The 57671-nt window shown below is 39.4% G+C and carries 53 protein-coding genes, 3 tRNA genes and 1 pseudogene; 31 read left to right on the plus strand and 26 right to left on the minus strand.

Annotated elements, in window-relative coordinates; translation table 11 throughout:
- Positions 1-2: 2 nt before the first annotated feature.
- Positions 3-79, minus strand: a tRNA-Asn gene (locus L641_RS0103145).
- Between the two features lie 1038 nt (positions 80-1117).
- Between L641_RS0103145 and L641_RS0103150 the strand changes: the two genes are divergently transcribed.
- The 5 genes from L641_RS0103150 to L641_RS0103170 all read left to right on the plus strand — a co-directional run bounded on the left by L641_RS0103150 (position 1118) and on the right by L641_RS0103170 (position 7200).
- Positions 1118-2497 carry an MATE family efflux transporter gene (locus L641_RS0103150; protein ID WP_024601103.1) on the plus strand — a complete coding sequence of 460 codons (1380 nt, stop codon included), beginning with the start codon at positions 1118-1120 and terminating at the stop codon, positions 2495-2497.
- Entirely contained in the window at positions 2494-4488 is a 1995-nt protein-coding gene (gene uvrB, locus L641_RS0103155; RefSeq protein WP_013465278.1) for an excinuclease ABC subunit UvrB, read from the plus strand. Before L641_RS0103150 ends, uvrB begins: the two co-directional genes overlap by 4 nt.
- A complete protein-coding gene (locus L641_RS0103160) occupies positions 4489-5418 on the plus strand; it encodes a class I SAM-dependent methyltransferase (RefSeq protein ID WP_024601104.1) in 930 nt (309 codons plus the stop codon).
- 8 nt (positions 5419-5426) lie between these two features.
- Positions 5427-6092, plus strand: a complete 666-nt coding sequence (locus L641_RS0103165; protein WP_024601105.1) for a tRNA (adenine(22)-N(1))-methyltransferase TrmK — start codon at positions 5427-5429, stop codon at positions 6090-6092.
- Between the two features lie 94 nt (positions 6093-6186).
- Positions 6187-7200, plus strand: a complete 1014-nt coding sequence (locus L641_RS0103170) for a hypothetical protein (protein ID WP_024601106.1) — start codon at positions 6187-6189, stop codon at positions 7198-7200.
- An 11-nt stretch (positions 7201-7211) separates the two neighbouring features.
- Here the strand turns inward: L641_RS0103170 and L641_RS0103175 are convergent, their stop codons facing one another.
- Positions 7212-7454 (minus strand): hypothetical protein, encoded by a 243-nt coding sequence (locus L641_RS0103175; protein ID WP_013465274.1) that lies wholly within the window; start codon positions 7452-7454, stop codon positions 7212-7214.
- 166 nt (positions 7455-7620) lie between these two features.
- Between L641_RS0103175 and L641_RS0103180 the strand changes: the two genes are divergently transcribed.
- Complete coding sequence (locus tag L641_RS0103180; protein ID WP_024601107.1) at positions 7621-8070, plus strand: isoprenylcysteine carboxylmethyltransferase family protein; 450 nt, start codon at positions 7621-7623, stop codon at positions 8068-8070.
- Between the two features lie 60 nt (positions 8071-8130).
- Here L641_RS0103180 and queC read toward each other — a convergent pair whose 3' ends face one another.
- Positions 8131-8787 carry a 7-cyano-7-deazaguanine synthase QueC gene (gene queC, locus L641_RS0103185; RefSeq protein WP_013465272.1) on the minus strand — a complete coding sequence of 219 codons (657 nt, stop codon included), beginning with the start codon at positions 8785-8787 and terminating at the stop codon, positions 8131-8133.
- 145 nt (positions 8788-8932) lie between these two features.
- Between queC and queE the strand changes: the two genes are divergently transcribed.
- The gene (gene queE, locus L641_RS0103190; protein ID WP_024601108.1) at positions 8933-9598 is read left to right on the plus strand and encodes a 7-carboxy-7-deazaguanine synthase QueE; all 666 of its coding nucleotides are present in this window, start codon (positions 8933-8935) and stop codon (positions 9596-9598) included.
- Positions 9599-9705: 107 nt separating this feature from the next.
- Here queE and L641_RS0103195 read toward each other — a convergent pair whose 3' ends face one another.
- From L641_RS0103195 to L641_RS0103210, 4 genes are read right to left on the minus strand one after another with little or no spacing between them, the layout of a single operon-like run.
- Complete coding sequence (locus tag L641_RS0103195) at positions 9706-9978, minus strand: hypothetical protein (protein WP_024601109.1); 273 nt, start codon at positions 9976-9978, stop codon at positions 9706-9708.
- A 15-nt stretch (positions 9979-9993) separates the two neighbouring features.
- A complete protein-coding gene (locus tag L641_RS0103200) occupies positions 9994-10296 on the minus strand; it encodes a hypothetical protein (RefSeq protein WP_024601110.1) in 303 nt (100 codons plus the stop codon).
- A 21-nt stretch (positions 10297-10317) separates the two neighbouring features.
- Entirely contained in the window at positions 10318-10728 is a 411-nt protein-coding gene (locus L641_RS0103205; RefSeq protein ID WP_236613509.1) for a hypothetical protein, read from the minus strand.
- A gap of 36 nt (positions 10729-10764) precedes the next feature.
- On the minus strand, positions 10765-11445 hold the full coding sequence (locus L641_RS0103210; protein ID WP_024601111.1) for a hypothetical protein: 681 nt from the start codon (positions 11443-11445) through the stop codon (positions 10765-10767).
- A gap of 255 nt (positions 11446-11700) precedes the next feature.
- On the opposite strand from L641_RS0103210, the pseudogene L641_RS0103220 reads away from it, so the two are divergent.
- Positions 11701-12868 (plus strand): annotated as a pseudogene (locus L641_RS0103220) (IS3 family transposase).
- 178 nt (positions 12869-13046) lie between these two features.
- Entirely contained in the window at positions 13047-14525 is a 1479-nt protein-coding gene (locus tag L641_RS0103225; RefSeq protein ID WP_024601112.1) for a transporter substrate-binding domain-containing protein, read from the plus strand.
- A 133-nt stretch (positions 14526-14658) separates the two neighbouring features.
- On the opposite strand, the gene L641_RS0103230 is transcribed toward L641_RS0103225, so the two are convergent.
- The 3 genes from L641_RS0103230 to L641_RS0103240 all read right to left on the minus strand — a co-directional run bounded on the left by L641_RS0103230 (position 14659) and on the right by L641_RS0103240 (position 16331).
- Positions 14659-15105: a hypothetical protein gene (locus L641_RS0103230; RefSeq protein ID WP_024601113.1), complete on the minus strand. Its 447-nt coding sequence runs from the start codon at positions 15103-15105 to the stop codon at positions 14659-14661.
- Positions 15106-15307: 202 nt separating this feature from the next.
- Positions 15308-15787 carry a thioredoxin-dependent thiol peroxidase gene (gene bcp, locus L641_RS0103235; protein ID WP_024601114.1) on the minus strand — a complete coding sequence of 160 codons (480 nt, stop codon included), beginning with the start codon at positions 15785-15787 and terminating at the stop codon, positions 15308-15310.
- Between the two features lie 10 nt (positions 15788-15797).
- The gene (locus L641_RS0103240; RefSeq protein WP_013465263.1) at positions 15798-16331 is read right to left on the minus strand and encodes an ACT domain-containing protein; all 534 of its coding nucleotides are present in this window, start codon (positions 16329-16331) and stop codon (positions 15798-15800) included.
- A gap of 355 nt (positions 16332-16686) precedes the next feature.
- Here L641_RS0103240 and bamC point away from each other — a divergent pair, with 355 nt between their 5' ends.
- A complete protein-coding gene (gene bamC, locus L641_RS0103245; protein ID WP_024601115.1) occupies positions 16687-17745 on the plus strand; it encodes an outer membrane protein assembly factor BamC in 1059 nt (352 codons plus the stop codon).
- A gap of 65 nt (positions 17746-17810) precedes the next feature.
- Positions 17811-19199 (plus strand): YjiH family protein, encoded by a 1389-nt coding sequence (locus L641_RS0103250; RefSeq protein WP_024601116.1) that lies wholly within the window; start codon positions 17811-17813, stop codon positions 19197-19199.
- A 32-nt stretch (positions 19200-19231) separates the two neighbouring features.
- Here the strand turns inward: L641_RS0103250 and L641_RS22785 are convergent, their stop codons facing one another.
- The gene (locus L641_RS22785) at positions 19232-19381 is read right to left on the minus strand and encodes a DUF2897 family protein (protein WP_076916055.1); all 150 of its coding nucleotides are present in this window, start codon (positions 19379-19381) and stop codon (positions 19232-19234) included.
- A gap of 85 nt (positions 19382-19466) precedes the next feature.
- Complete coding sequence (locus L641_RS0103260) at positions 19467-20003, minus strand: acyloxyacyl hydrolase (RefSeq protein WP_024601117.1); 537 nt, start codon at positions 20001-20003, stop codon at positions 19467-19469.
- A gap of 246 nt (positions 20004-20249) precedes the next feature.
- Between L641_RS0103260 and L641_RS0103265 the strand changes: the two genes are divergently transcribed.
- Complete coding sequence (locus tag L641_RS0103265) at positions 20250-20843, plus strand: ABC transporter substrate-binding protein (protein ID WP_024601118.1); 594 nt, start codon at positions 20250-20252, stop codon at positions 20841-20843.
- Between the two features lie 209 nt (positions 20844-21052).
- Positions 21053-22390, plus strand: a complete 1338-nt coding sequence (locus L641_RS0103270; RefSeq protein ID WP_024601119.1) for an ankyrin repeat domain-containing protein — start codon at positions 21053-21055, stop codon at positions 22388-22390.
- A 60-nt stretch (positions 22391-22450) separates the two neighbouring features.
- Here the strand turns inward: L641_RS0103270 and L641_RS0103275 are convergent, their stop codons facing one another.
- The 5 genes from L641_RS0103275 to L641_RS0103295 form a co-directional block, all read right to left on the minus strand.
- Positions 22451-22906 (minus strand): DUF2069 domain-containing protein, encoded by a 456-nt coding sequence (locus tag L641_RS0103275; protein ID WP_024601120.1) that lies wholly within the window; start codon positions 22904-22906, stop codon positions 22451-22453.
- Complete coding sequence (wrbA, locus tag L641_RS0103280) at positions 22903-23457, minus strand: NAD(P)H:quinone oxidoreductase (RefSeq protein ID WP_024601121.1); 555 nt, start codon at positions 23455-23457, stop codon at positions 22903-22905. The genes L641_RS0103275 and wrbA overlap by 4 nt, the downstream gene beginning before the upstream one ends.
- Positions 23457-23804, minus strand: a complete 348-nt coding sequence (gene arsC, locus L641_RS0103285) for an arsenate reductase (glutaredoxin) (protein WP_024601122.1) — start codon at positions 23802-23804, stop codon at positions 23457-23459. Before arsC ends, wrbA begins: the two co-directional genes overlap by 1 nt.
- 54 nt (positions 23805-23858) lie before the next feature.
- Positions 23859-25316, minus strand: a complete 1458-nt coding sequence (locus L641_RS0103290) for a M48 family metalloprotease (RefSeq protein WP_024601123.1) — start codon at positions 25314-25316, stop codon at positions 23859-23861.
- 12 nt (positions 25317-25328) lie between these two features.
- Positions 25329-25979, minus strand: a complete 651-nt coding sequence (locus L641_RS0103295) for a hypothetical protein (RefSeq protein WP_024601124.1) — start codon at positions 25977-25979, stop codon at positions 25329-25331.
- Positions 25980-26122: 143 nt separating this feature from the next.
- Here L641_RS0103295 and L641_RS0103300 point away from each other — a divergent pair, with 143 nt between their 5' ends.
- From L641_RS0103300 to L641_RS0103335, 8 genes are all read left to right on the plus strand, one after another.
- Positions 26123-26341, plus strand: a complete 219-nt coding sequence (locus tag L641_RS0103300) for a hypothetical protein (RefSeq protein ID WP_013465251.1) — start codon at positions 26123-26125, stop codon at positions 26339-26341.
- A complete protein-coding gene (locus tag L641_RS0103305) occupies positions 26334-27410 on the plus strand; it encodes an AI-2E family transporter (RefSeq protein WP_016900418.1) in 1077 nt (358 codons plus the stop codon). Before L641_RS0103300 ends, L641_RS0103305 begins: the two co-directional genes overlap by 8 nt.
- A 107-nt stretch (positions 27411-27517) precedes the next feature.
- Positions 27518-29773, plus strand: coding sequence for an aminotransferase class V-fold PLP-dependent enzyme (locus L641_RS0103310; RefSeq protein ID WP_024601125.1), 2256 nt, complete (start codon positions 27518-27520; stop codon positions 29771-29773).
- Positions 29774-30092: 319 nt separating this feature from the next.
- Positions 30093-31739 (plus strand): glucose-6-phosphate isomerase, encoded by a 1647-nt coding sequence (pgi, locus tag L641_RS0103315; RefSeq protein ID WP_024601126.1) that lies wholly within the window; start codon positions 30093-30095, stop codon positions 31737-31739.
- Positions 31740-31973: 234 nt separating this feature from the next.
- Entirely contained in the window at positions 31974-33446 is a 1473-nt protein-coding gene (zwf, locus tag L641_RS0103320) for a glucose-6-phosphate dehydrogenase (RefSeq protein ID WP_013465247.1), read from the plus strand.
- 3 nt (positions 33447-33449) lie between these two features.
- Complete coding sequence (gene pgl, locus L641_RS0103325; RefSeq protein ID WP_013465246.1) at positions 33450-34160, plus strand: 6-phosphogluconolactonase; 711 nt, start codon at positions 33450-33452, stop codon at positions 34158-34160.
- A gap of 580 nt (positions 34161-34740) precedes the next feature.
- Entirely contained in the window at positions 34741-37359 is a 2619-nt protein-coding gene (locus tag L641_RS0103330; protein ID WP_024601127.1) for a TonB-dependent receptor, read from the plus strand.
- Between the two features lie 76 nt (positions 37360-37435).
- Entirely contained in the window at positions 37436-38971 is a 1536-nt protein-coding gene (locus L641_RS0103335; protein WP_024601128.1) for a tryptophan halogenase family protein, read from the plus strand.
- A gap of 3 nt (positions 38972-38974) precedes the next feature.
- Here the strand turns inward: L641_RS0103335 and L641_RS0103340 are convergent, their stop codons facing one another.
- Positions 38975-39685: a DUF6445 family protein gene (locus L641_RS0103340; protein ID WP_024601129.1), complete on the minus strand. Its 711-nt coding sequence runs from the start codon at positions 39683-39685 to the stop codon at positions 38975-38977.
- Positions 39686-39990: 305 nt separating this feature from the next.
- Between L641_RS0103340 and L641_RS0103345 the strand changes: the two genes are divergently transcribed.
- The 5 genes from L641_RS0103345 to L641_RS0103365 all read left to right on the plus strand — a co-directional run bounded on the left by L641_RS0103345 (position 39991) and on the right by L641_RS0103365 (position 46624).
- The gene (locus L641_RS0103345) at positions 39991-40695 is read left to right on the plus strand and encodes a SapC family protein (protein ID WP_013465241.1); all 705 of its coding nucleotides are present in this window, start codon (positions 39991-39993) and stop codon (positions 40693-40695) included.
- Positions 40696-40819: 124 nt separating this feature from the next.
- Positions 40820-41854: an isoaspartyl peptidase/L-asparaginase gene (locus L641_RS0103350; RefSeq protein ID WP_013465240.1), complete on the plus strand. Its 1035-nt coding sequence runs from the start codon at positions 40820-40822 to the stop codon at positions 41852-41854.
- 128 nt (positions 41855-41982) lie between these two features.
- On the plus strand, positions 41983-45870 hold the full coding sequence (gene hrpA, locus L641_RS0103355) for an ATP-dependent RNA helicase HrpA (RefSeq protein WP_024601130.1): 3888 nt from the start codon (positions 41983-41985) through the stop codon (positions 45868-45870).
- 68 nt (positions 45871-45938) lie between these two features.
- Positions 45939-46319 (plus strand): response regulator, encoded by a 381-nt coding sequence (locus L641_RS0103360; protein ID WP_010388500.1) that lies wholly within the window; start codon positions 45939-45941, stop codon positions 46317-46319.
- Positions 46320-46327: 8 nt separating this feature from the next.
- Positions 46328-46624: a PilZ domain-containing protein gene (locus L641_RS0103365; RefSeq protein ID WP_010388503.1), complete on the plus strand. Its 297-nt coding sequence runs from the start codon at positions 46328-46330 to the stop codon at positions 46622-46624.
- Positions 46625-46639: 15 nt separating this feature from the next.
- Here the strand turns inward: L641_RS0103365 and L641_RS0103370 are convergent, their stop codons facing one another.
- Positions 46640-47830 (minus strand): class I SAM-dependent methyltransferase, encoded by a 1191-nt coding sequence (locus L641_RS0103370; RefSeq protein ID WP_024601131.1) that lies wholly within the window; start codon positions 47828-47830, stop codon positions 46640-46642.
- A 139-nt stretch (positions 47831-47969) separates the two neighbouring features.
- On the opposite strand from L641_RS0103370, the gene L641_RS0103375 reads away from it, so the two are divergent.
- A complete protein-coding gene (locus L641_RS0103375; protein ID WP_024601132.1) occupies positions 47970-48626 on the plus strand; it encodes an HD domain-containing protein in 657 nt (218 codons plus the stop codon).
- Positions 48627-48630: 4 nt separating this feature from the next.
- Entirely contained in the window at positions 48631-49059 is a 429-nt protein-coding gene (locus L641_RS0103380) for a VOC family protein (RefSeq protein WP_029750301.1), read from the plus strand.
- Positions 49060-49106: 47 nt separating this feature from the next.
- On the opposite strand, the gene L641_RS0103385 is transcribed toward L641_RS0103380, so the two are convergent.
- Together L641_RS0103385 and L641_RS0103390 are read right to left on the minus strand one after the other, a co-directional pair.
- Entirely contained in the window at positions 49107-50102 is a 996-nt protein-coding gene (locus L641_RS0103385; protein ID WP_024601134.1) for a two-component system response regulator, read from the minus strand.
- Between the two features lie 17 nt (positions 50103-50119).
- The gene (locus L641_RS0103390) at positions 50120-53431 is read right to left on the minus strand and encodes a PAS domain S-box protein (protein ID WP_024601135.1); all 3312 of its coding nucleotides are present in this window, start codon (positions 53429-53431) and stop codon (positions 50120-50122) included.
- Positions 53432-53676: 245 nt separating this feature from the next.
- On the opposite strand from L641_RS0103390, the gene L641_RS0103395 reads away from it, so the two are divergent.
- Positions 53677-54369 carry a SprT family zinc-dependent metalloprotease gene (locus L641_RS0103395; RefSeq protein WP_024601136.1) on the plus strand — a complete coding sequence of 231 codons (693 nt, stop codon included), beginning with the start codon at positions 53677-53679 and terminating at the stop codon, positions 54367-54369.
- A gap of 25 nt (positions 54370-54394) precedes the next feature.
- Here L641_RS0103395 and L641_RS0103400 read toward each other — a convergent pair.
- Both L641_RS0103400 and L641_RS0103405 read right to left on the minus strand, forming a co-directional pair.
- Positions 54395-54479: transfer RNA gene (locus tag L641_RS0103400), tRNA-Tyr, on the minus strand.
- 49 nt (positions 54480-54528) lie between these two features.
- Positions 54529-54613 (minus strand) — tRNA-Tyr (locus tag L641_RS0103405).
- A gap of 112 nt (positions 54614-54725) precedes the next feature.
- On the opposite strand from L641_RS0103405, the gene L641_RS0103410 reads away from it, so the two are divergent.
- Positions 54726-55253, plus strand: coding sequence for a VC2046/SO_2500 family protein (locus tag L641_RS0103410; protein WP_024601137.1), 528 nt, complete (start codon positions 54726-54728; stop codon positions 55251-55253).
- A gap of 212 nt (positions 55254-55465) precedes the next feature.
- Positions 55466-55768: a DUF6172 family protein gene (locus L641_RS0103415; RefSeq protein WP_008113037.1), complete on the plus strand. Its 303-nt coding sequence runs from the start codon at positions 55466-55468 to the stop codon at positions 55766-55768.
- A gap of 67 nt (positions 55769-55835) precedes the next feature.
- Here the strand turns inward: L641_RS0103415 and L641_RS0103420 are convergent, their stop codons facing one another.
- The 3 genes from L641_RS0103420 to L641_RS0103430 form a co-directional block, all read right to left on the minus strand.
- Positions 55836-56312: a YchJ family protein gene (locus L641_RS0103420; protein ID WP_024601138.1), complete on the minus strand. Its 477-nt coding sequence runs from the start codon at positions 56310-56312 to the stop codon at positions 55836-55838.
- 39 nt (positions 56313-56351) lie between these two features.
- Positions 56352-56786 carry a SulA-like leucine-rich domain-containing protein gene (locus tag L641_RS0103425; protein WP_024601139.1) on the minus strand — a complete coding sequence of 145 codons (435 nt, stop codon included), beginning with the start codon at positions 56784-56786 and terminating at the stop codon, positions 56352-56354.
- Between the two features lie 323 nt (positions 56787-57109).
- On the minus strand, positions 57110-57571 hold the full coding sequence (locus L641_RS0103430; protein WP_013465227.1) for a sel1 repeat family protein: 462 nt from the start codon (positions 57569-57571) through the stop codon (positions 57110-57112).
- Between the last annotated feature and the right edge of the window lie 100 nt (positions 57572-57671).

Below are 57671 nucleotides of genomic sequence, written 5' to 3' on the forward strand. Positions count from 1 at the left end.
CTTGGCTCCCCCTCCCCGACTCGAACGGGGGACCTGCGGATTAACAGTCCGTCGCTCTAACCAACTGAGCTAAGGGGGAAGCGTCTTGCCTTTCAACGGGGCGAAATATTAATGACCGCATAGCAAAGTGTCAACATATAAAAGATCATAAATTCAAAAAAGAAGTCTATTCGTTGTTTTTATGTGCAATCTGCGCATTTTGTAACACTATTTAAGTAAAGCGCAGTGATATTGTTTTATAAAAACAGGGCAATATTTGCATGAAGTTTGTAATTTGAGGCAATAAAGTGATGAGTAAAATTTAAGAAAACGGCTTTTAATAGCAAAAACGCGTTCTATTTCCTGTATTTTTATAAAGCGATAATTAACTTATTTAAAATAAATGGCTCCTTTTTATTTTGGTACGTTAAAACGGTTGAACTAAATGCCTATTAGTTACGTAAACTAAAATTAGCGCTAAAACATAATATAAATTTTGACTGCAGCAGCAATGCTTTGTACAAAAATAAAACAATCAATGAGTTAGCTACCTGTTTGAGTGTGCTACTCACTGTTATTAGTCTAAGAAAAAATCACCTTCATACACATAACAGGGGCATACAATGCTGTTTGCATATTGGTAACGGAAAAAACCAAATGATCAGACAATTTAGCACTCGGTTGTAGCCCTTTATAAACGTGGGGTTGATTGAGTTATCCACGGTTTCTGTGGATAACTCTGTTTATGAAACTTTAAGAACATCAGCACCCCCAGCATTGTAGGGCGCTACAACGATTTCAAGTATTTAAAAGCTTTTTTTTTATACATTTAAAAACAATAGCTTACGATTCAGCTAAGTTACTCACTTAATCGATAAATAAAATTTTTCGTGACGATAAAACACAGTCTCTGACTGTGTGATAAATCAACAAAATCTAAAAAATAAATGTTGCAAAAGTTACATAAATGTATTTTATTTGGTTTTTAGTGTGTTAGCGCAAAATTTGTTTACAAAGGCATAAAAATAACAGTTTGTATATTAAACGTTTAATTAATTGTTTAGATTTAATAAAGCATGGCTTGAACAGCTCGGATGCTTTAAAATATGCCGTTCAGTAAAAGAGGCTTATTTATTTTATGCGCGCACATTCTCAATCACATACTCGCCCTGATTTACTCACCGCCCCAATCTTGCCTACATTAAAGAAAATGACCATTCCGATGATCTTTGGGATGATCACCCTAATGATGTTCAATATAGTTGATACTTTTTTCATTAGCTTATTGGGTACTGAGCCGCTTGCTGCAGTGAGCTTTACATTTCCCGTCACTTTTACCGTTATTAGTTTAGCGATTGGTTTAGGCATAGGTACCTCAGCGGTAATAGCAAAAGCATTAGGCAGTAACAAGATTGAAGAAGCGCGTTTTGATGCCAGTATATCGTTGTTGATTGCGGTGGTATTAGTGTTGGTTTTATCTACGTGTGGCTATTTATTAATTGATCCTATTTTTACTTTACTCGGAGCTGGGGAGCAAGTATTACCGCTCATTCATGAATATATCAGTATTTGGTTTTTAGGCAGTGTATTTTTAATTACCCCGATGATTGGTAATTCTGTACTGCGTGCCAGTGGCGATACTAAAACACCGAGTATTATTATGGGTGGAGCGGGGCTTATCAATGCGGTACTCGATCCTGTACTTATTTTTGGTTTTGGCCCCATTCCTGCGTTTGGCATTAAAGGAGCCGCCATCGCCAGTGTTATAGCATGGGCAGTTGCTGTGGCAATTATTTTATACTTATTAATTGCTAAAAAGCGCTTATTGAGTTTAAAAGCAGGGTCGCAAACGGTTATTGGGGCTATTCGTAAAATATTAAAAATAGGCTTACCCGCAGCAGGTGCTAACATGCTAACACCGGTTGCTATGGCAGTAATGACGGCATTGGTTGCACATCATGGTCCAGAGGCTGTGGCTGCTTTTGGAGTAGGGAGTCGAATAGAATCAATAGCGAGTTTGGTGGTATTAGCATTATCGATGACTTTGCCACCTTTTATTAGTCAAAACTTTGGAGCCAGTCATTTTTCTCGCGTAAAGGATGCCTACCTACGAACCTTAAAATTTGTGATGTTATGGCAGTTTGTTATTTATATTTTATTAATTATGTTCTCAGGCGTCATAAGTGAAATATTTGGTAAGGAGCAAGCCGTTGTTGATGTCATAAAAATGTTTATTTATACCATCCCATTAAGTTATGGCTTGCAAGGAGTGATCATTTTATCCAACTCCTCGTTTAACGCTTTACACAAACCCATGAACGCCTTAGTTTTGAGCGTCATTCGGTTATTTATTTTTTATGTTCCCTTTGCGTATATCGGGAATGAACTGGCAGGTTTAATCGGCTTGTTTATTGGCGCGGCCATTGGTAATTTATTCACAGCCCTTGTAGCCTATAAGTGGTTTATGAGAGAAATTGAAGCGTTAAGCAGTCAAGCATTACAGGAGTGTAGTCATTGAGCGATCATTTTCAGTTAGAATCAAAATTTAAACCCGCTGGGGATCAGCCTACCGCTATCGCTCAGTTGTGCGAAGGTTTAGAAGCAGGGCTTGCTCATCAAACCTTATTGGGCGCAACAGGGACGGGAAAAACCTTCACGATGGCTAACATCATTAGTGATTTAAATCGCCCCACTATTATTATGGCGCACAATAAAACCTTAGCGGCGCAATTATACGGCGAGATGAAAGAATTTTTCCCGCATAATGCGGTTGAGTACTTTGTATCTTACTACGATTACTACCAACCAGAAGCCTACGTGGTAGCCAGTGACACCTTTATTGAAAAAGATGCATCCATCAATGAACACATTGAGCAAATGCGGCTCAGCGCCACTAAAGCGCTATTAGAGCGTCGCGATACCATAATCGTTGCGTCGGTATCGGCGATTTATGGTCTGGGCGATCCTGATTCATACATGAAAATGATGCTGCTTTTAAAAGTGGGTGAAAAGGTTGATCAACGTGACATGTTGCGCCGCCTTGCAGAGCTGCAATACACCCGTAACGATATTGATTTTAGTCGAGGTACATATCGTGTTCGCGGCGAAGTGGTGGATATATTTCCAGCTGAATCAGATACCTATGCAGTACGTGTAGAAATGTTTGATGATGAAGTTGAACGCTTGAGTATTTTTGATCCCCTCACTGGTGCTGTTGAAAAACACATAGTGCGCGCTACTATTTACCCTAAAACTCACTATGTAACGCCACGAGAAAAAATACTCGAAGCCATCGAAAAAATAAAAGTTGAGCTTAAAGAGCGCAGGGCACAATTACTCAGCGCTAATAAATTAGTTGAAGAGCAACGTATTGCGCAGCGTACCCAATACGACATAGAAATGATGACCGAACTTGGTTATTGCTCAGGCATTGAAAACTACAGCCGTTACTTATCGGGGCGTACACCTGGCGATCCACCGCCGACATTACTTGATTATTTACCCGACGATGCATTAATGATTATTGATGAATCGCACGTAACTGTCTCGCAAATTGGCGCTATGTATAAAGGCGATAGAAGTCGTAAAGAAAACCTCGTTGAATACGGTTTTAGGATGCCCTCGGCCATGGATAACCGCCCACTGCGTTTTGAAGAATTTGAAGCCATTGCACCGCAAACTATTTATGTGTCGGCCACACCGGGTGATTTTGAATTAGAGCGCAGCAATGGCGAGGTTGCTGAACAAGTTATTCGTCCAACCGGCTTACTTGATCCATTAATAGAAGTGCGTCCGGTTGGCGATCAGGTTGATGACTTACTCTCAGAAATTTATAAAAGTGTTGAAAAAGGCGAGCGTGTATTAGTTACAACACTGACTAAACGCATGGCTGAGGATTTAACCGACTACCTGAGTGAGCACAATGTAAAAGTACGCTACTTGCACTCTGACATAGACACCGTAGAGCGGGTTGAAATTATTCGTGATTTACGTGCCGGTGTGTTTGATGTGTTAGTAGGCATTAACTTACTACGTGAAGGTTTAGATATGCCAGAAGTGGCATTAGTAGCTATTTTAGATGCCGATAAAGAAGGCTTTTTACGCTCAGCTCGCTCGCTTATTCAAACCATAGGCCGTGCTGCGCGCCACCTTGATGGTCGTGCTATTTTATACGGTGATAGAATCACTAAGTCGATGGCCAAAGCCATTGATGAAACCCAGCGACGCCGCGATATACAGCATGCTTATAATGTTAAGCACGGTATTGAGCCTAAAGCACTGATCAAAAAGATACTCGATGTAATGGATGTAGGTGAAGATGCTTCACCGCAAGATAACTTACAGCTTATTCGTAAAGAGTCTAAAAAAATTCTTAGTGCGAAAGAAATTGCCACGCAAATTAAGCAGCTTGAAACCAAAATGCATGCCTACGCCAGTGATTTAGAATTTGAAAAAGCCGCCTCTGTACGCGACGAAATACATGAACTACAACAACAGTTGATTAATTAAATGACAATCGATTTTACTCCTCTTATTAATGCATTAGCAGACACGCCTTTTGCAGATAACGAATTATGCCGCGTATTTCATGGTCGCGGCCACAGCGTAGAAGCGCTAAGCCATATTAACTTAGACTTTTATCCACCGAGTTTGTTTTTGGTGTCATACAGTGAAATTGATGAGGTAACACTCACTACGCTCACCGATATGTTATGGCAGTGGGCACAACAACATCATCCAGAGCTAATTACTGCATTGGTGTATCAGCAGCGAGCGGGGCTGCAAAGCCATAACACCCTTGTTCACGGGCAATTGCCCGCGCGCCATAGCGTAGCCGAAAATGGTGTGCGTTTTTTGGTTGATTTAATGAGTAAGCAAAACACCGGTATTTTTCCAGATATGCGAAAAGGCCGTGAGTTTGTCATGCAAAATAGTAAACATGCCAAAGTACTTAACCTGTTTTCTTATACTTGTGGTTTTTCGGTAGCGGCTATGCACGGCGGTGCCGATCATGTGATGAACATGGATATGAGCAAAGGCGTGTTAAAAGTCGGTAAGCAAAACCATCAATTAAACAATGTTGATAGGGGCGTCAGTTTTTTACCGCATGATATTTTAAAGTCGTTTGGTAAGCTAAAAAAAGCCGCACCGTTTGATTTAATTATTGTTGATCCACCCAGCTTTCAAAAAGGCAGTTTTATATTAACAAAAGACTACCAAAAAGTGCTGCGCAGACTTCCTGAGCTTTTAAACGATACTACACAGCTGTTGTTATGCGCTAATAGCCCAGAGCTTTCAGAAAACGACTTTAAAGCACTTATTCAAGAACATACTCAAGGTGCTATTGAGTTTGTTAAACGCCTAGAACCGACTGATCGCTTTATTGAAATTGATAGCGATAAAAGCTTAAAAGCATTGGTGTACAAAACAAAAACATAGTGAGTTAAATGAAACTGAGTAAACGTTTAAACGCCATCAATTCATTAATTACAGAGCCTTACGATATTGTTTGGGATTGTTGCTGCGATCATGGCTTTTTAGGGATGGCGTTACTTGAGCGCGATATAGCAAAACATATAAATTTTGTGGATATTATTCCAACGTTAATGGAAGCGCTCGAACAGTCGCTGCAACAATTTGAGCAAGGTAAATCTTTACCTTCATGGCAAGTGCGCTGCGAAGATGTTGCGCAAATTAAATTGCCAACAGCTGCAAAGCAAGTGGTGGTTATTGCTGGTGTGGGGGGCGATTTATGTTTAAAGCTTATTGAACAAATTATTGCCAACAACCCGCAAAGCTTGCACCAACTCAGTTTTATTATTTGCCCCATTCAGCATCTTTACAAAGTGCGCGAAGGTTTAAAAGCCTGTAATTTAAAGCTCGAAAACGAGCAAATTATTGTTGAAAACAAACGTTTTTACGAAGTATTACACGTTAGTGTAAATGCCAGCCAAACACTCACTCAAACCGGTGCTCAAATGTGGGATAAACACAATCCACAACATCATCAATATCAGCAGCAATTGCTTAACCATTATACTCGAATGCTCAATAAAGATAGACTTTACTATCAAAAAGTTATAACAGAGTATCAACGAGTATTTGAATGCTAAATACTCCTGTCAGTGTGATCGGTTTTTGTGATTAACTACGTAAAGTGCTTCATAGTTAATATCTTGCCACTAGGCGGATTTATTTGGTTTAAATATGTCAGATAAAAATATAAAAATTGAGCCATTATTAGGCGATGGGCAAAAGTGGCAACACAGTTACGAGCAACCGATTTCGTATGCGCCGTTAGTACAACTGGCCAATAATAATTGGATTGTTCCCCAGCATTTTTTACGTTACAAACATACGCTAGCCAGCGTTAATGAAGTGCTTAACGACATTAGTTTTTCTACTCACTTTAGTGTGTTAGCTGCAGAAAAAAACAGTGATATTTATCTGCAAGTGGCGGTACTTAGTCCAGATAATTACCGTGCTGAGAACAAAGCAAAAAAGTTACTGTTTGGTCGTCGCTGGCCAGTAGAGCAAAATTTGCCAACCTCAGAGCTTATTCAAACAGCATTTTTAGCATTGAAAGTGGCACGCGAGCATGAAGTAAGAGAGCTTTTTCAGCTGCAGCATCAAGGCGCAACCAGCACGCCGTTTAATAATCATCATGATTTACCTGTTATGGCGCAAAACCCTGAGCTTGTTAAAAGCACATCGTTTAAAAATATTCCATTGAACGACCTGATAGAGCGCCTGGTGTTTGCGGATAATAAAATTGCGCTAATTAACTGCCAAGCCATAATCACCGGCGAGCAGGTGTATACGGTTAAACTTCATTGCGATAGTTGTCAGCTAAGCGAATTTAATAATAAAACCTTGTCATTTTTAGCACCTGATGCAACAATCAACAGCTTTTTACATAGCTTTATTGCCGCACTGGTTGCTGTAAGTAACGAGTATGTGAGTGAGCATTTTAAATACCAAGGCTTTGCGCGCTTTAGTAAAGATGTACACGCAGAGCAGGTCGGGGAGCTAAGCATTGCCATGCGTTCACCAAGTTCAGTTAGTTTATGTTCTATGGGTAAGCAAGAGGCGAATCAGTTAAACTTTGAAATAGACAGCGGCAGGGCACCCCAAGGGTGTGGACAAGCCATTGGCGGGTTTTTAGCTGCCCATGGTATAGAGCAGCCAGAAAATGCACATTTATACCCTAATTATTTATAACTAAGGGACAGCTATAGTTTGTTTATTTCTTGTTTTACGCTATAGCTTGAGTCGGTAACAATGGCTTCAAGTGTTTGTACTCGCTGTTTGAGTTCAGTCACTTGCGCGGTTACTTCTGCTAGTTGCTTATGAGCATCTTGATTGTTGTCTTGAACTTTATGTTTAAACTCAAGGTGCTTTTTATACATATCGTAAATAACCCCCGAACCTACAGAAATAAGTACAATGAGAACTATCATTGTTGTGCCAGACATAATTACTTCCTTTAATTTTATTTTAAGTTTAAATTATAACCATAATTAAGCGCCGATAAAGCTAATTAATTGTAACTTTATTTGTATTTATAAAGTCATTGTTATTATTTGTGCCGCCACCATATAGTAACCATGCAGTTTTTTTTAATCGATACAAGGAATAGGTATGTTAAATAATAAAATTCCACCGGTTGTCGTTGTGGTATTTTTCGCTGCTGTTATGGCACTGATTGCGCATTACACAGTAATAGACTTTACCGCCTTCATAACTTACCTAGCATTAGGATTAGTCGCTATAGGTTGTTTCTTTTGTGTTGCTGGGGTCGTCAGTTTTCGTTTAGCCAAAACCACGGTACTACCAAATAAACCTGAGCAAGCAACAAGCTTAGTTACCTCAGGGGTATATAAACTCTCACGTAACCCTATGTATTTAGGCTTTGCTTTTATACTGGCGGGGTGGGGCGTGTGGCTAAGCTCTATTTGGGCTTTTTTAGGTATTGTGGGCTACGTTGGTTATTTAACGCTGTTTCAAATCATTCCCGAAGAGCGGGCGTTACATCAGTTATTTGGTGAGCAATTTGAGGATTACAAATCGCGGGTAAAACGCTGGCTTTAATGTTTTTTCATACTAAAAAAGGCTACCCTTGGTAGCCTTATAGTGTGCTTATTTTAAACTTTACTCGTATTCAAGCGGGTCGGTTACGTTGTTCAGCTCAAAGGCTTCTAAACGTTCTTGGCAAGCGCCACATTTGCCACAGGCCTTATCACGACCGTTATAACAGGTCCATGTTTGGCTGTAGTCTAATCCCATTTTAATACCATCGGTTAAAATATCGATTTTAGTATTATTTAAATACGGGCTAAAAATTTCTACCGCATCGTAATTAGCAATACGACACACATCATCCATCTTTTTAACAAACTCAGGGCGGCAATCTGGGTAAATAGCATGATCGCCCGAATGCGCACCGTAATATACTTTGCTTGCTTTAAGCGACACCGCATAACCTACCGCTAAAGAAAGTAAAATCATGTTGCGATTAGGCACAATGGTGCTTTTCATGCTTTCTTCTTCGTAATGGCCTTCTGGCACATCAATATCGTCCGTTAACGACGAACCACCAATAAGCTGATTAATTGCCGATATATCAACAATTTTGTGCGGTACATTTAGCTTTTCACATACGCTGGCGGCGACTTTAAGTTCTTTAACATGACGCTGACCATAATCAAACGAGAGGGCATAAACATCATGGCCTTGCTGCAGGGCTTTATTTAATACAGTAAATGAGTCCATACCGCCGGAATAAATAACAACTACTTTTTGCGTCATACGTGGTTTGCTCTTTAGTTTTGATAGAGGTTTATATCAGGGCGCGATATACTACACGGCCAAGGCATAAATGACAATTTTTGCACCGTGCTTTGTGATTTCTAATAGTAACAATTTTGCCGTCAGGTTGTAAGTGAGATTTCTTTTGTACAAAATTAATGAAGTGTTTGAAACCATTCAAGGTGAAGCGAGTTTTACTGGTACGCCGTCTATTTTTTTACGCCTGCAAGGTTGCCCTGTGGGATGTTCATGGTGCGACACAAAGCAAACTTGGGATGTTGATAACGTATATAAAGTATCACTTGATGACACGGTAGAAAAAAAAGCCGACTCAGATCATTGGGCCGAGGCCAGTGCAGCGCAGGTACTTGAGTTATTTAAATCCCGTGGCTATACCGCCAAGCATGTTGTTATAACCGGTGGCGAACCTTGCATGTATGATTTGAACCCAGTATGTAATTTACTGCATGATCATGGCTTTAGCACACAAATAGAAACCAGTGGCACCTTTGAAATTCTTGCCCCTGCCCAAACGTGGGTTACGGTATCGCCAAAAATTAATATGCGTGGTGGTTACAAAGTATTGAGCAGTGCTATGCAACGCGCCGATGAAATTAAACATCCGGTTGCTATGCAAAAGCACGTAGAAGAACTGGAAGAGTTATTTGTCGCCACGGGTGTTAACCCAAAACTGGTATATTTACAGCCAATCAGCCAAAAAACGTCGGCAACTAAATTAGCCATTGATACTTGTATCGCCAAAAACTGGCGCTTATCAATTCAAGTACATAAGTATTTGGGTATTAATTAAAGAGCAGCTGTAAGCTGCTCTGCGTTAAGTTATATAACGTAGATACAAGGTTGGGTTATAAACCCAACCTAATTAAACAACTTTCAACTCATAAAGTTAAGCTGGCTTTAAATATAATTTTCATCAATAAACTGACACCACAGCTGTGTATTTAATTCTGGTACATTTGGCTTATCTCTAATACCGAGTTTAAACATGATCACAGAGCGCCATTCTAAAGAGCCAATGTCTGGCCCATGTCCATAACCGTCACCGGTATTAATTTGCTGCTCAACATAGTTAAACCATGCCTCAGAGCACGGCGAATATTGTTCATCTTTTTGCGCAACACTACTGCATCCAGCAATAATGAGTAATAAAGGGGCCATTAATAGTTTCATATTTTACCTATGTGTTTATTTTGCTAATCGCTGCTGTGTTAAGTTTAAACGCTTATGTGAGCTGTATACTTGCAACCTTTCATCGTCCGTAATTAAAAATGCATCCATTTCTACAGATATTAAAGCTGATATGGGGAAAATCTCTAAAACACCAAGATCAGCAAGTTTAGCTGAAAGAAGTGCCGTTTTGCCGTTAGCAATAAAGGTAGAGTCTTGATCACGGTAATCGCCATCAACATATAGTTTTGCACCACCAAACCATGAGTTAACAATTTTAATTTTATGACCCTTAACTGTGAATTCGAACTCTTTTCTCATTTTCAAACTCCATTATGGTTGTTATGTTTTTTCTTTAAACTCAACAGGTACTTCAATTTCAATGCCGCAACCTTTTCCATAGCTAAAAATAAATGCATACTTTTCGCCATTAAGAGGTTTAGCAATAAACCAAGCTTTTGTCTTTCCTTCTTCTTTGACCACAGTTGTTGGTATGGCAAATAGTGGGTCATCTTGCTCACCTACTGCAACCCAAACAAAATTAAACATCTCTTCTTTAATTTTCTCTGGTAAATATACTGTAACGGAAAATGAACTATTATTTTGCTGTACACTTACATTAAATAAATGATTGTATTTTAAGTTCCATGCTGCAACTTGATCATCAGTTTGAATGCATGATGCAGCAGAAGAGCCAAATCTAAACAGATATAATAAAAATAAACATCGCATTATCGATTTACCTAAAACCAATAGTTATTTCTCCTGATTAGTTGCTTGTTAGGTGCATTATGATTCTATTTCAGCTTCTGACTTAATAAGCTCCGAGATCTTAGATAAATCGAATTCATCGTGAGGAATAATTTCAATTTTATCAGTAAACTTTGATGACATGGATTTAAGATTTTTGGCTAGGAAATGATCCCACTCATATAAGAGTTCGAGGATGTCTGCCTTTACAAAATGATCTTCACCATTTGTATTTGACGAATAGCCTTCAACAGAACCATTTAATAGTGCATGTCGGTCGAGAATATAAGAACGTCTATCAGAGCTATATCCTGTGTTTACGGTGTGTGAAGCGTAATACGTCCTAAATAGAAAGATTGGTAACTCGTCCGCCTCACTCTTTGAAAATGGTATTTTTAATTTAGAAGATAGTGCTATTAAAGCTTGTAGCTGAAGATAACAGGCATTGAATATTCCGTACATGCGTAAGTATGCTTCACCAAATTTTTCGTTTCTCGATTCATGTATATTGATTCCATGATTGTAGAAGTCATCCTTAGCTAGTTGAGTATCTTCGAGCAGATACAAAGAATCTATTACAAATCCATAGTCACGGATATTGTCTAATTCGAGTATTGAAATAATTTGAGAATTAAAATCATCAGAGATGTTTATTGAGCATAAGCTTAAAACTTCTAGCATTATTTTAATGCGTAAATCAATTAAATTAATATTGCTCATTCGCTTAATATTTACTCCTTGCACCTTACTATTTTCTAGTCCGCGCGTCGCGCAGGTTTCTACTATGTCACGCTCATTTATTTAATTTATATAGTTTTAACAAATTACCTAAGATATTACTATCACAAACTTTTCTATGACTTTTAAGCAAAGCTAATACTAAAAAACGTTGTTATTGAGCAGCGCTTTTGTTTTTATTTTGTTGAACCTGATACGACTCTATAAAAGTGGACACTTATTTAAGGAATAAGTGTTATGAAAATCAAAACTAGGCGTAGTCATTCAATTGAATTTAAAACAAAAGCAGTTGAACAATCGTTAGACTCTCCAGATACTGTTAATGTAATAGCTCATCGGCTGGACATTAACCCTGTCTTATTATCTAAATGGAGACGAAAAATGACGTCAAAAAGTACATCTAACCCAATTAAAAACCAAGGCCCTGATAAGTCATATAAAGATTTGGAGCGCCAAGTGCGTAAGCTTGAAAAGCAATTGGAAGATGCGCAGTTGGAGAACGATGTGTTAAAAAAGGCGAAGGCCTACTTGGACAGCCGAAAAGAATAAGATTTGAGTATATTCACCAAGCTGCGACAGCTAAGAAAACGATAAAAAATTATGCACATGGTTGTCAGTATCAAAAGCTGGATATTATAAATGGCTAAAGCAATCATTAAGTCAACGTGCGTCAGAAAACGACTCATTGCTTGAGTTTTTGAAAAAAGTAAGTAGTGATGAGCACTGTATTCCGGGCTACAGAAAGTTGTGGAAAGCCGCTATAGATAATGGGTATGAGTGTAGTAAAGGCCGTGTGCAGCGATTACTGCAGAGTATGGGTTACCGCTCAGCCGCGGGTAAACGCCGATATACCGGTAGCGGAAAAAAGCAGGGGCATATCACTGCAGAAAACTTATTGGGTCGTGAGTTTAGTGTTGATGAACCCAATACGGTATGGGTGTCAGACATAACGCAAGTTCGTTGCAGAGAGGGTTGGCAGTATTTATGTGTAATTTTAGATTTATACTCACGCAAAGTCGTTGGTTGGGCAACAAGTCGAGTTAACAGCGCAGACTTGGTGATTAGAGCGTTAAAAAAAACATGGGATGCACGTAAACCTGATGGAAGTCGCTTATTATTTCACTCAGACCAAGGCAGCCAGTATCGTGCAAAAGAAACAATATCGTGGTTGAACAACCGACAGGTAACAATTAGCATGTCGAGAAAAGGGAATTGCTGGGATAATGCCTGCTCAGAAAGCTTTTTTGCCCAGTATAAAAAAGAATGGATGAACAATTTAAATGAACTGAGTCGTAGTGAAATGACAGTACAAAGTCGCTTTTATATCGAAAACTACTACAACTCAGTAAGAATGCATGGCACGCTAGGAAATGTGAGTCCCATGCAATACGAGTTAATGAATTAAAAACCCGTGTCTACTTTATCGGGGTCGTATCAACCTTGAACCTTGAACCTTGAACCTTGAACCTTGAACCTTGAACCTTGAACCTTGAACCTTGAACCTTGAACCTTGAACCTTGAACTAAAACCCAAGTTTGCAAAGTACACTGGTGGTGCATATATTAAACTAAGTGATTGGGAGAATGCGCTTGGTTAAATACCTACTACTGTTGTTTGTTTTTTCTTATGTTTTTATAAACTCGGCTTTTGCTACTGTAAAAGTGGGCGTGACTCACTGGGTTGATTACACTAATCCGGATGAAACAGGCGTTTATATTGAATTATTAAAAGAAGTTTATGTGGATGAACAGCTCGAGTTTGATTTTAGTACTTACAAACGAATTACCAATTTATTTGAACAAAAACAATATGATATTGTTGTTGGTGTTGCTAAAGAGGATATTCCTTTAGCTTATTATCCCAATTGGTATTTAGACTACGATTACCCAATTAATGCGTATTTTGTAGATTCTGCTCATAAGTTTAATAAACTGTCTGATTTAAACAACAAAGTATTAAGCTGGCTTGATGGCTACAATTTCGATAAGTTTATTGAATACCCACACGATTATTACCCGGCTTCTACTATTGAAAACGCAGTGGCACTGCTACTCAATAAACGCATAGATGCTTTCGTTGATTTTGACTACAACATTCCCAAAGAGTACAAATCAAAGCTTAATTATGTAGAGGTTGTGCCAGCAAGGCCTATTTATTTAGCCTTTTCGAATAATGAAAAAGGGAAAGCCTTGGCGAGAAAATTTGACCAAACAATGCCAAAATTAAAATCATCGGGACGGTTGCAGGCATTATATAAATTAGATTATGAAAATACGCGTTTTGCAGAGTTTGACGCAAATAAAACAAAAATCGTATTAAGTAGTAACGATGAGTCTTTGCTACGACTGAACTCAGTTACCGAAGGAAAATCACTCGACGCGCAGCTTTATAAGTTAATTTTGGCTGAAATGCGAGATTACAGAATTGAGTTTGTAAAAGCGCCAGATACCAATGTTGAGGTGCAATTTGGCATTAGTCATTGTTTCGCCAATAAAATTAACACGCCAGAACGAGCAAGCCGCTATTTAATATCAAAGCCGTTTTCTTTGTATCTCGCACCGCGACTTTATTCTCCAAATAACTTGGCTCAATTTAAACATATAAAAAATTTAGACGAGTTGGTGTCACAAAGTGGATTAAGGTTGGGGTTATCAAAATTCAGAATATTCTCCGAAGACATTATGTCTCTACTTGAAGAGGTAGATAAAACTAAAATAAAACCAGCTCCCACTAATATATTCTCTAGATTACAACAATTAGCGAAGTTGCAAGAGTTTGATGCGTCTATTGAATACCCCAGTGATGTAGCCACGTATTGGCACGATATAACAGATGCTGATATTCACTCCTTTGATTTGAAATTAAAAACATCGTTTACTGTTGGGCATTTAATGTGTGAGCGCAGTGAAGAAAATATAAAATTTATGCAGAACTTTAATAATACACTTTCAAAATTAATTCAAAGCGATGAATATAAAGCGCTTATATACCACTTTACGGCTGACTTACCTGCTGAACAGTTTAATAAAATTTATCAGCAAGCACTGTTAGATGAAGAGTGAGAACGCAAGCACAACGTGGTTTTTTAACCGCTAGGGTAGGCATATTTATCATTGAAATAATAAGCCGATGATAAAAATAAAGCCGCCTTTGTAAGGTAGATTTGTATAACGCTGAATACTTGGCTCTGAAAATTCAAACAATGGCACTAACAAGTGCACCTGCGTCAGTAATACCGGCGTCTTTCATGGCTTGGCTAATCATTTGTACCAGCGCGACTACTTGAGATTGTGTTGATGAAACAATATTTGCCTGTGCTTCAATTTGTGCTTGTATGACCTCGTCTTCCGGATCGGATTGAGTTTTTAATTGAGAGAGTAGCTCTTTTTGTTGTTCAAGCTGCTGTTTAAGCTCTTTAAGTTGCTCTATCATTTTTGCGATATATTCAGGCATTTCTGAATTTGCTGTTTTTTCAGCGTTTTGCTCAGCCTCTTTTCCTGAGAGTTTATTGCGTTCTTTGTCTGATAATTGATAATCAGTGTTGTCCTGATTTTTTGTTGTGTCTTTTGTTTGTTGTGTAATATTTGTTTTTTCGGCTGTAATTTTAACGTCAAAGGCTGAGTGTTTATTTAGCTGTATCACGGTTTATTATCCATAATGTTATTTGTTACTAATTTAACTATCGGCAGGAATGCTAAAGTACTAAAGCGATAAATACAAAAAAGCGTTGCCCTTGAGCAACGCTTTTATTTTATCTTGTTTAGCCTTTAGCCTTTAGCCTTTAGCCTTTAGCCTTTAGCCTTTAGCCTTTAGCCTTTAGCCTTTAGCCTTTAGCCTTTAGCCTTTATTCAGCTGCTAAATAATCTAATACCACTTGGTGGTGATCTTTGGTTTTGAATTTATCAAACAAGTGTTTAATTTTACCGTCTTGGCCTACTAAGAAAGTGAGGCGGTGAATACCGTCATATTCTTTGCCCATAAACTTTTTATAGCCCCACACCCCAAATGCCTCAGCAATGGCATGATCTTCATCTGAGAGTAGGTCAAAGTTAAGCTCTTTTTTTGTTTCAAAGTTTTTAAGACGCTTAATCGGATCTGGGCTTATGCCAACAACATGGGTGTTAAATTTAGCAAGCTCGGCTTGTTGGTCACGCAGGTTTTCGGCTTGTACTGTACAGCCAGGCGTTGACGCCTTAGGATAAAAGTATACCAGTACTTGTTTTTCTTTTAATAACTCGCTGAGCACGACGGTTTCGTCATTTTGGTTTTGTAAGCTAAAAGCCGGTGCTGTGTCGCCACTTTGTAATGGGGTAATTTTGTTCATGCTAAACTCCTTAGCGAATACGTCGAAAGATGTAATCTACGTTTAAAACGTGCGAAAGGTTTTCAAAACTAATTTTAAATTGGTCAATATCAACGTCAACGGGAATATTAAATTCAAGTTCACAGCGCATTTTTAGCTCAGTTTCTTCTTCGTAGGTGTCTGACTTTAATGAGCAAATATTAATATTATTATCTGCAAAAAAACGCGTTACTTTACTTAATGTGCCAGGGGTGTCTATGCCGGTATATTCTAAGGTATAGCCTGCACAAAATTCGCTTTGATTATGGCTTGAAGTACGCTTCATCATAGTGAGCAGGCCAAGCTCCATACCTTTGGTCGGTAATGTATGCTCTATGCGGCTAATGGCTGACATATCACCGCTTAGTAGCATAATAAAGGTGAATTCGTTGCCTAAAATTGCAATACGGCTATCTATAATATTACAGTGGCAATCGCTTACGAGTTGCGTAAGTTCACTGACGATGCCCGATCTATCCTCGCCAATTGCGGTTAAAACAATTTGATGATTTGAAAATGCAGTCATGGGTTTTAAAGTACCTAAGTTACTTGGATGAAAACAACCGACTTGGCAACAAAAAAATAAACACGTAGCGTTGCACGGCGGCAAAGTTTAACACAAAACCCGCGTTAAACTATAGCGGCGGTTAATTTTAGGCGGTTAATAGTGCAGTGTTTCTTGTTTTTACAAGCTTGTGAAAGTACCATAGCAAAAATGTGTCTATTTGTAGCCTAGTCCGTTTGTTATCTCATAGGCTGAATGCAGTTAGGCAAGCAAATTATAAATGTAAAGTTAATATTGATTTTACACTGAACCAAATCGGTATTACCCACTCATATATTTGTTAAAACAATTAAGGGTATGCTAAGGAGAATTATCTGTGCAGTATTGGATCCCAAAAGCACTAGCAGTAAGTGTATTGGTAAGTTTGTCAGGGTGTAGTGTATTTACAAGTGATGCTCATAATGAGCGTAATTACCGCGCCCATGAGCCGGTTAAAGCGCCTGCATCGTTATCTCAACCCGCTCAAGATCCTGTTTATAAAATGGATGTTGGTCAATATGATAATAATCCGGAGGCAACAAACTATCGTCCGCCGGCGCAAGTTTTAACCATTGCTAAAGGCAGTTGGGTTGAGGAAGCAGATAAACAAGCGCGTATTTATTTTGATAAAAATGACGGCATTGAAGATTTAGATGTGTTCATTTGGGATTCGATTCAAGCCGTGCTTGCTGATAATAACATTAACGCAACACAGCAAGATAAAACGCAAGGAACACTCGTAACCGATTGGTACGCTATTGTAAAGCCTGAAGAAAGCTGGTTATGGGGCAATGATGAAAGCGTTGATTTAGAGCGTTTTAAATTTACCATTGAAGAAAAAGAACACCAACGCACAGCGTCTTTAACCGCTGAGCTTATTGATTTTAAAGGTGATAAGCCGCTAACTGATTTATTAAAACAACAGCTTGAAGTGCGTGCGCTTAACCAAGTAGTGAGCGAGTTTGATTATCGCTACCGTCAGCTTGAAGTTGATATGCGTAAGCGTCAAGGGATCATCTCGTTAGAACTCGGGTTTGATAACAAAGGCAATGCCGCACTTGTTACTGAGCAAACGTATGACACCGTATTCGATCGCTTTTCTGGATTTTTAGAGCGTTTGTCGTTCACAATTGTTGAAGTAAACCAAGAGACAGGTTTAATTACAGCAGATTATGCGAAAGTAGAAAGCAGTGTGTGGGATTCAATTTGGGGCGATGAACCAACAGAGCTTCCAATTGATGAAGGTCAATACCAAATTTTGGTTAGCAAAATCAAACAAGGTGGCACCAGTCTAACGTGGATGGATGACAAAGGCGAAACGCTTGAACCAGGTACAATGAATGGGTTACAACAAGCATTAGAAGCGGCGTTAATCAAGCGCGGTATTAAAATTTAATAAATATAAATACTTCCCACAAAAAGAGCACTTAGCTCTTTTTGTGGTTTTTACAGGTTGAAAATATGTCTCAGTTAGATTCATCACGCCCAGCACCGGTCCAAAAAAGTTATGATTTGAAAGTATGGTTGGTTTTTTTAATTCCTTCTTTAATCGGTGTTTTTTTGTTTATGACGCCAGTACCGTCTGGCGAAATAATGACGATTCCTATTGCGGTAATGGCAAAAGCAATTCAAGCTTTATTTAGTGAGATAGCGCTTGGGTTAATAGCGACAATTATTTGTATTACTGGCGTTATGTCGTTGATATTTAGTGTGTTTAAACCGAAAAGCTTAACCAAATTTCGCTTATTAAATCATTTGTTTAATGTGAGTTGGATTTGGTTAGTAACACGGTTATTTGGTATGGCGTTTGTGCTTTTAACTTATTTTCAAGTTGGGCCGCATGCTATTACCTCAGAAAATACCGGTTTATTAGTATTAAAAGATTTACTACCGGTGTTGTTTTCGGTGTTTATTTTAGCGGGCTTGTTACTGCCGTTATTACTTAATTTTGGTTTACTTGAGCTGGTGGGTACCTTACTTACTAAAGTAATGCGTCCATTGTTTGGCGTACCAGGGCGCAGTGCAGTTAACTGTGTTGCTTCGTGGTTAGGTGATGGCAGCGTCGGTATTTTAATGACTGCACGCCAGTATGAAGATAAATACTACACTCAACGTGAAGCTGCGATTATTGGTACCACTTTCTCTGCTGTATCAATTACCTTTTGTTTGGTTGTTATTGGCCAAGTAAAGCTTGAATATTTATTTGCACCTTTTTACCTAACCGTGTGTTTAGCGGGTGTAGTGGCTGCGATAATTGTTCCGCGTTTACCGCCACTGCGTTTTAAAAAGGACGTGCTTATTGACGGTGAAGAGCCCGATGGAAACGCTGAATTGGTTCCTGAAGGCAAAACATTATTTAAGCATTCACTTGATGTTGCATTAACTAAAGCAGAAAAAGCACCAGGCTTAAAAGGCACAATTGAAGAGGGCTTACACAACGCATTTGATATGGTGTTTGCAGTATTACCTGTGGTAATGGCTGTGGGTACATTTGCGTTAATTATTGCTGAGTACACGCCGATATTTCAATATTTAGGTATGCCGTTTATTCCATTTTTAGAATTACTACAAATACCTGAAGCTGAAATGGCGGCGCAAACGATTATGGTGGGATTTGCAGATATGTTTATTCCGTCTATTTTAGCCGCAGGCTCAATTGAAAGCGATGTAACACGCTTTATTATTGCTGCCATGAGTGTAACGCAACTTATTTATATGTCTGAAGTGGGCGCACTTTTATTAGGTAGTAAAATACCGGTTAATATTTTTGAGTTATTTGTTATATTTATTCTCAGAACTTTAGTAACCTTGCCAGTTATTGCCTTAATGGCACACTGGTTAGTTGGCTAGAACAATCATTTAAACAAAAAAGCCCTGATTATTCAGGGCTTTTTTGTTTCTTTGCTTTGCGCAGATGAGCGTGGTGCTGAAGGTTTAAACTCGCTTTTTGCACTTAAACGCAGCAGTACTAAATTGCCGATAACAATAGCCAGTACAATCACGATAACGAGTACGATTTGCCAAATTTGCATTGCGATGCTCTTATTTTTTATTAAGCGGTAATTATGACCACTTTAAATAAAAGCCGCAATCCTCTCTAGGACTGTAAATAAGCAATTAAAACCGTTGTGCCACCGATAACGTTAAAAAGTTAATGCCTGGGTTTGGCGATTTAAATCCGGCGTTTGAATAGTGAATAATTCGCAGCGCTACATTAGTTTCACCAAAATCTGCCACTAGGCCTATCCTATCTTCAAACTGATAGTGAGTACTTAGGTTTTTACCAGCAAAATAGCGCTCATCAAGTAATGAAAAACCAATGCCAGCCTCTACATAAAAGGGGGTGTTGTATACACTAAATGCTGGAAATTGCACCACCGGTGACACAGCCAAGACCACGTTGGATTGTGATTGTTGATCATGGCGGTATTGCCACACGTTAACGCTGCTTTCTAAATAAAAACGAGCATCGCCGACAAAGTTTTGCATTCCTTGAGGGTGATATTGATACGCAAGCTTTGTCCCTGTTACATTGCCTTCTCCTTTTAAAAAATCGACGGCATAACCATGGTTAGAGGATGCATAAGCGGCTTTGGTAGCCAATATAAACAGGGTAAAAACAAGAACAAAAAGTCTGTTGTATGAGGTTTTCATAACGGCCAACTAGGGTTTAAGTCAAAATATTAAAGGGATAATAAGGGCGGTGAATTGGTGTTTTCAATGAGGACAAAAAGCCGCTTGTATATGGCTTGTTAACCGATTTATTTAACCAATTGAATTTATTTAATTAATTCAATTGGTGCCAATTAGGCATTAATAAGTTGCTTATTTATGCCTTTTTTATTGCCTGTTATTTGCGTAAATTACGCTTAAATTAATTATTTAAACTATGCATTTTTTATGAAACTTATAAAGCTTTTAGTGGTTATTGCTGTTTTTTTCAGTAGCACTTTGTATGCACAAACGCAGCCATCACCTAAGCAGTTATTGCAAACTGTAGCAGAATCATTATTTAACGATATTGGACAGGTAAATGCGAAAGGCGATGCCAGCAAAGAAGCCATGTCGTTAATTGTTCAGCAGCGTTTAATGCCACATATTGATGTTAAGTTTGTGTCGTTTAAATTATTAGGTAAGCATATTAAAGGTATTAACCGCGAACAAGGTGTTGCGTTTATTAATGCTGTAGAGCATTACTTAACAGGAACATATGCCGGTGCGCTTATGAAGTACACAGGGCAGGATGTAATATTTGAGCAAGACGCTGCTGCAAGCGACTCTAAATTTGCTACGGTAAAAACGCAAATTATTGAACCGAATAAGCCAACCATTGATTTGCACTTTAAATTGCGTTTAGGTAACAACAACCAGTGGAAAGTATACGATATTGTTGCAGAGGGAATTTCGTTACTCAGTGCTAAGCAAAAAGAGATCATTCAACGTATTTCTGATGTGGGATTAGACCAAGTCACAGCAGAACTTCAGCAAAGTTAGTACTTTTGCAATTAACAGCTCCAACCTAAAAGCAGCTAATGACGTATGTCGTTAGCTGCTTTTGTATTTTGGCCTATATTGCATGAGTTTACGCTAGCTTGGCTACCTAGCTGTGGTAGAATATTGGCTTCTTTGATTAAGCGTGGTGTCAGCTAAATACTGTTATAACTGACTACTCACCCGAGCTACACTGGAGTTGTGTTGTTTTAATGGAAAATGTACTAATTTGGCCAAAGGAATACCCGTTACTGGTCAAAGGGCTGGTTGAACAAAACGGTGCCTTCATTTTAGATGCTTTAGAAGCTTGGCCCGCCTGTCGCTCTACTGAAGAAGATAATGGTGTATGCACTACTGTTTTACCCCCAATTTATTATTTAACCTGGTTAACCCCCTTAGAGCCATTTGAAGAGTGTTATTTTCAGCATATTTCTGAATATGATGAAAACGCACAAGAGTATATTGCTGCACTGAAAGAGCATTATTTTGCCAATGATTACAGCATAGAAAATATTGTGCTAATGCTGTGTCAGCGACTTGAAAAGTATGCAAGTGTGTCGGCACAAAATAACATTGAAACGCCACTTTCTTTAATTAGCTTATTTTTTAGTAAACGCTTTTTTACTCTGATAGAGCATGCGCTAGAGCAAGGTGCAAAGCTCTCAGCTGAAGATACCTTATCTATTTGGAAAGAGGTCGATTTTAGAGAGCGTTTAAGTGCGCATATTCCCCAGTCGATTGCTGATATTGACCACTTAGCAGAGCTGACCAGTGAAAAAGTGGCTGCTGGCAAAGATTACTTTACTTTGTTAACTCAGGTGTCTCCTGATGTTGACTCTATTGTGCTTTTAGAAAATGCCTTACTTGCGCATTTAAACAAGAAAAAAGCTAAGCAAACCATGGCAATGCGCTTTATTGAGCAAGGCGCCACGGGCACCTTAACCGATGAAGATAATAAAACAGCATTTATGTGGGCGGCAGAAAAAGGCTACGTAAATGTAGTAGAAACACTCCTGCAGTACCAAGATAAAAAAGCGGTAGACGGCCAAGGTAATACGGCGCTGCATTACGCGGTGATAAGTAAAAACGAATCGTTAATGATTTTACTGCTCAAAGCAGGATATGACTTTAGAGCGCGAAATAACGAGGGGTTAAGTTGTTACCGATTAGCGGTTAGTATAAAAGCCAGCAACTTAGTTAAGTGCCTTGAGCGCGACTTTGGTATTAAAGAGTTATCGCCAGAAGGGCAGCTAGAGCGAATTAAAAAGGTGCATGTGTTACATGCGGTTGTGGCTTTATTATTACCGCTACAGTTATTTTTCTTTTTTGATGAAAACATAACTATAAAAAGTGAGCTTACTCTTTTTATGACCATGACGGCGGTGGTGTGTTTTTTCTTTGCAACGAACTTAAAGCGTTGCTCATTGTATCCGCATGTAAAACACCCATGGGGGTTGTTTTTAGTAAGAATGATGTCGGTTTTTAGTCTTGTAGCTCAATTAGGTTTAGCCTGTATTGTGGGGCTGGCAGCTTTAAGCGAGTTAGTTTAAAACTTAATGTTTTGTTACAAAAAAACGCGCTAATTAGCGCGTTTTTGCATTGTTGGGTATTTATTGCGAATTGTTTTTATCATGCTCGTGTGCGGCTTTTTCTTCAGCGAGCTCATCTTTAAGCTTACGAATTTTAAGCCCAAGTTCTTGCCCTCTGTGGCGCGCATAATAAGTACAGCCAATAAACATAGATGAGGCAAATAATAACTCTAGTAATACCCATATAAGCTCATCTTGTGCGACCCACAGTAATGTAAAGCCATGAATAAAATAAAACATAACAATAAAATTAGCCCACGCATAGGTGTAGGCTTTATCTTGTAATATGCCTTTTAAAGGCAGTAATAGTGGCAATACATACACTAAGAAAAGAAAGGTGTTACTGTGGCCGTCTCTTGGGGCTAATATAAACATCCATAACGGCATTAAAATAAGCAGGCCAATATAACCAAATAAGGCTAGGCGCTGAAATTTAATGGTAACCGGTTTTTTAGCAGGCTCGCTTGCTTGAATCATTTAAGTTTACTCGCAACTTGAGTCAGGCGCTTTCCGACGCTTTGACATATTTTAATTTCATCTTTACTCAGGGTTGAGCTGTTATTGCTACCTGCAACGTGCGAGGCACCATAAGGTGTTCCTCCTGTTTCGGTGCCGAGCAATTCAGGTACATCGTAGGGCACGCCCATCAACATCATCCCATGATGTAACAAGGGCAATGACAAATTGAGTAGGGTTGCTTCATTGCCCCCATGCATACTGCTTGATGATGAAAACACACAGGCAGGTTTATCGATAAGTTGGCCTTTGAGCCAAAGATCGCTGGTGGTTTCCCAAAACGTTTTTGCTTGTGAGGCCATCATGCCAAAGCGGGTCGGCGTACCAAACGCAAGCCCGTCGCAGGCAACTAAATCATCTTTACTGATCACAATGTCGTGCGTGCTTTTGGCCACAAAAGTTCTCAGTAATGCGGTTGCGCCTTGTTGCTCTATTGACTCTGCAATCTCATGCGCCATAGCTTCAACTGAGCCATGGCTTGAGTGGTACAGCACCACGATAGTTGTGCTCATTATAGAACGCTTAATACGTTTTCAGGCGGGCGACCTAGGGCGGCTTTATTGTTATTTACTACAATAGGGCGCTCAATTAGTTTTGGGTGATTGACCATGGCATCAATAAGCACCGACTCGCTATTTTCATCTTTTAAATTAAGCGCTTTGTACTGCTCTTCTTTGGTGCGCATTAAATCTCGTGCCGAATTAAACCCCAGTTGAGAAACTAAGGTACTAATTTGCTCATGAGAAAGCGGTGTTTTTAAGTATTCAACAACACTCGGTTCAATGTTTTTACTTTGTAATAGGTTAAGGGTTTCGCGTGATTTTGAACAACGCGGGTTGTGATAAATAGTAACTGACATAAAAATACATCCAAAGTATAAATTGTGGCTATTTTAGGTGAACTCACCCCAGACTTAAAGCCTCGCAAGCTCTTTTTGCAATAACCGATACTGTGTGAGTAACGCTTTTAAGCGCTGTTGCTTAACATTTTCACTTGGCTCTACAAAATTAAGCGCTTTTTGTATTTCGTCTGCTGCTTTTAAATACGCACCATACTGGGATAATACATCGGCATTGGCTTCATGGTAGGCTGCCAATTTTTCTTGTTTTTTGTAGGCGTCAGTTAAAAGCTGTTTGCCTAAACTGTGATCGGGTTTTTCCAGTAAAAACGACTTTAATATATTTTCAGCTAACTCATATTGCTCAGCTTCTAATGCCGCATTTGCGTAATTTAAGGTGATCACTTGGTTATTTGGCCGATAATTATTTAACTCGCTTAAGTAACTAACAGCTTCTGCTGCTTTTTTTTGTGCAATGAGTAAATCTGTTTTGGTATCAATATAAAATAAGTTTTTAGGATCGTCTGCCAGTAACTCATCAAGAATAGGTTGTGCTTCATCCGTCTTTTTTTGATCAAGCAAACTAATAGCTAAGCCGTACTGTAGTGCTACGTTGTTATAAGTGTTTTCGCGCATTAACTTTCTAAATAACGCTTCTGCGTTTTCGGGTTTGTTATCGTAACGCGCCAGTACTCGGCTTTTTGCTAAGTTAAAGTTAAGGCTCGAGCTTACCTGGCGTTTAGGGTATTGCTCGGCGCGAAGGCGAACATCTGACACACGACTTTCAGGAAGAGGGTGAGTGAGTAAAAACGCCGGTGGTTTATATTTATAACGAATTTGTGCGGCAAGTTTAGTTAAAAATTCACTTGATGCTCTGGCATCAAACCCTGCGTTGTTGAGGGTTTGCATGCCCATTCTGTCTGCTTCTTGTTCGGCAGAACGGCTATGTGTCAGCTGACTGAAAGCTGATTGTGTTTGGCTGGCTGAAATAATAGCCATACCGGCATCAGGGGCTACAACCGCCGCTAAAATACCAGCAATCATGCCGGCAATGGTAAGCCCGCTATTATCTTGTTGCTGCTGAATGCGCCTTGCTAAGTGGCGCTGGGTGACGTGTGCAATTTCATGGCCAAGAACCGATGCAAATTGACTCTCGTTATCGGCTTGGGNTATTAATCCGGTGTGTACACCAACATGGCCGCCATAAAATGCAAATGCATTGATTTCGGGATTATTTAACCAAAAGAATGAAAACCCAAAACGCACATCATTGGCGTTAGCAACTAACTTTCTACCTAAGGTTGTTAGGTATTCATCAAGCACCGGATCGTTAATCAAAGGCGATGAGCCTCTGATCTGCATCATCATCACTTCACCAATCGCTTTTTCTTTTTCAATTGGCAATGCTTGTAAGGCTGAAGTGCCTAAGTCGGGCAGTTGAAGATTGGTTTGTGCCTTTAACGGCTCACTTATCAGTAGGCTAAATGTAAGCGCTGCACTGCATAAAGTGATAAAGGCTGATTTTAGCTGCATTATATTCCTTGTTTATTTTTTATCAGGGGCACTAGCACTTGAAGGATCATCTGTGTATAAACGGCTGTCCTTTTCACATAGTTGATAAAACGCCTTTATTGTGACCCCATCAACCTTAACAATGTTCAATTGAGTTTGTAAAAAAGCAATAATTTTATGAACCACTTTGTGAGAATGTAATATAAGCGCTTTATCTGCCTCATCGCCTTGGTCTAAGTAAAAGCCAATGAATTTATGTAACTGATTAATGCGAATAACGGTTTTCATCGTCAATGGATCCCATAATCTAAACTCCATTGTCTCATCATGTCGTGCGTACCTATCGATGGCGGTATCATTAGAAAAAGGGAAGGCTTGTAATTCATAACCACGCTCGGTAAACACTTGATGCAGTGAAATTCGTGGTTTGTTATTGCTTTCTTTTTCATAAAGCTCGTTGGGGTCTATTCCCAGCGCTTCTAAATTCCAATTGCGTTTGTCGATAATACGCTTGATGGCATTATCAAATCCGTGATCTAAAATACTTTCACATTCACTCACCGATGAAGCCACTAAATGATAAAAATGCGGCAGCTCCCCCCAATTAATTTGCTTTTTAAACCAATTAATTTCTTTGAGAGTTGGATTGCTAGGCAATTGCGCTTTATTATGCGAATTAGGCATTAACGTATCCTGATAGCTAACGATGTTATAAGGATAAACCATTGCAGAGGTTGTTTTAAGAAAAAGTTAAATTTAACTGCGGTTAATCTCAATTGGCCCTGTTATAGGACTTATTATTAATGTGAATAGGTAGCGAAACGAGTATGCTAGAGCTAAATTTACGCGCTTATAAATGCCCACAGCAATTTATTCAGTTTAAATTAGGGCTGCGTGATGCAATATCGTTAAAACAAGCAATTACCTTTAATATCTCACAAGAACAAAACACTGATGATATTGAACGATATTTGCAAAAAAAAGCGTATTATTACAAGTTAAATAAACAACAGGGGTTGTTATTAGTGGAGCCGTTACGTGTTTGAATATGTAAAAGCATGGTATGAAAAAAAGTTTTCTGATCCTGATTCAGTCACTTTACTTTTTTTATTGTTGGCACTGGTTGCCATGTTGTATTTTTTTGGCCCATTAATTGTGCCTGTGTTAGTGGCACTGATCATAGCTTATTTATTAGATTGGCCTGTGGTTCACTTAGAACGGTTTGGCCTTAAGCGTTTTACTGCCACCAGCATAGTAATGCTGATATTTATTGGCATTATGCTCACTTTAATATTGGTTATAGGCCCTGTGCTTTGGCAGCAAAGCAGTAACCTAGTCCAAGAAACACCGCATATGGTCGAACAAGGTAAATCGTTTTTACTCGATCTGCCTGATAAATACCCCAGCCTTATCAGCGCAGAGCAAGTACAGTCAATTGTAGTAACCGTTGAAACCAAAGTACTCGACTTTGGCCAAGTGGTATTATCTGCGTCGCTTAATTCATTAAAAGACGCTGTAGCATGGTTAATTTACCTTATTTTGGTACCGCTACTGGTGTTTTTTATGCTCAAAGATAAAGTAGAGCTCAGTGCCAGCATTGCTAAAATGATCCCACGCCAACGCCGCTTAATTTTACAAGTGTGGCATGAAATGAATCAGCAAATCATGAATTATATTCGTGGCAAAGTATTTGAAATTTTAATTGTTGGTTCTGTGTCGTTTATTGCTTTTACCATACTGGACTTACGGTACGCCGCGCTTTTAGGCGTTCTCGTAGGCTTTTCGGTGCTTATTCCATTTGTGGGCGCAGCGTTAGTAACTATACCAGTGGCCGCAGTAGCGCTGTTTCAGTTTGGTTTAGAAACTCAATTTTGGACCGTTTTAATTATATACGGCATTATTCAAGCGCTCGATGGCAACGTATTGGTGCCTTTATTGTTCTCTGAAGCGGTTGATTTAAATCCGGTATTTATTATTGTTGCGGTGCTATTTTTTGGTGGGCTATGGGGTTTTTGGGGAGTGTTTTTTGCCATTCCATTAGCATCATTAGTCAAAGCACTTATTAATGCCTGGTCATCCAAACACGAAGAACTCGCGCAAGAGCTCGGTAACTAAAAGGTATAGTAAACGCACTTTAATTACTAAAGATTATTATTCATTCCTGTCAAAACTATGTACTATTGGGAATAAGATATATTTTTTAGTAATAAGGTGCGTTTTTAATGTCAGAGTTTTTATTGCCAGATGAACCCAAAGCTCAAGTTTATCTCGATGCAAATGCGACCACACCTGTATTGCCATGTATTGCAGAGGTGGTGTGCCATGCTATGCAAATTTGTTTTGGTAATCCCTCAAGTCCTCATATAACCGGCATTCAAGCCAAGCACTTATTAGAACAAACTAGGCAAAAAGCCCGTACCGTCATTGGCGCGCAGCAAGGTGATATTTTATTCACCTCCGGTGCCACTGAGGGGATTCAAACCGCCATCGTATCGACGCTCATTAATGCAAAACACCATACAAAGCCAAATCCCGTTTTATTGTATGGGGCAACCGAACATAAAGCGGTGCCTAATACGCTAAAGCATTGGAATACAGTGCTTGAGATTAACGCTGACATTATTGCTATTCCGGTTAATCGTGATGGTATTTTAGATTTAGACTTTATTGCTCAGCATATTGATAACGCTTTGATGATTTGCACGATGGCCGTTAATAATGAAACCGGTGTTTACCAAGATCTAAGCGCCATAGAAAAGGTGATTCGTAGTCGTAATAGCCAAGTCACTTGGATGGTTGATTGTGTACAAGCGCTTGGCAAACAACAGCTCAACCTAAGTGAAACAACGATTGATTATGCGCCTTTTTCAGGGCATAAACTTTATGCACCTAAAGGCATAGGTTTATTGTATATTCGTCAAGGCAGCCCATACACGCCCTTTATAGCCGGTGGCGGCCAAGAAAGTGGCATGCGCTCTGGTACAGAAAACCTGCCTGGTATAGCTGGGCTCAATAAGCTGTTTAGTTTGCTGCTAGATAAACAAGACGAGACTTTTAAATCAATAGATGTACTTAACTTGTATCGGGATAAACTGCATAGCGCCTTAGTTGATACTTTTGGAAGTATTACCTTTAATCATGACTTTGCTTGCTCAGTGCCCACAACGCTTAATTTTGCGGTTAACGATTTAACTAGTAAAGAAGTTATTGATTTATTTGACGCTGCAGGTATTAGGGTCAGCGGTGGTTCTGCATGCAGTACAGGAGCCACGCAGAGCTTTGTGCTTGATGCGATGGGAGCCTCACAATGGCAAAGTGAAAACGCAATTCGTTTGTCATTTGGCCCTGCTGCTACGATGGCGCAAATAGATGATGCATGTGAACAAATTAGAGCGCTTAAAACCGTATTACAAGCTAACTGTTTAGTGATTTCTGATAGCAGTTTTCCTTTGCAAGAAGTATGTGCTTTAGGGCTTACCCAATTTAGACACCAAGGTGCATGTAGTTGGTTGTATGTAACAGATGAGCAACATGCATTTATTATCGATCCGATTATTGAACTGATCCCTCGCTTTGAAAAAATAGTAACTACGCAAAATTTAACTATTACCGCTATTTTAAACACGCACGAGCATCAAGAACGTCACTGCGCACTTGATTTAATGCGCAGCGCACTTAAAGAAAACCTAGTCGCTGGAGAGGTTGATAAATTAGGCTGGCCAACGAATAGCGACACATTGCAATTAACCACTCACGTACTCGAAAAGCTAGCCACACCAGGGCATAGCCAAGATAGCGTGAGTTATTTATTAAAAGCGAATAATGGAGATGTTCAGTACTGCTTTTGTGGTGATTTAATTTTACCTGCAGGGCTTGGAAATACCGCGCTTGATGGCGGGGATGCAATGCAAATGGCGCATTCCTTGACGATGTTAGCAGCAGAGCTTAATCCGCAAAGTGTGGTGTGTTCAGGGCATGATTACCAACAGTGCTTTGCAATGAACTGGGCTGTTCAACAGCAGCAAACGCCATTGTTACAAGCCTTACTTAAAGGTGATATTGATGACGCTGAATTTGCCGCACAAAAACAGCAAGCAGATTTACAACAACACACACAAGCCAACACGCTCTGTGGTTATGTTAATGCTAAGCCTGCTGTAGAAACTTCGCAATTAAGTTTTAACCAAGCAAAAGAAATACTGGTAGAGGGCAATGCGTATTTAATTGATACCCGAGAACCTTATGAACATGGCGCTAATAATTTAAGCGTATTGCTAAACGTACCCATAGCTAAAACCTTAAATATTCCTTTAAGTCGAATGGCTCATGCACTTACGCAAGGCCAATTGGACAAAAACAACCAGTATATTTTGGTGTGTCGCAGTGGTAACCGTTCAAAAATTGCGGCAGCAAATTTGACTGAGCTTGGTTACAGCAGTGTTTATAACTTATCAGGTGGTTTAGCGTTAACCGGTTAATTGTTTTTTTAGAGGAAAGGCCGACATTTGTCGGCCTTTTTTTTGCTCGCTTTAATTTGGATCAGTTAGAAATTAATAAAATCTTCATTAAAGAGAGGGGCTGATCAGTTGTTAAATTCAATTTTTAATTTTATGATACCGGTGTCAAAAGCAAAAAATTGCGCTATTATCTGCATCAAAGCTTATAAAAATAACGCAAATTAGACTTTTTAAGCTATAATATTGGGCTTTGCTTTTTACAAAATTCGGTTGTTTTGCGTCGTAAGAAATTAAATAAAGCGCTTTAAATCAATAGATTAATAAATTAGGGGATGTTTACATGGCGAGCCGTTCTGAGTTAGTAAGTTGGCAAGCACTAGAAAATAGTGCACAAAAGATGGCACAAACACATCTGAAAACTTTATTTGCACAAGACGATTCTCGTTTTTCTCAATTTTCTACTCACATTCCCGGTATATTGTTTGATTATTCAAAACAACGTATTGATGAGAAAGTTTTCGCTCAATTAATCTCATTAGCTAAAGAGTGTGATATTGAAGCGTGGCGTGAAAAAATGTTTGCCGGTGAGAAAATAAATATCACCGAAGACCGTGCCGTATTGCATACCGCACTTAGAAATCGCGCCCATACACCGCTTATTGTTGATGGTGAAAATATTACTGAGGCGGTCGATAGCGAACTTGCTAAAATTAAAACCTTTGTTGAAAAAGTACGCAGCGGGCAGTGGTTAGGTTACACCGGTAAAGCGGTGAAAGATGTAGTGAGTATTGGAGTAGGGGGGTCAAACCTAGGCCCTCAAACGGCAACTGAAGCACTTAAAGCAGTGGTTGATAAACCGTTAAACGTTCATTATGTTTCTAATGCTGATGGCGTACAAATTGCGTCAGTATTGAATAAAGTTGACCCTGAAACAACGTTATTTGTTATTTCGTCAAAAACCTTTACTACCTCAGAAACCATGACCAACTCAAAAACAGCGGTTGATTGGTTTTTAAATAGCGCCAAAGATAAAAGCGCCATAGCAAAGCATTTTGTGGCAGTAAGCACCAATTTAGAAAAAACCGCGGCATTTGGTATTAGTGACGAAAACGTATTTACCATGTGGGATTGGGTTGGCGGTCGTTTTTCACTTTGGAGTGCCATTGGTTTACCTATTGCACTTTATGCCGGCTTTGAAGCATTTGAAGCTATTTTAGAAGGGGCGTTTGAAGTTGACGAGCACTTTAAGTCGGCACCGCTCGAGCAGAATATTCCTTTAATTATGGCGCTGTTGAGTGTATGGAATACCAGCTTTTTAGGGTTTGATTCGCAAGCTATTTTACCTTACGACCAAGCATTGCATATGTTGCCTGCGTATTTACAACAAGGTGAAATGGAAAGTAACGGTAAGCACGTCACTTTTGATGGGCAAACCGTACCTTACACTACCGTGCCTATTATTTGGGGCATGACGGGAATAAATGGCCAGCATGCGTTTTATCAATGTTTGCACCAAGGCAATGTAATTGTCCCTGCGGACTTTATTGGCTCTGTAAAACCACAGGTTAACGTTGATAAGCATCACAATATTTTATTATCGAACTTTTTTGCACAAACCGAAGCATTAATGAACGGGGTAGATGCGCAGCAGATAACCGCTGATTTAACAGCCAAAGGCAAAACGCCTGCGCAAATTGAAATGCTACTAAAGCATAAAATTCATCAAGGAAACCGCCCAACAACGTCTATATTATTAGACACGGTTGATGCAAAAGCGGTGGGTCGTTTAATTGCACTGTATGAACATAAGATTTTTTGCCACGGTATTATTTTACAAATATGTTCGTTTGATCAGTGGGGCGTTGAGCTTGGTAAAGGTTTAGCCTCTAAAATTGAAGCTGAATTAACCGACGATAACGTGGTTAATGAGCACGACAGCTCAACACAGGGCTTAATGGCGTACTACAAAAAACACCGTACGCAGTAACACATTCACTTATTACACAATAAGTAACCAAATACCTTTGAACGGGTAGCGCTGGAGTCCTAGGGCCTGTATTTTTGTGAGAGGAATTACAGTGTCCCTAGACCCATTTTTTATGGCGCATATAACGAACAACACTAGTAGGCTTTGTGCTAAGGCCTGCATATCCAGATAATAAACCGCTATAACTGATTACCAATACGGTAGTGGCAGGTAGCATAAACGTAGAGAGTAACTATGCTTAATCCTTTTGATATTATAATTTTTGGGGGCGGTGGTGATCTTGCGTTACGCAAATTACTTCCTGCAATGTATCGAGCATATCAAGAAGGTAACTTACCGCAAGGCTCACGTATTTTGCCTACCGTGCGCGAACAAAGTAAATGTGATGAATACATTGATACCGCACACAAAGCATTACAAGAATTTTTAAGCGAAGGCGAGTATAACGCTAAGGATTGGAAATCGTTCTCAGCGTTTTTAGTGCCTGTAGTGAGTAATGTTACCGAAGCGGATGATAACTGGGATGTACTGAAAAAAATTCTTGATGAAGACGACAGCGATAAATCTCGTGTGTTTTACTTATCTCTTCCGCCAGCTGTGTATGGCACTTGCTGTGAAATTCTATCCACTAAAAAATTAATAACAGCCAATTCACGTGTTGTTGTAGAAAAACCAATTGGCTATTGTGGCGAGTCTGCAGAAGTTATTAATGCGAAAATTGCACAGTACTTCGACGAAGATCAAATCTTCCGTATTGACCACTACCTAGGTAAAGAAACCGTTCAAAACTTAATGGCATTGCGTTTTTCAAATTCATTATTTGAAAACATGTGGGATGCTAAATCGATTGATAACATCCAAATTAGCTTATCAGAAACGGTAGGGCTTGAGAGCCGCGCTGGTTTTTATGATAAAGCCGGTGCCTTGCGTGACATGGTGCAAAACCACTTGTTACAGCTACTTTGCTTAGTCGCAATGGAGTCACCGCATAAACTTAAAGCCAATAGTATTCGCAATGAAAAGTTAAAAGTATTAGAAGCATTACGCCCATTAGAGGGCAGCGATGTTGATGACAATATTATTCGTGGGCAATACGTACCGGGTGATTTAAACGGTAAAATAGTCCCAGGTTACCTAGAAGAGCTAAACGAAGGGGCAAGTAAAACTGAAACCTTCGTGGCTATTCGTGCGCACATTGATAATTGGCGTTGGGCGGGTGTGCCTTTTTACCTGCGTACCGGTAAACGTATGGCAAAGCGCTGCGCTGAAATTGTGGTTGAATATAAAAAAGTATCTCATAACGTGTATGAGGACAGCGTAGGTAATATCGAGCCAAACCGTTTGGTGATCCGTTTACAACCACAAGAAAGCATTCAATTAACGCTGATGTCGAAGCGTTTAGATAATTTAGACATGCAACTTGAACCTGTAACGATGAACATTGAGCTGTCGCAAGCATATAGTAATGGCTTTCACTCAGATGCTTACAAACGTTTAATGCTTGATGCTGCAGCGAATAATCCATCATTATTTATTCATCGTGATGAAGTACGCCAAGCATGGAAGTGGATTGATCCAATAATTGAACGTTGGCAAGAAAAAGGTAAACCAGCACTGTATAGAGCCGGTAGTTGGGGCCCTGAAGATGCAGATGAATTATTAGCAGAGAATAATCATGTTTGGTTTAATACTGGCGATAAGGCATAAGTGATGGCAACAATAGTAGAAAAGTTTTTTGACGATAAAGCTGCGCTGACTGATGAATTATCTCAGTCGTTAGAGCATGCTTTACGTGATGGCATTGAACGTGATGGCCGTGCAGTATTAATGGTTTCAGGCGGTTCATCGCCAGAACCGGCTTATAAACATTTATCGACCCTTGATTTAAATTGGGCAAACATTGATGTTGCTATGGTTGATGAGCGCTGGGTTGAGGCAAGTCATGAAAAGAGTAATGAAGCATTCATCAAGCGTACTTTGTTACAAAACCATGGTGCAGCGGCTAATTTTATTAGCATGAAAAATACGGCAGCCACTGCAGAGCAAGGGGTTGATGCCTGTGAAGCGCAGTTTCAAGCATTAAAACGTCCTTTTGATGTGACTATTTTAGGCATGGGCCCAGATGGCCACACCGCGTCATTATTCCCACATGCACAAGGCCTGAAAAACGGCCTAGATTCAAGCCAACTTGTGTGCGCTATCAACGCGATACAAAGTGACGTAACAGGCAGTATTACTGAGCGCATGAGCTTAACGTTAAATGCGATTGCACAATCTAAAGTGGTTAAATTGTTAATTAGTGGCGATGAAAAGCTGGCTGTTTATAAACAAGCTTTAGCGGGGGGCGATGTGAATGACATGCCGTTACGTGCGGTATTAAATCACCCAGAGATCAACATTGAAGTGTATTGGGCGCCCTAATTTTAATATAAATTAGATGTGCGCTAAACCTCTTTGTATTGATGGTTTAATGAAAGGTCAGTCGCTTTTGCTACTGACCTTTTTTATTGCTGATCTGTTTTACTCTTTGCTGAATTAAACAAAGCCGCGCAGAGATAAAGATGAAATGCTGAGTATTGCCTCCACAATTAGCAGTATAAAATAGGCTTTTACACCGATTGTAAATCCTGAATAAATTTTACTTATAGCTAAAAAAATCAAATGGTTAAATTTATTAAACACTAACTCACAAGCATGTTTTACGGTTTGAAAATTCCTACTCACCACGTCGTTTTAAACAAAATCAATTTAAAAATGCTTCAAGTACATGCTGGAAATGTGAACGAATTAAACAAATTTAATTCGGCTTTTTCATGCAATAATTAATTTCTTTAAAATCATTTGCTTAATGTTGAATTAGCTATTTTTCATACAAAAAGAGCGGAAAAATGTAGCAAAATTGTAATTTTGCATGTATGGTTTGTTACTACTATGACAGCGCTGTCATGGCGGTAGGCAAAATGATAAACAAAAACCAACAAAATGATTCAAGGGGAATCCTGTGTTAGCTAAAAATTTTAAAAAAAGCTTATTAGCAGTAAATATCGGCTTAGTAATGGGAGCCGGGTTCACTGGTGCTGCATTCGCAGCCGATGAAACTAAAGTTCAAGAAGATGTTGAAGTAATCCAAGTTACGGGTATTCGCGCTTCAAATAAAGAAAACTTAAACGGCAAGCGTTTTTCAAATGCCGTTGTTGATGTTGTAACAGCTGAAGACGTTGGTAAGTTTCCTGATGGCGATGTAGGTGAATCTCTTGGTCGTATTTCTGGTGTCAGTGTATCTCGTCAATTTGGACAGGGTCAGCAAGTATCTATCCGTGGTGCATCAGCACAATTAACACGCACATTACTTGACGGTCATACTGTTGCCTCAACTAGCTGGTTCGATCAACAAGCGGTCGATCGTAGCTTTAATTATTCATTACTACCTTCTGAATTAGTAGGTGGCTTAGAAGTTTATAAATCATCTCAAGCTAATCTAGTTGAAGGTGGTATCGGCGGTACTGTAATTGTTAAAACTCGTAAACCGCTAGATTTAGATGCAAACACTGTATTTGCTAGTGTTAAAGCTGATTACGGTACAGTATCTGAGGAGACAGATCCTGAGCTTTCAGGCTTGTACAGCTGGAAAAATGATGGTGAAACATTTGGTATCTTAGCTGCGGGTTCATTATCAGAAGTAGATTATCAACGTAACGGTATTGAATCGTCAGGTGGTTGGAGTGGCGGTATGGCACCCACAACCTTCCAGCAAGCTCGTGAGCGTACTGCGTATAACGTAGCTATGCAATATCAGCCATCAGATTCGCTAGTTTTAGGTCTAACTTATACAAGTTTAGAGCTAGATGCTAACAATGCTAACTCGCAAATCATTATATTCCCAGGTGATGGTTCATGTGAACAAACGAACGCCTCAGGTAACTGTGTTTCGCGTAATATCGACGGCAATGGCACGGCTTTTTTCCAAACATGGGCGCGTAAAGCAAGCATGAAGTCTGATACTGTTGACTTAGATTGGAAATATGACTCAGAGTTATTCACCTTTAAAGGTCGTGTAGGTAAAACAAGCGCAGACAGTGATGTAACAACGGCAAACTATGGTATGTTTGCAAATAACAATAGCGACTTAAATGGGTCTATTGATATGACTGGCGACGTGACTAGATTTAATTTAGCTAACCAATCATACGATGCTAGCATTTTACCTGATACCATCAGCCCACAAACTTGGGCGCCTGAATACAACCCTGATTCAGATGAAGAAAGTTACTTAAATTTAGACTTTGAAATTCCTGTTGAGCTTGGTGTTATTACCGCAATTAAAACGGGCTTAAGATATGCCGATCACAAAGTTGTACAAGATGGTAATGCAGCCAATGTGAATGCCGATTTAGTACCTGTACGTAATGCTAATGAATACTACCCAGGTACCGTGACTGCCGGTGGTGGTTTTGTAATACCTGAACCCGATATGGATCTAATGATTGCTGATTCATTAGCAATGACAGAAGGTTATACAGCACGTCCACAAGCATACGGCACCATAGAAGAAGAAAACTTTGCTTTATATGCGATGGCTGATTTTGACACCGGTGGTATTCGCGGTAATTTAGGTGTTCGTTATATATCAACTGATATTTCGTCAGATTACTATGATTTAAGTGATGAAGGTGTTTACGACTCGACGTTATCTACAGACAAAGCCGATTACAGTGAGTTCTTACCAAGCTTAAACGTGGTTATGGATTTAGCTGACGACTTAATCTTACGTACCTCAGCAGCACAAGTTATCTCTCGCCCTAATTACGCAGATTTATTTGCAACGCGTAATCTAGCGGGTTATACAGATAACCGTCCTTTAAATGAAGTTTTAAATACGGGTAATGTAGGTTTAAGTCCATTTAAAGCGTTCCAAGCAGACATTGGTGTTGAATGGTATTTTGATGACGATGCTATGTTAAGCGTCACATACTTCACTAAAGAAGTAAGCTCATTTATTTCTACCCAACAACAAACCAATCAACAAATTGGTATCGACATCCCAGTTTATACGACTAACCCAGATGCCGGCGAGCCACCGTGTGGTGCTCAGCAATATGACTGTTGGACAGTAAGCTCATCGACAAATGGTACGGGTGGTTCAATTGAAGGTATTGAGTTCCAAATTCAAGATTCATTCGATAACGGCTTTGGTTATTCATTTAACTACACCTATTCAGATGCGAAAGCACCAGCAGAAAACTACCCAGACCGTGTTGGGGTATTCTCTGATTCATCGAAAAACAGCTATAACGTAGTTGGTTTTTATGAAAATGATGATTTTTCTGCTCGTTTAGCATATAACTGGCGTTCAGAGTTTATTATTCGTGAAGCACCAGGTTGGTACGGTAACCGCGAACATCAAGACTACGGACAGCTAGATTTCAGTGCAACATACTCTGTAACTGATTACTTAGATGTCACTTTCGAAGGGATTAACTTAACAGAGGAAGACAGCGTTCAGCTGGGTAACAATGATGCATCTACCTCATTACCAAACCCTGATTTACTGAATGACTTCCCTGTGTGGAGTTTTGAAGGTGAAGCACGTTACAAGCTTGGTGTAACAATGCGTTTTTAATACGCTAAATGAGTAAAAATAACCTAGGCCCAGCATTGCTGGGCTTTTTTACGAGGTTAAACTTTATTGGTGATTTATGGATATAAAAAAAGTTGCAATTGTAGGTGGTGGAACAGCAGGGTGGTTAGCTGCAAACCACATTGGCAAAGAGATGCTCAATCGTAAAGGTATATCTGTTACTTTAATAGAGTCCCCAGATATACCGCCAATTGGTGTCGGTGAAGGCACAGTCCCCGATATTAGGAATACCCTAAAAAGCTTTGGTATTCGTGAAGATGAATTTATTAGGCAATGTGATGCAACGTTCAAGCAGTCTATAAAGTTTATTAACTGGATGGATAAGAAAAAACATGGCGAAGGCAACTTTTTTCATCATTTATTTGATGTGCCAAGCCCTTATGATGCCAAGCATTTAACTTCTTATTGGTTAAATAACAAAGAGGAAAGTCAAAGTTATGCGCAGGGCTTATCTTCTCAGCATGTTATTTGTGAGGCAGGCTTAGCACCTAAAAATATTACTAATGCTCAATATGAAGGGGAGTTGGCTTACGCGTATCATTTTAATGCAGGCAAGTTTGCACAACTACTCGCTTGTAATGCAAAAGAAAAATTTTCTGTAGAGCATATACACACCCATGTTACACAGGTAAAGCTTGGCGTTGACGGCGCTATTGCTGCACTTATTACAGATAACAATGAAGAGCTTGAGTTTGACTTTTATATTGACTGCTCAGGCTTTGAATCTTTACTTATGAGAAAAGCGTTAAAGATTCCTTTTGTTGATGTATCTGAGAGTTTATTAATTAACAGCGCATTAGTGGTACAAGTACCAACCAAAGCCGATGATGCTATTCCTCCTTATACACTTGCCACCGCTCATCAAGCTGGCTGGATTTGGGATATAGCGCTCACCAATAGGCGTGGAGTCGGTTTTGTTTATTCAGATAACCATATGACGGATGAACAGGCACATGAAAAACTTGACCGTTATTTAGGTGACAGTAAGCAAGATCTTACCTACAGAAAAATACCAATGCGGGTCGGTTACCGGAAAAAGTTTTGGCATAAAAATTGTGTTGCCCTTGGCTTAGCGCAAGGGTTTTTAGAACCATTAGAGGCAACGTCAATATTATTAACTGACTTTTCAGCTAAATTTTTAACGTTGCGCTTCCCATCATCAACAACGCAGCTAGAGCAATTAGAAGAGCGTTTTAATCATGCTATGGGGTATGCATGGGAGCGGGTGATTGATTTTATTAAACTTCACTACTGTATATCAGACCGCACTGATTCAGCTTTTTGGATAGCAAATAAAAACCAAGACACTATTTCCTCGTCATTAAAAGAAAAACTTAATTTGTGGAAAGAGTTTACCCCAGTCAGAGATGATTTTTTTAGTCAGTTTGAAGTGTTTTATCTAGAGAACTTCTTATTTGTACTTTATGGAATGAATTACAATACTAAGGCGTCTAACAGCCCCGGTAAAGAACAGGCACACTGTTTAGCGCGTTTAAAACAAAGAGCTGAGATTGATCACTATTTAATAAATAAGCTTCCTGATCACAGAGCGCTTTTAAATAAAATTAAACAGTATGGGCTTCAGTCAATCTAACCCTTATCTTACACTTGCAAAAGAGGCTATCGACAGACGGCCTTTTTTAGCATCGGCTAAGCAGCTTTGCTCAGAGTAAATATTTGCACTGTGTAATAAGTTACCTTGGTAAATAACTAGGCGATTAAATTTAGCATCTATTTTAAACACCTGCTCAAATAAGCTAGTGGTACCTGCTAAATAGCCTTGATGTTCATCAGGGTTATTTTTAACATCGTTAACTATATCTGCCAATAGTGGTTTGTGTTGCTCTTTAAATTCAATAATGTTTTGCGGTATGTATTTATAAATACTGGTGCCACCGAGTTCCTCACCAGATAAATAATGCACAAACGCATAGTCTCTTTCATCACATGAATCGATATGGGGCACTTTTTGATCGACAATTAAATTAGCCGGTTTACATGAAACTAATGAAAGCAAACTTTTATGAAGAATAGACTCGTGGTAGTTTTTGTTTTCTATTTTAGGCAGTATTTCATTTTGAAAAAATGCGTGCAGCAACCTCAAGTACGGTTGTGGCATATTATCGCGGATCCCCGGATAAAAGGAATTATCTGAAAACATAGGATTAAAGTAAGCTATGTTATGGGCAAAATTCATTACACTACTTGTATCTAAAAGAAAATCATCAACAACGTAAGCGTATACCTGTGTGCCAGGGATCATCAACTTTTCAATTTTTAACTGTGGATTTATGGTTAAATTTTTCATTTTTAAGGTCTAATTTTTGATGAGAATATTTAAGTGTAAACATCTTACCTCGCTGTAAAATTAATATATCACCTCTGACAACGCTGTCAAAGCTATCAGCGAGTGTATTTAATGGCTAATAGACCAGTGAACGTTGGCAAAAGTAACGTTTTTTATATATTTGTCTAAATAATCAGCGATAATGTTTTTGTTAATTAATAACGTACAAAATGACACAAAATTTTCACTTCCTTTTTGTCACCAAAACCATTAGCCTTAGGCCACTAATAGTAATAAATCAAATTAATAAATAACGGAGCAGTAACATGGCGGAGCAACAAGTACAGCCTTTACACAACGAAAAACATGCCAACACTAAAATTAAAAATGGCATCAATATCGAATTTATGAAAACTCAACACTTAGTGCCAGTTGTAGCACACGAGTTTGCGCGTATCGCCAATGAGTTTCCAATGTCTTTTGTTAAAAATAACGAAACAGGTACTTTTCAAGCGGTTGCTATGTTTGGCCTAGAGCCTGGCGAAAACTTATTTGTTGATGGCGACAAATGGACAGCAGCATTTGCACCTATGGCAACAACGCGTTACCCATTAGGTTTAGTAAAGCACCCTGAGCAAGATCAATTTGGTATTGTAATTGACGAAGCGAGCTCATTAGTTGGTGAAGAAGAGGGTAATGCATTATTCGAAAACGGTGAAGAAACTGATTACCTTAAGCGTCGTAAAGAAGCGTTAGTATCGTTCATTGAGTTTTCACAAGTCACTGATGCGTTTACTAAATTCCTTGCTGATAAAGAATTACTAGTAGCACAAACGCTAACGGTTGATATTAAAGGCGAGAAAAAAGACATCAACGGTATTTACCTTATCGATGAGAAAAAACTAAATGAGCTAAGCGATGCAGACTTTCTAGAGCTTCGTAAACGCGGTTATTTAGCACCTATCTATTCTTTCTTAACGTCTACTCACCAAGTAGCACGTTTAGCACGTTTAAAAGCGCAACAAGCGTAATTTTTAAACAGAATTCAAAAAGCGCCTCAGGGCGCTTTTTTTATGCCATTAAACTCAGTTCACTTGAAAAACCCCACGTAACCATTCACATTAGTTTTAATCTTAACTAACAAAAGAACGCACAATGAAAAAATCACTATTACTAGGACTGCTTTGCGGTAGTTTAATGAGTGTGAGCTCATCTGCATTGAGTGCGAGCACGCCGTTTGCCATTGCGATTCATGGCGGGGCAGGCACAATCGAAAAAAGTAAATTTACACCTGCTCAAGAGCAAGCTTACCGCGATAAATTAGCTCAAGCTGTTGAGACTGGGTATAAGGTACTTGAACAAGGCGGAGAAAGCCTTGATGCAGTCACAGCAGCCATTGAAGTGTTAGAGCAATCGCCTTATTTTAACGCCGGACGCGGCGCGGTATACACCTATGATGGTAGCCATGAGTTAGATGCCTCTATTATGGATGGTCGTAACCGCCAAGCTGGAGCGGTTTCGGGCATTAAGCATATAGAAAGTCCAATTAAACTTGCCCGTTTAGTGATGGAAAAATCAGTGCATGTGATGTTAAGTGGCCAAGGTGCAGAAGAGTTTGCTAAAGAGCAAGGAGTTAGCTTAGTAGAGAATAATATATTTGATACAAAGCATCGCTATGAAGCTTTATTAAAAGCAAAGGAAAAACTAGAGGCGAGCAAAAGCACCAATAAAGATTATCAAGCAGCGCACAAGGCGTTACCCGCTAATTATAAAATGGGGACTGTGGGTGCGGTTGCACTGGATAAACAAGGTAATTTAGCCGCGGGTACGTCAACTGGCGGAATGACCGCAAAACGTTTTGGCCGTATTGGTGATGCACCAGTTATTGGCGCGGGTACCTTTGCAGAAAACGCCTCGTGTGCAGTATCGGCAACCGGCCATGGCGAATATTTTATTCGTTATAATGTGGCAAGCGATATTTGCGCACGAGTAAAATATCAAGGTAAAACCATTGCTCAAGCCGGGGATGAAGTAATAAATGGGGTGCTTAAACCGATTGGCGGCACAGGCGGTGTTATTATTGTTGATACAAAAGGCAATATTAGCCTGCCGTTTAACACCACAGGCATGTACCGTGCGAGTAAATCGAATACGCAAGCGACTTATGTAGGTATTTTTAGCGACGAATAAGCGTTTTTCTTTAGTGGCTGGAGGTTTATATAATAATCCGCTGATTGTTATGTCCTTTACAGGATTAACCCCAGCCATTTAATTTGCTACAATCGGGACTCTTTGACTAATTTTTATAAGGTATGCAGGTGGTAAACCTAGGTCAGTTGTTTGGCGAGCTAAAAACGTGCTTAAAAAAAGATCAATTCAGTTTTAAAAAGCGCCTTCATGGCGTAAAAAAAATTACCGACGAGGCAAAACTTACCAGTGCGCTTGAAAAAATTACGGCTGATATCAGTCGCAGTCAATCGCTTCGCGAGCAGCGTTTAGCTGGGCTACCTAACGTTACTTATCCTGAGCAATTACCGGTCAGTCAAAAAAAAGACACCATTAAAGAAGCCATTGCTAATAATCAAGTGGTGATCATTGCTGGTGAAACCGGCTCAGGTAAAACCACACAAATTCCTAAAATGTGTTTAGAGTTAGGCCGCGGGGTTGATGGGTATATAGGCCATACTCAACCTAGACGTTTAGCTGCACGTAGCGTTGCCAATCGTATAGCAGAAGAAATGCAATGCGAGCTTGGTCAGCAAGTGGGTTTTAAAATTCGCTTTAGCGATCAGGTTTCTAATAACAGTTATATAAAACTGATGACCGACGGTATTCTATTAGCTGAAATACAACAAGACCGTTTTTTGAATCAATACGACACCATTATTATTGATGAAGCGCATGAGCGCAGTTTAAACATTGATTTTATTTTAGGTTACCTTAAAAATTTACTTCCTAAACGTCCTGACTTAAAAGTTATTATTACCTCAGCGACCATTGATCCAGAACGTTTTTCTAAGCACTTTGATGATGCGCCAATTATTGAAGTATCAGGCCGGACATTCCCTGTGGATGTACGCTATAACCCCATCAGTGATATCCAAAAAGAAGACATGGAAGCCGAAGGCGACCAGTTACAGGGGATTTTTGATGCGGTTGATGAGCTTTGCGCTGAAGGCCCCGGTGATATTCTGATATTTTTAAACGGTGAACGAGAAATACGCGATACCGCCGATGCACTAAGTAAGCGTAATTTAAAACACACCGATATATTACCTTTGTATTCAAGGCTATCGAACGCTGAGCAAAATCGTATTTTTGCGCCGCATTCGCGCCGCCACATTATTCTCTCAACCAACGTCGCTGAAACATCGCTAACGGTGCCAGGTATTCGTTATGTTATTGACCCGGGTACGGCGCGTATTAGTCGTTACAGTTACCGTACAAAGGTTCAACGTTTACCCATAGAGCCTATTTCGCAAGCCAGTGCTAATCAGCGAATGGGGCGTTGTGGACGTGTTGAAGCGGGTATTTGTATTCGCTTGTATTCAGAGGACGATTTTTTATCGCGTCCTGAATTTACCGATCCTGAAATATTGCGTACTAACTTAGCATCAGTTATTTTACAAATGCTGGCATTAGGATTGGGTGATATGGCGCAATTTCCTTTTGTGCAAGCCCCAGATAGCCGCAACATTAACGATGGTTTAACACTGCTTGAAGAGTTAGAAGCGGTAAAAGAAGCTAAACGTCATCAAAAAACCAGTTTAACGCAATCTGGTCGAGAGCTGAGTCGTTTGCCAGTGGATCCGCGTTTAGCAAAAATGGTGCTGACTGCGCATAAGCTGGGTGCATTGCGTGAGGTGATTATTATTGTTGCTGCGCTCTCAATTCAAGACCCACGAGAACGACCACAAGAAAAACGCCAGGCAGCGAATGAAAAACACGGTCGCTTTGACGATCCAGACTCTGACTTTATCGCCTTTTTAAACTTGTGGAATTACCTCGAAGAGCAGCAAAGTGAGCTGACCAATAGCCAGTTTAGAAAGCTATGTCAAAAAGACTTTTTAGCGTATATGCGTATTCGTGAATGGCAAGACATCGTTTATCAAATCAGCACTGTGTGCAATGAAATGAAAATGAAAGCCACCACTAATGTTGCAGACAGCGAGCTTATTCACAAAGCACTGTTAAGTGGCATGCTCAGTCATATCGGTTTTAAAGACGAAAAGCAGCTGTATAAAGGCGCACGTAATAGCCAATTTCATATTTTTCCAGGATCTGGCTTGTTTAAAAAGAGCCCCAAGTGGATGATGTCGGCTGAATTGGTAGAAACCAGTAAACTCTATGCCCGTATTAATGCCAAAATAGATGTGAACTGGGTAGAACCGTTTGCTCAACATTTGGTAAAACGAAGCTATACAGAGCCACACTGGGAGAAAAAGCCCGGTGCAGTCATTGCCTTTGAGCAACAAACACTTTACGGCCTGCTTATCGTTAATAAACGCCGGTGTGTGTATAGCAAGATTGATCCTAAAGTAAGCCGCGAATTATTTATCCGCTCGGCGCTGGTTGAACAAGAGCTTGGATTAAATGAAGCATTTTTAGCGTATAACCGCGAATTAATTGAAGATATTCAAGTGCTCGAGAACAAGTCTCGTAGACGCGATATTTTAGTTGATGAGCAAACCTTGTTTGAGTTTTACGAGAAGAAAATACCCAGCGATATTAACAATCGTGCTGCGTTTATCAAATGGTATAAAACACAAAAACAACAAGACAAACACTACCTGCACATGACGCGCGAAGAGCTCATGCAACATGGCGCCAGCAGCATTACCGAATTTGACTACCCTGATACTTGGCAGCAAGATAATTTGATGCTGCCGCTTACCTATCACTTTGATCCAGGCCAAGCGGTTGATGGCGTTGCCGTACAAATACCCGTTGCACTGTTAAACCAAGTGCAAGAAAGTGGCTTTGATTGGCATATACCGGCATTTCGTCATGAGCTAATTTGTGGGTTAATCAAGTCATTGCCAAAGTCACTTCGCCGTAACTTTGTCCCTGCGCCTAATTATGCCGATGCGGTGTTAGCGGCCATAGAGCCTCTACAAGGCTCGTTAATCGACTCACTAAGTAATCGGTTATTGCGCATGACTGGCGTGCGAGTCGACCCCGAGGCGTGGGATTTAACAGCCCTTGCTCCTCATTTAAGATTGCAGTTTGAAGTCCGTGATGAAAACGACCAACTTCTTGCCCGTGGGCTCGATTTAGCTAAGCTTAAAGCGCAGCTTCAAGGCAAAGTGACAGACACCTTATCTAAAGTGGCCGACAAAGGCATAGAAAAAACCGATTTAACCCAGTGGGATTTTGGTGAGTTACCAACATCGTATGTGAAAAAGCAAGGTCAATACGAAATTAAAGCCTACCCAGCACTAGTGGATAAAAAATCAACGGCCGCAGTAGAGCTATTCGATAACGAAATAAAAGCGCAATTAGCGCACCAGCAGGGGTTGCGTCGATTAGTGTTATTAAACGTACCATCACCCATTAAATACCTGCAGCAAAATTTACCAAACAAGGCTAAGCTAGGGTTGTACTTTAATCCTTTTGGTAAAATTGCAGACTTAATTGATGACTGTATCGCATCGGGTGTTGATAGCCTATTAGTTAAATATGGTGACATTCGTACAAGTGAGGCATTTGAAACGGTTAAAGAGCATATTCGCGGCGAGTTAGGCGATACCGTTGTGGCCATTGCTACGCAGGTTGAGCAAGTACTGAGTATTGCGCATGCACTGCATAAAAAAATGAAAGGGCGTGTAGATTTAACCATGATCACCGCTCATGGGGATATTAAGTCTCAGCTAGAGTCGCTTATTTTTAAAGGCTTTGTCAGTCAACATGGGGCAGACAAACTAGGCGATTTAATTCGTTATTTAAAAGCGATTCAAAAACGCCTAGAAAAACTACCTGTTGACCCAAATCGTGATAGATTATGTGTGTTAGAGCTTGAAAAAGTAGCGCAAGAATATAAAAAACTAACGAATAAAACACCTAAAGGAATGCCATTGCCTACTGATGTTGAGGCTATTTTTTGGATGCAGCAAGAATTACGCGTATCCTTATTTGCACAAACCTTAGGTACGCCTTATCCAATTTCAGCAAAACGTGTGTTAAATGCGATAAAAGAAATTGAATAATCTCTTTATTCTCTATTAAGCTAAGTAAGTTAACAGAGGGACTAACTTGAGAAGGAAATGACATACCTATGTCCTCATTAATAAAACACAGAGCGCGACAGTTGTTAGTGGTTGATGATGAGTATTTCAATTTTGAAATACTCAAAGCAGGGTTAGCATCAACATTTGATTTGAGCTATGCTGATTCTGGTAAAAGTTGTTTAGCATCTGCGATTGCAAATCCGCCCGATATTATTTTGCTTGATGTGTGTATGCCAGGACTCGACGGTTATGATACGTGTCGCATACTTAAACACACGCCAGAGACAAAAAACATTCCGGTGGTCATGATATCTGGACTTGAGTCGGAGCTTGAACAACAAGCTGGCTTTGACGCAGGGTGTGATGCTTACGTTGTAAAACCTTTTTCTATCGCCGTACTACGAGAAAAAATTAATAATATTGTGTAGAGGGAATTATGTTTACCGAAGATAAGCGAAACTATAGACGTATGCAGGTTAACACGCCAGCGAAGTTAACCTCAATAGAGCCTGTTGCTGGGCTCAGTTACACTGGCACCTGCCTTGATTTAAGTGCAACGGGTCTTTCATTACAACTCGATGATTTGTTAGAGCTTAACTCAATTTTATCGGTTGATATTGCATCAACACATCCGAGCATTGCACCGTTAAAAGCCACCGTTAAGGTAATACGTGCCAGCACCGAAGAGGATGGCACGATAACCGCAGGGCTTGAAATTGTAGAGTTTAACTAACTACTTAATTAGTTTTTAGTAAACCTTACAAATAAGCCCTTTAAGGTAAAAACCTTCAGGATAGCTACCTGCAATAGGGTGGTCAGCTGCTTGATTTAAGCGCTCCATGATCAGTAAATCCTTACCTGCATCAAGGGCTGCATCTGCGACTACTTTTTGAAACAAGTTTTGTTCCATTAAACCAGAGCATGAGAATGTTAGCAAAGTGCCGCCGGGCTTTAATATTTGCATCGCAATCATATTGATGTCCTTGTAACCACGACACGCGCCAGTTAACTGCGCCTTGTTATCGGCAAATTTAGGCGGGTCCATAACGATCGTATCAAACATCACCCCGTCTTCACGGTATTGGCGTAATAATTTAAAGACATCTTGTTTTACAAAGTCGACTTTATTTAAATCAAGGTTGTTATGCTCAACATTGCGCTTTGCTGTATCAAGTGCTGGTTGTGAAACATCAACATTGGTTACATGTTTACAGCCACCGCGCAGGGCATAAAGAGAAAACGTTCCCGTATAACTAAAGCAATTTAATACGGTTTTGTCTTTTGAAAAACGCTCCAGTGCAGCACGGCTATCTCGTTGATCTAAATAAAAACCAGTTTTATGGCCTTCTAGAATATCAACTTCAATTTTTAAACCATTTTCTTCAATTATGACAGGTGCAGTGGGTTCACTCCCCCAAAGTACGCCCTTAATAGGCTCTAGCCCTTCTTTGGTTCGAACATCTACATCTGAGCGCTCATAAATAGTAGAGCCTGGGAAAATAGCCATTAAAGCACCAACAATCTCACCTTTATGACGTTCTGCGCCTGCGCTTAGTAATTGACACACAATTACATTATCAAACTTATCTATGGTAATACCGGGTAAGTAGTCTGATTCTGCTGCACATAACCTAAAGCCGGTAAGTCCACCTTCTTCAATTGCATGGCTGCGAGCTTCTAAAGCACGGCGAAGACGACGCTCAAAGAAATGTTGATCAATCACTTCTTTTTCGTCAAAGCTCCAAACACGAGCACGTATTTGTGAATGAGGACTGTAAGCTGCGGTGGCTAAAAATTTACCCTCACTGTCGTGTATGGTTACCGTGTCACCTAATCCAGGTTTACCTTTAATTTTTTTGATGGCTTTAGAAAATAACCAAGGGTGTTTTCTTTTTAATGATTTATCGCGACCAGCTTGCAGGTAAACGGCAGATGACATAAGGCTTCTCTGTAGTAATAAATAAGCGCTGTATTTTAGTCAAGGCTCGCGCAACATACAATGAATGTTTTGCAAGGGGCTTATAAATCGCGGTAAAGTAGCCATTATTAACTCGTTTAAATAGATTTTTGGAAATTCGGTGGACAATTCAGCTCTTAGCCCCTCATTACAGCAACTTAATCAGCAATGCAGAGACTTTATTACATCCTTAGTACATGCGGATGTTGCCCATGATATTACCCATATTGAACGGGTAGTGCGTGTTGCTGTGCAGCTATGTATGGCAGAGCAGGCTGATATGGCGATTGTATTGCCTGCTGCTTGGTTACATGATTGTGTTGCGGTGGCAAAAAATCATCCAGACAGAGCGAAAGCATCAACAATGGCTGCCGATAAAGCGATTAGTTTTTTAGCGTCTATTGGCTATGATGAAGCGCTATTTGATGATATTCACCATGCTATTGCCGCGCATAGTTTTAGCGCCAATATTGCTATTAAAACCGTTGAAGCACAGATTGTACAAGATGCTGACAGAATGGATGCTTTAGGGGCTATTGGTGTTAGTCGTTGTATGAAAGTGGGGGGCTCAATAAGCCGACTTTTATACAATCCTAATGATCCATTTTGTTTAGAGCGTGAACCTGATGATAAACAGTACACCTTAGATCATTTTTTTATAAAGTTGCTGCATATTGCAAAAAGTATGAATACACCTTCAGCTAAAGCTGAAGCACTTAGAAGAACAGATTATATGTATGACTTTTTAGAGCAGTTAAAATCTGAAATTGGAGGGTAAGACAGTGAGGCCAAAATTGAGCGGTATTGATCATTGTCATTTAAATGTTCAAAGCCTCACCCAAGCCGTTGATTGGTATGAAAAGGTGCTTGGTTTTACTGTAGTAGAGGAATTAGCATTTTGGAATGAAGAAGGCAAAGGCCCTTTAACGCTTGAAGATGAAAACGGATCGACACGTTTAGCTTTATTTGAGGCGCCAGGGCGAAGTAAAGGAATCGCTTTTGCTGCAATCGGTGAGCAATTTATAGCGTGGTTAGCACATTTTGAGCAGCTTGAAATTAAAACGATACTGGCTGATCATGGCGTGACTTTTTCTATGTATTTTAAAGATAACAGTGGGAATAGCCATGAGATCACTTCCCATGACTACCGCATTATAAAACAGCATTTTCCAGCTGTAGCGTTAGGCTCTCACAATGCCAAAAGAGGCTAGGTCCTGTTGAACTTTGTGCAGTAATATTTGTTCAAAAAAGAGACGATTTAATCGCGTTCTTGATGAGCCTTTTTTATCGCTAAAATAGCGTCTATTTTGCTAATAAAAAGATCAACCAGCTGAGGGTCAAAGTGTTTTCCCGCTTGGTGCTGCATATGTTCTATTGTTTGCTCAATGCTCCAAGGCTCTTTATAAGGACGTTTTGATGTGAGTGCATCAAATACATCAGCAATCGCTACAATCCGCCCCTCAATGGAGATTTCCTCGCCTTTCAATCCATTAGGATAGCCTGTGCCATCCCATTTCTCATGATGTTCAATTGCCAGTACGTGGGCAAGTTGCAACAAAGGGGAGGGTGAGTTGGCCAATATTTTAGCTCCTATAGCGGCATGCTCTTTCATGTGTGCAAATTCGTCGGGGGTTAATTTGCCTGGTTTTAACAGTATCGAATCAGGAATACCTATTTTTCCGACATCGTGCATTGGTGCAGCTTGGCGCAATAACTCAGCGTGTTGTTCGTTCATTCCCAACGCTAAAGCAAGTACTTTGCTGTATTGGCTCATTCGTGCAATATGCTCACCCGTATCAGTATCTTTATACTCTGCCGCGCGACCCAATCGCTCAACTAAATCTACATGTGCTTGTTTTAGTTGCTCGGCTTGTACTAAAGAAAGATGAGTTTTTACCCTTGCCTTTACTATCGCAGGGCTAATAGGTTTGGTTATATAGTCAACCGCACCTAGCGAAAACCCTTCCGATTCATCTTGTTCTTGCGTGAGTGCGGTGACAAAAATGACCGGAATGTGTGCGGTTTTAGGATTAGCTTTTAAAATTTTGCACACTTCAAAGCCATTCATATCTGGCATCATTACATCAAGTAAAATGAGTTTTGGCGGATCGTTTTCTATTAATTGCAGTGCCACAGCCCCCGATTTAGCAAACGATAAACGGTAGTTACTCGCTAAGACCTCGCGCATTACTTTTAAATTTGCAGGTTCATCATCGACGATTAATATTCGCGCCTGACTTATCGATTGATCCATCGTCATCCTCAGAAGAGCTAGTTATTGAGTGTTGTTAATAATGCGTTGATCTGTGTTTGTGCATTATCAAATTCAAAGTCATTAAACTGCTCATAAATATTCAAAATAGCAGCTTTGTGTTGTTCGGGTGTTATTCTTTCAATATAACTTAATAACGTATCATCCAACTCTGCTCGTTTAGCTTGGCTGAGTAAAAGCGTTAATTGGTGAATAAATTCAGCATCTGACACGGTTTCTTTTTGTAATTCATTCTCTTTAAAAGCAATGTGTAAGTGTGATAATTCATCTGCTAGCTGCTGCCACTCTTGCTGACATTTTAATATGCACTGAGTATAACTTGTTATATCACGTTGTTTTTCAGCTTGCGTAATTAAGTAAGATAAATTATTGAGCGCTAAATTACCGGCAAGACCTTTTAAATTATGCAAAATATGAGCATGATATTTATCGTTTAGCTTAATGGCCGCCAAGGTTTGCATACTATTTTGATGCTGAGCTAAAAAGAGTACAACCTCTTTGAGATGTTTCTCTTTGCTGCCCCACATTTTTTCACCTTTATTAAAATCTATACGAAGTTTTGAATCTATTGGATCGTTAGTTACTAACTGGCTGATAGCAAGCCCAAGCACCCGCGCTATTTCTTGGTTGAGTTGGTTTATGTCAACGGGTTTCGTTGTAAAACCATTCATACCCGCTTGTTTGGCTGTTAGCTTATCTTGCTGTAGCACACTGGCCGTTAAGGCAATTATTGGCGTGTGCTTTAGTTGTTTTTGCTGCTCTAAAGAGCGAATTGATGCTGTGGCACTGATCCCATCACATTTAGGCATATGAATATCCATTAGGATAATATCAAAGCGATGCTGATTAAACATGTTAATGGCCTCAAAACCATTATTTGCTTTACTTACCTGGTGGCCTGCTTGGGAAAGCATAATAGTGAGTAGTTCGATATTTTGTTCAATATCATCCACCACTAAGATTTTTAATGGGGGTAAGCTAAATGCGTTTTTACTAATGGCTTGCACCTGACTTTTTTCGCCTGCCTCAAGCCCAACAGTAAAGGAAAAACAGCTACCTTGACCAAGGGTACTTTGTGCATATATTTTGCCGCCCATTAATTCAACCAGCTGCTTACTAATTGTTGTGCCAAGCCCTGTGCCACCAAATCGGCGTGTTGTGGTGCCATCTGCTTGCTCAAAGGGTTTAAAAATAGCTTCAAGGCGACCTTTTTCGATACCTATACCACTATCTTGTACTTCAAATAAAATGGGTTGATTGGGTTTATGAGTAACCGAAACAGTAACATGGCCTTGCTCAGTAAACTTTATCGCATTGCCGATTAAATTGGTTAGCACTTGGCGTAAACGCGTATCATCACCAAAATAAAATGGATTTACATTGTCAGCTATTTTTAAAATGAGCTGTAAGTCTTTTCGTTTTGCATCAAGCCAAAATGTCGACACAATATTATCGAGCAATTCTTGCAAGTTAAAATGTACTTTTTGAATTTCGAGTTTACCTTTCTCTAGCTTTGCTGAGTCAAGGATATCGTTGAGTAAATGCAATAAAGAACGCGCAGCGTTATTAACGGTAATAATTTGTTTTTGTTGGTCTTTATTAAGCGGACTATCCATTAAAATATCACTAAAGCCAATAATTGCATTCATGGGGGTACGTATCTCATGGCTCATATTTGCCATAAAAGACTGTTTAGCTTGCGCGGCTGCTTCAGCCTCGTATTTAGCTTGCTTTAAGCTTTGCTCATATTCATGGCGCTTGGTTATATCAACTAAAACGCCATCAACCCAGCGTGTATCATCTTTAGAGTTAGTGATAATACTTGCTTGATCAAGTACCCAAATAATATTGCCGTTGCGATGGCGAATGCGATACTCAATTGAGTATTGACTGGTCGATGCAACTGCTTGATCAATCGCTAAAGAAATAGCCGCTTCATCTTCTTTAACAATAAGCTCGGCAAAGGTAATACGCTGCTCAGTAAATTCTTCAGCGCGATAACCCGTTAGTTCATAGACGCTAGGGCTGATAAACAACATACTCCAGTGTTCATCTAACAAGCAGCGAAATACCACACCGGGCATATTGTTCATCAAGGTACGGTATTGTCGCTCTTTTTCTATTAAGCTTTGTTGTAACGCTCTTTGCTCAGTTAAATCGGTAATAAAGCCCACAAACAATGTTTCAGTTTGTAATTGCTTTACTTCACCAATCCCTAAGCGAATTGGAAATTGATGACCATTTTTATGTTTTGCCCACACATCGCGATTAACACCAATAACACGTTTTACCTCATGGTTTGTTGTATTTTTTAAAAAAGCATCGTGTTGATTAGCAATATCATCAGCCATTAATATTTTTACATTCTGGCCAATAACCTCATTATCTTGCCAGCCAAAAATTGTTTCTGCAGCTTTATTAAAGCTCAAAATAGTGCCTTTAATATTGATAGTAACGATGCCGTCAATGGCAGTTGATAAAATAGCATCAAGGCGAGACTCTTCAGCTGATTTTTTCCCCAACAGCATTCTGTAACGGATCATGCCATTGATGATCACAACCACCGCTGTTAATAAAAGCGTGGCGAACGACACACTAATAGCAATAAAGGTTAGATGTGATTGGTTTGTTTGCTCGTTAATTATCGGGCTTGTTGCAATAAATCGCGTAGCAGCCATGCCCATATAATGCATACCAGCCACGGCAAGGCCAAGAATAAGGGCGCAAATAATACGATTATGCACAGGCGTTAATTTTTTAAAGTGTGCTGGTAAATGAAAACGTGCATAGAGACTTATAAAAGACAGCAGCACTGCAACAACAATTGAAGTGCCAAACCATATTGGATCATAACGAAGTAAAGGACTTAATTGCATCGCGGCCATACCGCTGTAATGCATGGTGCCAACACCCGCGCCAAATAAAAGAGAGCTTAGAATTAAATTGATAATACGAGGGTGAGAGCTATATGTTTTCAAACAAGAAAAAGCAATGGTACATGCCAGTAAAGCCGGTATAAACGACACAAAAGTGAGTGTGGGGTCGTATTCAATTGTAGTGCACAAAGAAAATGCGAGCATAGCAATAAAGTGCATGCTCCAGACCCCTCCGGCAAGGACTAAGGCAGCGGTTATATTGGCTAACTTTCGATAAGATTTAAAATGTGTATTATTTGCTAAATCGATAACGTGCAAAGAAAAATAAGCTGCAAAAATTGCGGTGAGGATAGATAGTGTCACTAAACTTGGGTCGTATACACCATTAATAATTAGGCTTGGATCTGGTTCGTTTATAAAAAAATTAGCTAACATCAATCATTCACATAATAACTCTTAAATTCAGTCTAATATAAAATACAATAATAATCACAAGGTATTGAGTTATAAATTACAAAAGTAACGTAAGTGTTTTAAGCTCTAAACCATACTATTTATTGAGTAGCACTAAATGCATTGTTATTAAAATGGCATTTAGTGAGGATTATTTATAGATTAGCCGTTATGGTACAAGGTAAAATAAAACCCAGTGGTTAATTATAAATAGGCAGCATTCATTGTTGGATTACACTTTAAAGCGTAGTAAGCGAAGAAAAACAGTGGCTATCAAAGTCGCACAACGTGAGCTTACGGTATATGCGCCCCATTTTGTAACGAAAACACAAATTAATGAATGGCTGTTAAGTAAACAGGACTGGATTGATGCTCAGTTACATAAGCAACAAATTCAAGCCGATACACGACAGTTTCCACTCAAAACCCAGAGTATTAAATTATTTAATGAAGCTGTAAATGTGCAATTTGAAAACGCAGCACGCACTCAATGGCAGCAGCACAATGAAAGCCAAACGCTGTTACTGAGTATTTCTTCACGTGTAAAGTATCAAACGCAAATGTATCAAAGTTTGCTAGAGCAGTTTCTGCATGAGAAATTAGAAAGTTATATTGAAATGCGAGTTAACGATTATTGTCAGCTGATGGGTGAAAAGCTACCGAGTAATATTCGTATTCAATTGTATAAATGTCGCTGGGGTAGTTGTAATCGCAGGCGTGAACTAACCTTCAACTTACACTTGGCAAGTGCACCGACATGGGTCATTGACTACGTGATTGTTCATGAATTAGCACATTTAAAATATTTAAATCACAGCGCTCAATTTTGGCAACGTGTGGGATTATTTTATTCAGATTATAAACAAGCAAGTAACTGGTTAAACAATCATGGTATGAGTTTACAGTGGGTATTTGAATAAAAAGAAATAAGGTAGAGAAGAGAAGTGGTGGAGGGAGCTGGATTCGAACCAGCGAAGGCTGAGCCGTCAGATTTACAGTCTGATCCCTTTGGCCGCTCGGGAACCCCTCCACACTAATTGTTATTGCATTTGGCCCCACTTAACTTAGCCTAAGAAAAGTGGTGGAGGGAGCTGGATTCGAACCAGCGAAGGCTGAGCCGTCAGATTTACAGTCTGATCCCTTTGGCCGCTCGGGAACCCCTCCAATGCAACGCGGCAGATAATAGCAAACTTCTTATTTAAGTAAAGAAAAAAGCTAAAGAAAATTCAAATTTAGCCGATAAATACTTATTAATTAGTTAAATAGGCTAAAGTCTATGCAGATTGGTGATTTGTTAATCACGGAGAGCCAGTTAAAAACGAGGCTTAACGAAAGTGTGCACGAAAACCGCCGAGGCGAGTTTGCACTTTTATTAGCAATGCTCTCTCACGATGCACTCGATTTTAGTGAATTCCACCTACCCAAAAGTGACACTAAGCATTATCATGCCGATGAAGATGCTCTGCGTAAACAATTTGGCGCAGGTCCAAAGCAGCCATTAGCGCCAGATACCTTTAATATGTTAATTGGTAAAAATAACACAGAGCTTTTAGCAAAAATGGGAAGCGCTGTAGGGATGAGTGATATAAAGTTAACTCAGTGCTTAAAGCCTGAGCCATTTAATATTCGTGATGATAAAAACCACATTCCACTGACTGTCATTGATAACTGTGAATTAGCGGTACGTCGACGAATTCAAAATACCAACACCGAGCTATCAAACCCTCAAATGGATGCGGTGGCATTTTATGATGATTTACAAAATGAAGCTATCCACCAGCCATTACATTTGTTTAGTGCCTAATTATATGTGTTCAATTGCTGCTTTATACATGCCATTTGATTGTAATAAACTGTGTTTATAGTAGAAAGTAACTATTGGTTTTATAAGTGCTTTATTTTAATAACTGATTTAATATAAAAAAAGCATCCAAAATTTAAATGCAATTGCTATAATGGCGCAAATGGTATGACATTAAATGCCATTATCATTAAACCAAGGTAATTAGGAACGTAATGAAGAAAACATTCACGCTGAATCATGAGAAAATCAAATACCCTCGTATGGTTGATGCTGCAAAGCATGAAGTGAAAAAATATTTGAAAAGAGAACGTAATAAAACTTTACCTGTTGATGCCGACTACTGGGCATTTGATTGTAAGTTTGGTAACACGGCTGAAGAAGCCCAAGTGGTTCACGTTGCTGAAATTAACAATCACATCAGTGAAATTGAAAAGCAAGGTTTAACTTCTTTTTACTTAGAGATTTTAGCAAGACCTGCACAGCGTCAAGATTTCGATGAAGATGATGGCGAGTAAAACGCTAATTTGCGTTTAGTGTAGTTTTTGAAAATGGGCCTTGTGGCCCATTTTTTGTAGCTGAAGTTTATACACTATGACATTTTTTGTATTTTTTATTACTGCCACAAGGGCACGTATCATTACGTTTTACTTTAATATCGGCAACCGGTGTAATCTCACCATTAAGGTATCGCCATTGTCCATCTTCTTTAATAAACCTTGAATTTTCTGCCAACTCGCAATATAAATCTTGATAAAAGTAGTGAGCTTTAAATGTAACAAATCCTGTTTCATCATTATAACCAGAGTCTAATACGGTTAAGTTTATAAAACGGCAACTATTTGCAAAATCTTTAATTTCTGAAATTGAGTTTTCAGCTTGTTTTTCTTTTGCATAACTTTCACGAACAAAAACCGCGTTTTTAACAGCATAAGCACTGTAGCGTGCACGCATAAGTTGCTCTGGTGTGTGTGGCTGTTTGGTTTTTAAATGAAAAGGCTCGCAGCAATCAGCATAAGGTTGCTGACTGCCACAAAAACATAATAGGGCGTTAGAAGTCATGATAAATGTACTGTGTATTAAAACGCTAGTTTATCAAGCTTATTGCGTAAGTGAAATCTCAGGGTGAGCGCTTTTTTTGCTAAAGCAATACAACTTAGTGCGCGTATGGCTCAAGTTTAATGATAACTGCGACAGTTGTTGGTTATTTATTATGTCAGTCCAGGTGATCACCGCGGCAAAATTTCCATTGTGAAGTGCAGAACTTAAAACATACTCTAAATTAACTAAATGCTTTTGACGAATAACCAGCAATTTACTGGTATCAATTGAGCATGAATCAAGTAGCGCTTTGCTCGGTACGTTATCTGGTGCTATTAACAGTGTCCATGCGTTTAGGCTGTTGTATTGGTGTAATACTTTTAATAACTCAAACGTTGCTGAAATTTCATCTTCAATTTGTACAACGTTAACACAATCTGATTGGTCATCTTGTTGATAGCTTTTAACTGTTCTTAGGGTAATTGGCTGTAACATAATCTTCTCACTCACTGGGTTTTTATACAGTACATTCATACAGTAGTTTATACAGTTGTTTGGTGCAAGTGTTTTTTGCTATTTTTTTGTACAGTTATTCATCTTAAAACGCGACAGTTATTATAAATATACAAATAATCTATATATAACAAAGGTTTAATTTTTATTGGAAATTAATCCCCACAGAATTAATTTTAAGGCTGGGAGCAAATAAATACAGATGAACAGGGGGTATACAGTAGTTTAAATTAATTAAGCGTGCTTGCTTTGGGTTTATAAACGCTTAATTAATTTACAGGTAAATGAGTTGCTGCGCAGTGAAATTATTTTTCGCTACTAGAGGGGATCAAATGTGAAAATTGTAACTGATGAATTTGTTCATACAGGCTGGCTGCGTAGCATTGAGCATCTTTAAGTCGTTTGGTACTAATATGTTTTCGTATATCGCTCATTGCTTCTATGGCGGGTTCATAGCCTTGACTACTGGCTAAGCTAAGCCACGCAGCACCATGAAATACACTTTGCGGCACACCTTGTCCTTTTATAAAAAACAGCCCTAAATAAAACTGCGCGCGATAATTTCCTGCCATTGCTGCCAAACGCATCCATTTTGCGGCTAAGGCGCCTTGTTCATTTTTAAGGTAATAAAGGGCTTTATTTAATGTGTCTTGATCGGTGTTTTTAGAGCTCGCAGGGAGATTTGCATCGCTTGGTTGCGTTACAAAAGAAAGAATGTTGTCTAATTGTTGCTCTAAGTCTTGGCCACTTGGTGTCGTTTTGATCATGCTACTTCGTTTGTTATTTTAATCACTTAGCTAGTTTAGTATATAGCAAGGTAAAATGTCCTGTAAAAAGTTATTTTTATGCTAAAATCTCGCCACTTTT

Origin of the sequence: Pseudoalteromonas sp. TB41 (assembly GCF_000497975.1) — a bacterium.
Classification (GTDB): Bacteria; Pseudomonadota; Gammaproteobacteria; order Enterobacterales; family Alteromonadaceae; genus Pseudoalteromonas; species Pseudoalteromonas tetraodonis.

What these genes read in the sequence shown, in the direction of transcription:
- L641_RS0103335 (WP_024601128.1), top strand. Translation starts at nt 37,436, where the DNA reads ATGGATATAAAAAAAGTTGCAATTGTAGGTGGTGGAACAGCAGGGTGG.
- bcp (WP_024601114.1), bottom strand. Translation starts at nt 15,787, where the DNA reads ATGAACAAAATTACCCCATTACAAAGTGGCGACACAGCACCGGCTTTT.
- L641_RS0103345 (WP_013465241.1), top strand. Translation starts at nt 39,991, where the DNA reads ATGGCGGAGCAACAAGTACAGCCTTTACACAACGAAAAACATGCCAAC.
- L641_RS0103300 (WP_013465251.1), top strand. Translation starts at nt 26,123, where the DNA reads ATGCTAGAGCTAAATTTACGCGCTTATAAATGCCCACAGCAATTTATT.
- L641_RS0103365 (WP_010388503.1), top strand. Translation starts at nt 46,328, where the DNA reads ATGTTTACCGAAGATAAGCGAAACTATAGACGTATGCAGGTTAACACG.
- L641_RS0103265 (WP_024601118.1), top strand. Translation starts at nt 20,250, where the DNA reads ATGAAACTTATAAAGCTTTTAGTGGTTATTGCTGTTTTTTTCAGTAGC.
- L641_RS0103370 (WP_024601131.1), bottom strand. Translation starts at nt 47,830, where the DNA reads ATGTCATCTGCCGTTTACCTGCAAGCTGGTCGCGATAAATCATTAAAA.
- L641_RS0103250 (WP_024601116.1), top strand. Translation starts at nt 17,811, where the DNA reads ATGTCTCAGTTAGATTCATCACGCCCAGCACCGGTCCAAAAAAGTTAT.
- L641_RS0103425 (WP_024601139.1), bottom strand. Translation starts at nt 56,786, where the DNA reads ATGTTACAGCCAATTACCCTAAGAACAGTTAAAAGCTATCAACAAGAT.
- pgi (WP_024601126.1), top strand. Translation starts at nt 30,093, where the DNA reads ATGGCGAGCCGTTCTGAGTTAGTAAGTTGGCAAGCACTAGAAAATAGT.
- L641_RS0103195 (WP_024601109.1), bottom strand. Translation starts at nt 9,978, where the DNA reads ATGAAACTATTAATGGCCCCTTTATTACTCATTATTGCTGGATGCAGT.
- L641_RS0103420 (WP_024601138.1), bottom strand. Translation starts at nt 56,312, where the DNA reads ATGACTTCTAACGCCCTATTATGTTTTTGTGGCAGTCAGCAACCTTAT.
- L641_RS22785 (WP_076916055.1), bottom strand. Translation starts at nt 19,381, where the DNA reads ATGCAAATTTGGCAAATCGTACTCGTTATCGTGATTGTACTGGCTATT.
- L641_RS0103350 (WP_013465240.1), top strand. Translation starts at nt 40,820, where the DNA reads ATGAAAAAATCACTATTACTAGGACTGCTTTGCGGTAGTTTAATGAGT.
- arsC (WP_024601122.1), bottom strand. Translation starts at nt 23,804, where the DNA reads ATGTCAGTTACTATTTATCACAACCCGCGTTGTTCAAAATCACGCGAA.
- L641_RS0103275 (WP_024601120.1), bottom strand. Translation starts at nt 22,906, where the DNA reads ATGATTCAAGCAAGCGAGCCTGCTAAAAAACCGGTTACCATTAAATTT.
- L641_RS0103430 (WP_013465227.1), bottom strand. Translation starts at nt 57,571, where the DNA reads ATGATCAAAACGACACCAAGTGGCCAAGACTTAGAGCAACAATTAGAC.
- pgl (WP_013465246.1), top strand. Translation starts at nt 33,450, where the DNA reads ATGGCAACAATAGTAGAAAAGTTTTTTGACGATAAAGCTGCGCTGACT.
- L641_RS0103225 (WP_024601112.1), top strand. Translation starts at nt 13,047, where the DNA reads ATGCGCTTGGTTAAATACCTACTACTGTTGTTTGTTTTTTCTTATGTT.
- L641_RS0103240 (WP_013465263.1), bottom strand. Translation starts at nt 16,331, where the DNA reads ATGACTGCATTTTCAAATCATCAAATTGTTTTAACCGCAATTGGCGAG.
- L641_RS0103390 (WP_024601135.1), bottom strand. Translation starts at nt 53,431, where the DNA reads ATGTTAGCTAATTTTTTTATAAACGAACCAGATCCAAGCCTAATTATT.
- L641_RS0103260 (WP_024601117.1), bottom strand. Translation starts at nt 20,003, where the DNA reads ATGAAAACCTCATACAACAGACTTTTTGTTCTTGTTTTTACCCTGTTT.
- L641_RS0103340 (WP_024601129.1), bottom strand. Translation starts at nt 39,685, where the DNA reads ATGAAAAATTTAACCATAAATCCACAGTTAAAAATTGAAAAGTTGATG.
- queC (WP_013465272.1), bottom strand. Translation starts at nt 8,787, where the DNA reads ATGACGCAAAAAGTAGTTGTTATTTATTCCGGCGGTATGGACTCATTT.
- L641_RS0103360 (WP_010388500.1), top strand. Translation starts at nt 45,939, where the DNA reads ATGTCCTCATTAATAAAACACAGAGCGCGACAGTTGTTAGTGGTTGAT.
- L641_RS0103160 (WP_024601104.1), top strand. Translation starts at nt 4,489, where the DNA reads ATGACAATCGATTTTACTCCTCTTATTAATGCATTAGCAGACACGCCT.
- zwf (WP_013465247.1), top strand. Translation starts at nt 31,974, where the DNA reads ATGCTTAATCCTTTTGATATTATAATTTTTGGGGGCGGTGGTGATCTT.
- wrbA (WP_024601121.1), bottom strand. Translation starts at nt 23,457, where the DNA reads ATGAGCACAACTATCGTGGTGCTGTACCACTCAAGCCATGGCTCAGTT.
- L641_RS0103210 (WP_024601111.1), bottom strand. Translation starts at nt 11,445, where the DNA reads ATGAGCAATATTAATTTAATTGATTTACGCATTAAAATAATGCTAGAA.
- L641_RS0103415 (WP_008113037.1), top strand. Translation starts at nt 55,466, where the DNA reads ATGAAGAAAACATTCACGCTGAATCATGAGAAAATCAAATACCCTCGT.
- L641_RS0103310 (WP_024601125.1), top strand. Translation starts at nt 27,518, where the DNA reads ATGTCAGAGTTTTTATTGCCAGATGAACCCAAAGCTCAAGTTTATCTC.
- L641_RS0103200 (WP_024601110.1), bottom strand. Translation starts at nt 10,296, where the DNA reads ATGAGAAAAGAGTTCGAATTCACAGTTAAGGGTCATAAAATTAAAATT.
- L641_RS0103385 (WP_024601134.1), bottom strand. Translation starts at nt 50,102, where the DNA reads ATGGATCAATCGATAAGTCAGGCGCGAATATTAATCGTCGATGATGAA.
- L641_RS0103270 (WP_024601119.1), top strand. Translation starts at nt 21,053, where the DNA reads ATGGAAAATGTACTAATTTGGCCAAAGGAATACCCGTTACTGGTCAAA.
- L641_RS0103295 (WP_024601124.1), bottom strand. Translation starts at nt 25,979, where the DNA reads ATGCCTAATTCGCATAATAAAGCGCAATTGCCTAGCAATCCAACTCTC.
- L641_RS0103175 (WP_013465274.1), bottom strand. Translation starts at nt 7,454, where the DNA reads ATGTCTGGCACAACAATGATAGTTCTCATTGTACTTATTTCTGTAGGT.
- L641_RS0103410 (WP_024601137.1), top strand. Translation starts at nt 54,726, where the DNA reads ATGCAGATTGGTGATTTGTTAATCACGGAGAGCCAGTTAAAAACGAGG.
- L641_RS0103170 (WP_024601106.1), top strand. Translation starts at nt 6,187, where the DNA reads ATGTCAGATAAAAATATAAAAATTGAGCCATTATTAGGCGATGGGCAA.
- L641_RS0103150 (WP_024601103.1), top strand. Translation starts at nt 1,118, where the DNA reads ATGCGCGCACATTCTCAATCACATACTCGCCCTGATTTACTCACCGCC.
- L641_RS0103165 (WP_024601105.1), top strand. Translation starts at nt 5,427, where the DNA reads ATGAAACTGAGTAAACGTTTAAACGCCATCAATTCATTAATTACAGAG.
- L641_RS0103180 (WP_024601107.1), top strand. Translation starts at nt 7,621, where the DNA reads ATGTTAAATAATAAAATTCCACCGGTTGTCGTTGTGGTATTTTTCGCT.